Raw genomic sequence first — 54,128 nt, 5'->3', positions numbered from 1 at the left:
AGGTATAGAGGAAGAATTTGAACGACGCGTAAATCCGGTCTTTGCCGCCCCAGATCCCGATAATCAGGAACATCGGGATCAGACCTGCTTCAAAGAACAGATAGAAGAGCACCAGATCCAGCGCGATGAACACGCCGATCATCAGCGTCTCCAGCAGCAGGAAGGCGATCATATAGTCTTTGACGCGGCTCTCGACCGTCCAGCAGGCACCGATGGTGATCGGCATCAGGAAGGTGGTCAGCAGAATGAACAGAACCGAGATCCCGTCGACGCCGACTTTATACTTCAGCCCCATGATCCAGTCGTAATTCTCAACGAACTGGAAGCCGGTGTTCTCCGGGTCAAACCCGAAGAGCACAAAGAGCGAGAAGATGAAGGTTGCCACAGTGGCAGCCAGCGCCAGCCACTTCGCATTGCGCTGTGTGGCCTCGTCATTGCCCCGAAGGAAGAGCGCCATAATGAGCGCAGCAACCGCCGGGGTGAAGGTGATGATGGAAAGAAGATTGTCCATTGGTCCCTGACCTCAGTGGCTGCCCGAAAGGCTCATCCAGGTGACGAGCACCACGATGCCCAGCACCATGGCGAAGGCATAGTGGAACACATAGCCCGACTGCAGACGGCCCGCGAGCCGCGTGAAGAAGGGGATGATGCCCATGGCAATGCCATTGATGGTGCCGTCGATGACATTACCGTCTCCGCGCTTCCAGAGGAAACGGCCCAGGGCCATCGCCGGACGCACGAAGAGGAAGTTATAAAGCTCGTCGAAATACCACTTGTTCAGCAGGAACTGATACAGCGTGTTCTGCTCAGCCGCGATCTTCGCCGGAAGCTCCGGTTTGCGGATATACATAACCCAGGCCAGCGCCAGACCGGTCAGCATAGCCACGAAGGGCGCAAGTTTGACCCAGGTCGGCACATGATGCGCCGCATCCATCAGCGCAACCATGGCGCCGTGATCTTCCACCATGGTGGTCATCGCAATCGCGCCGTGGAACCACTCCAGCACATGCTCAGCATGACCGAAGAAGGCCTCTTTCCACAGCATCCCGGCAAAGACCGCGCCAAAGGCCAGCACGATCAGCGGGATCAGCATGACCATCGGGCTCTCATGGGGCTCATGGTGATGGGCGTGATCGTCATGGCCATGGGCATGATGACCGTGATGATCATCCGCAGGCTTCAGATGCGCGCGGTTTTCCCCGAAGAAGGTCAGGAAAATCAGACGCCACGAGTAGAACGAGGTCATCAGCGCGCCAACAACCAGCAGCCAGAAGACAATCGCCGGAGCGCCGACATAGGCCCCCTCAATGACGGCGTCTTTCGAGATAAAGCCTGCAAAACCAATATAGGTCAGCGGGATACCAACGCCGGTGATGGCGAGGGTGCCGATCATCATCGCCCAGAAGGTGACGGGGATCTTTTTGCGCAGACCGCCATACCAGCGCATATCCTGCTCATGATGGGTCGCATGGATCACCGAGCCCGCACCAAGGAAGAGCATCGCTTTGAAGAAAGCATGCGTGAAGAGGTGGAACATCGCCACCGGGTAAAGGCCGACGCCGGCGGCGACGAACATATAGCCCAGCTGCGAACAGGTCGAATAGGCGATGACGCGCTTGATATCGTTCTGCACCAGACCCACGGTCGCGGCGAAGAAGGCGGTGAAGCCACCGATATAGACGATCATCATCTTCGCTTCCGGCGCCACTTCATAAAGCGGCGACATGCGGCAGACGAGGAAGACACCCGCGGTGACCATGGTGGCCGCGTGGATCAGCGCCGACACCGGGGTCGGGCCTTCCATCGCATCCGGCAGCCAGGTGTGCAGGAAAAGCTGCGCCGATTTGCCCATCGCCCCGATGAACAGCAACACGCCGATCAGGTTCGCCGCAGTCCACTCAATCCCAAGGAAGGTGAAGCCGGTCTCAGCCAGTTTCGGCACCGCCGCGAAGATATCGTCAAAGCGCACCGAGTCGGTCAGGAAATAGATCAGCGCAATCCCCAGCAGGAAACCAAAGTCCCCCACCCGGTTGACCACAAAGGCCTTGATCGCCGCGGCCGAAGCCGACTGCTTTTTCCAGTAAAACCCGATCAGCAGATAAGAGGCGACGCCCACACCTTCCCAGCCGAAGAACATCTGGATCAGGTTGTCAGAGGTCACCAGCATCAGCATGGCAAAGGTGAAGAACGACAGATAAGCGAAGAAGCGCGCGCGATAAGGCTCGTCGTCGGTCCAGTTCTCGTCATGGGCCATATAGCCGAACGAATAGAGGTGCACGAGCGCCGAGACAGAGTTCACCACGATCAGCATGATCGCGGTCATCCGGTCGAGGCGGATGCCCCATTCCGCCCCAAGCGAGCCCGAGTCGATCCAGCGCAGCACAGTGATCTGCTGCGTCTCGCCGTCAAAGCTGAGAAAGACCACCCAGGACAGCACAGCCGCCAGCATGACCAGCGCCGTGGCAAGGATCTGCCCCGTCTTCTCGCCGATCAGCTTCCAGCCAAAGCCGGTGATCAGCGCGCCGAGCAATGGCGCAAAAAGGATGATTGTCTCCATTGGCCTCAGCCCTTCATCACGTTGACGTCTTCGACGTCGATGGTGCCGCGGTTACGGAAGAAGCAGACCAGGATCGCCAGACCAATGGCGGCCTCTGCGGCGGCCACGGTCAGCACGAACATGGTGAAGACCTGACCCGTGAGATCGCCCAGATGGCTCGAAAAGGCCACCAGGTTGATATTGACCGACAGCAGGATCATCTCGATCGACATCAGGATGACGATCACGTTCTTCCGGTTCAAGAAGATCCCGAAGATCCCGATGACGAACAGCGCCGCCGCCACCGTCAGGTAATGTTCCAGTCCAACTGTCACCATCGTCGTTCCCTCCGGGACTTCTGCCCGTTTCCGTTCCGTCTGCCCCGCCGCCTCAGGAGCGGGCGGGCAGGATAATTCTTAACGTCTCTCGCCCCCGCCCGCCGGGCGCGCCGCCAGAGTGATGCGGCACCGGCCCCCGGTTTTGCGAAGCGCAGCTCCGACCCCTGCGGGTCGGAGCCTCAGATATTCCCCGCAGACAGAGGGCAGGCCCCCCGGCTGCAGAAACCGGCTCAGAGCCCCTGCCCCGGTTTCACGTCCCGCATCTCCATCGTCTTGGCCGGATCGCGCGACATCTGCACCATCACGTTCTGGCGCTTGACATTGGTGCGGTGGCGCAGCGTCAGGGTGATCGCCCCGATCATCGCAACCAGCAGGACCATGCCCGCCATCTGGAAGAGGATGAAATATTTGTCATAGATCAGCAGCCCAAGCGCCTTGGTATTGTGGATCTCCGCCAGATCCGGCGTCACATTGGCCCGCAGCCCCATGGCGCCATCGGCGAATTTCCAGGCCGAGAAGGCCATGACCAGCTGGATCAGCAGGATCGCCCCGATCAGCAGCGCCAGCGGCATGGTCCGCGCCATCTCGCCCTTCAGCTCGGCAAAATCCACGTCGAGCATCATCACGACGAAGAGGAACAGCACCGCCACCGCACCGACATAGACGATGACCAGCAGCATGGCGACAAACTCCGCCCCCAGCAGCACCAGCAGGCCCGCCGAAGAGAAGAACGTCAGGATCAGCCACAGCACCGAATGCACCGGATTGCGCGATACGGTCACCAGCAGCGCCGCCACCACGGTCACAATGGCGAAGGCATAAAAAGCCAGATCGGCGACACTCATTCCTTTTTCTCCTCGATCTCGGCAAAGACGCTTTGCGCGATTTCCAGTGCCTTCTGCATCGCCGGCAGGCCGCCAAAGAGGCCCGCCTGACAGATCGTTTCGGCAACTTCTCTCTGGCTGGCACCCGCCTGCAACGCATGGCGGACGGTCAGCCGGATCTGTGGTTCTGCCTGCGCGCCAAGCACGGTCAGCGCGGTCAGTGTGACGAGAAGACGCGTTTTCGCGTCCAGCCCGTCGTGGTTCATGGTCTTACCCCAGACCAGCTCCATGAAGTCGCGGTTCAGGGTGGGAATCATGTCCTCAAACCCTTTGACGCGGAAGGTTTCCAGCGCCGGGTTAAAGGTCTCGGAGACCTTGCGGGATTGCTCCAGCATGGTCTCGATCATCTGACTCCAGGGGTTATTCGTCGGAGTGCTCATCGGGTCCGGCCTCCTGGGTTGGGCGCAAAGCCATGCGCCGCCCGGGACAGCGTCCCGGCGGTGGCGGCCTGCGTCAGGGCAAAGAGGCGGAGCGCAGCGGTCATCTGTAGGGCGCGTCGAGTTCGAGGTTGCGCGCAATCTGCGCCTCCCAGCGGTCGCCGTTCTCAAGGAGCTTTTCCTTGTCGTAGAACAGCTCTTCGCGGGTCTCGGTCGAGAACTCAAAGTTCGGGCCTTCGACGATGGCATCCACCGGGCAGGCTTCCTGGCAGAAACCACAGTAGATGCATTTCGTCATATCGATGTCATAGCGCGTGGTGCGGCGCGAGCCGTCGTCGCGCGGTTCGGCATCAATGGTGATGGCCTGCGCCGGGCAGATCGCTTCGCAGAGCTTGCAGGCGATGCAGCGCTCTTCGCCGTTCGGATAGCGGCGCAGCGCATGCTCGCCACGGAAACGGGGCGAGAGCGGGCCTTTCTCGTGGGGGTAGTTCAGCGTGTCCTTGGGCGCGAAGAAATACTTCATGCCAAGGCCAAAGCCTTTGATGAAGTCCACCAGAAAGAAATATTTGGTGGCGCGTGTCCAGTCGATCTGGGTCATTGCTCGGCCCTTTCCGGCGTCCCTTCAGAGCCGTTCGTCGCGTCACCGGCCCGGCGGACCTGATAAGCGCTCTGAAGGACTCTGCCGTCATATGTCGAATCCGGGGTCGTTTCGACCTCGTAGTACAGATACACCCGCATCGCGGGAAGTCTGCCCTGAAGCCTCAGGCGGGTCCCTGATCCGGCGACATCCTCAAAGGCGATGTCGCCGCGGTCCACATCCATCGGCACAACCGAGCAGCGGCGGACGGTGCGGCCAAAGCCGCGCCGCCAGAAATTGTTAACCGGCACAGCGCCGTCATAGAGGAAGCCGCGCTGATCTGCCAGGCTTTGCAGCACGTTGCCGCGCAGCAGCAAAGGAGACCGCCCCCGCATCCGCTGCGCGCCGCGCATCGGCACCCGGCCCTGAGGGCGGTGGCCTGACGCGCGGTCAGCAGACAGACAGATCTGTGCGAGACCGTTCCCCACTGCCCTCAGCCCCCGATTGCCCAGCGGGCCCAGAAGCTGCCCAGCACTTCAAACTTTGCGAGGAACGAGACCAGCACCACCCAGCCCAGCGACAGCGGCAGGAAGACCTTCCAGCCAATGCGCATCAGCTGGTCATAGCGGTAGCGCGGCACAATCGCCTTCACCATGGCAAAGAGGAAGAAGAACAGGCACATCTTGCCGAACATCCACAGGAAGCCATCAGGGATCCCCGGGATCGGCGAGAGCCAGCCGCCCATGAACAGCAGCGACAGCAGCGCACACATCAGCCAGATGGCAATATATTCGCCCGCCATGAACAAAAGGTAAGGCGTCGAGCCGTATTCGACCATGAAGCCTGCAACCAGCTCGGATTCCGCTTCCGGAAGATCGAAGGGCGGGCGGTTCGTCTCAGCCAGAGCCGAGATGAAGAACAGCACGAACATCGGCAGATGCGGCAGCCAGTACCAGTTGAAGAAGCCGAAATCACCGCGCTGCGCTTCGACAATCGCGGTCAGGTTCATCGAGCCGGTCGAGATGATGATGCCGACGATGATCAGACCAAGCGAGACCTCATAAGAGATCATCTGTGCCGCCGAGCGCAGACCACCAAGGAAGGGATACTTCGAGTTCGAAGCCCAGCCGCCCATGATGACGCCATAAACCTCCAGCGAGGAGACGGCGAAAACAAAGAGGATCGCGACGTTGATATCCGCCAGCACCCAACCGTAGTTGAAGGGCACCACCGCGAAAGCCGCCACAGCCAGCACGAAAGACAGCAGAGGCGCCAGGAAGAAGACCGGACGGTCGGCACCGGCCGGGATGACCACTTCCTTCAGCACATATTTCAGCGCATCCGCAAAGGTCTGCAGCAGACCCCAGGGGCCCACCACGTTCGGACCACGGCGCAGCTGCACCGCCGCCCAGATCTTCCGGTCGCCATAGACGAGGAAGATCAGCGAGATCATCACGAAGGCGACGACCAGAAGGCTCTGCGCGGCGATGATCACCGCGATGCCAGCCCCCGTCTGAAAGAATTCAGCCATTTTCCCTCACGTCCTCAGTCTCTTTCCGGCCTTATACAGTCGGTATCCCGCGTGCGCCGCAATCGCGCACGGTGGTCTCAGCGTCGATGGTGGCCACCCCTCTCGGCAGAGTTGCCGAGATCAGATAGACCGCATCGGCCCGCCCAATGGCGCCGCTTTGATCCAGCGTCGTGCGCACGTGACGTGCGAACATATGGCCCCGGATCAGTGCATATTGCGCCGCTGCGCAGGCAGCGTAGTCTTCAAGCTGACGGCCCCGTTCCGCATGGCGCATGGCAACGCGGAAATTGACCATCTCATCATCGAGACGCCGGGTCTCGATCCCCAGATACCCCGGGGGATAGGCTGCCTGCGACCGCGCGTCTGCTGAGACGCAGCCCGAAAGGGCCAGGATCGCGGCGACAGCCATCCGGCGCATCGCTTTATTCTGCCGCCAGCGGGGCCTGATCCCGCGCTTTGGCACCGGCCGACAGCTCCGCCATCAGCGGCGAGGCGCGCGCGATGGGGTTCGTCAGCCAGAAGTCTTTGATCACAAAGCGGAAGTCTGCCTTGCCCGGCGCGCGCAGCTCCAGCGGCTGCCAGGCGGAAGCGGTGACCTGATCGACGGCCGCAAGGAAGGGCACTTCCGCAACCAGGGCGCGGCGCAGACCGGCCAGATCGTCATAGCCAAGCTGTGCGCCAATGGCGGCAGAGGCCGCGCGCAGGATCGCCCAGTTCTCTTTCGCCTCACCCGGCGGGAAGCCCGCGCGAAGAGCCAGTTGCGGACGGCCTTCCGTATTCACAAAGAGGCCGTTTTCTTCCGTATAGCAGGCACCGGGCAGAATGATGTCAGCGCGGTGCGCCCCACGGTCGCCATGGCTGCCCTGGTAGATCACCACCGGGCCGGCCTCGATCTCAATCTCATCGGCGCCAAGGTTCCAGATCACCTCTGCCCCTTCAACCGCCGCTTTCACGCCGCCTTCCGTGACCGCACCGATATCCAGCGCACCAACCCGCGAAGCAGCAGTGTGCAGAACCAGCATTTTGCCGCCAAGCTTTTCGGTCAGCGCCATGGCCTGGGCCAGAACCGCTTCGCCATCGGCCTCATTCAGAGCGCCCTGCCCGACGATCACCAGCGCGCCCTCAGTGGCCTGGGCCTCCGAGATCAGACGCAGCAGCGCCTCGCGGTCGGTGCCGTAGTGGCGGTAGTCATAGGTCAGATCCGCCGCCGGGCCGACCAGCGTCACATCTGCGCCGCGCGACCAGACCTTGCGGATCCGGGCGTTCAGAACCGGCGCTTCATTGCGCGGGTCCGAGCCGATCAGGAAGATCGCCTTTGCGCCGTCCACATCGGCAATCTCAGCCGAGCCGACATAGGCCGAGCGGTTGCCCGCCGGAATGCGCGAGCCGTCAGTACGGCAGTCCACCTTACCACCGAGTGAGGTGACCAGCTGCTTCAGCGCGAAAGCCGCCTCAACCGGGACCAGATCACCGATCAGACCGGCAATCTTTTTGCCCTTCACGGCCAGGGCCACCGCAGCAAGTGCTTCATTCCATGAGGCTTTGCGCAGACGGCCATTCTCACGGATATAGGGCGTGTCGAGACGCTGGCGGCGCAGACCATCCCAGACGAAACGGGTTTTATCCGAGATCCACTCTTCGTTCACGCCGTCGTGGTTGCGCGGCAGAATGCGCATCACTTCGCGGCCCTTGGTGTCGACACGGATGTTGCTGCCCAGACCATCCATCACATCGACAGACTCGGTCTTGGTCAACTCCCAGGGACGGGCGGTGAAGGCATAGGGCTTTGAGGTCAGCGCCCCGACCGGGCAAAGGTCAATGATATTGCCCTGCAGGTTCGACGACAGCGTCTGGTTCAGATAGGAGGTGATCTCGCTGTCTTCACCGCGTCCGGTCTGGCCCATCTGGGTGATGCCCGCCACTTCCGTGGTGAAGCGCACGCAGCGGGTGCAGGAGATGCAGCGCGTCATGGTGGTTTTCACCAGCGGCCCGAGGTTCAGATCTTCCGAGGCGCGCTTCGGCTCGCGGAAGCGCGAGAAATCAACGCCGTAAGCCATGGCCTGGTCCTGGAGGTCGCATTCGCCGCCCTGGTCGCAGATCGGGCAGTCGAGCGGGTGGTTGATGAGCAGGAACTCCATCACCCCTTCGCGGGCCTTTTTCACCATGGGCGAATTGGTCTTCACGACCGGCGGCTCGCCGTTCGGGCCCGGGCGCAGGTCGCGCACCTGCATAGCGCAGGAGGCGGCAGGCTTCGGCGGGCCGCCCACGACCTCGACAAGGCACATGCGGCAGTTGCCGGCGATCGACAGCCGCTCATGGTAGCAGAAGCGCGGGATCTCGACCCCGGCCGCTTCAGCCGCCTGGATGATGGTCATCGCGGCGTCGACTTCGACTTCGATCCCGTCGATGATGATCTTCTTGAGCGTGCTCATGCCCCGTCTCCAAACTCGGCCCCCGCTTCGGGTGCCACTTGCATTCGTATGGGCCCCGCGGTCATCCCGCCGCGACACCCGAATTCTCTCTGCCGTTTATGCCCGGCAGCGGGCGCGGAAGGTCAGATCCCCCCGCTCATTACGCGTGGCGGCCCAGTCAGCGCCCGCGCCGTCCATCACCCAGTCGGCGGCGGAACTGCCGTGCTGGCGCAGACAGTATTCCGTGACCGGCATCCGCGCGCTTTCGCGCACCGCATCGAGCCCTGCGCCTGCCGCTTTCACGGTGACCGTCAGATTGCCCGCGCGGTCGTCCGAGAGCGAAGCGGCATAGGGCACATCCGAAGTGGTACGGCTGCCAAAGGGGTTCAGGCTGGCAATACGGCTGCAACCCGACAGGGCCAGCGCCCCGCCGAGGATCATCACAAGAACTGCGCCGCGCTGTGCCATGCCCTGCCCTTACTCTGCTGCCAGAGCGCCCATGCGCCCGGTTTTCTTCGCTTTGATACGGTCTTCGATCTCTTCGCGGAAGTTGCGGATCAGACCCTGGATCGGCCAGGCCGCTGCATCGCCAAGCGCGCAGATGGTATGACCTTCGACCTGTTTGGTCACGTCAAAGAGCATATCAATCTCTTCGACCTCAGCCTCACCGGTGACCAGACGCTCCATCACCCGCATCATCCAGCCGGTGCCTTCGCGGCAGGGCGTGCATTGACCGCAGCTCTCATGTTTGAAGAACTTCGACAGACGCCAGATCGCTTTGATGACATCGGTGTTCTGATCCATCACGATCAGACAGGCGGTGCCGAAGGAGGATTTCTTCTCCCGCATGCCATCGTAATCCATGATGGCATCTTCGCACATCTCGGCGGTCAGAATGGGGCAGGATGCGCCGCCCGGGATCACCGCTTTGAGGTTCTTCCAGCCGCCGCGCACGCCGCCACCATGACGCTCGATCAGCTCGCGCATCGGGATCGACATGGCTTCTTCGACGACGCAGGGGGTATTGATATGCCCCGACATGCCGAAAAGCTTCACACCCGCGTTGTTCGGACGCCCGAAAGAGGCAAACCACTCCGGCCCGCGGCGCAGGATGGTCGGCACCACGGCGATGGATTCCACGTTGTTCACCGTGGTCGGGCAGCCGTAAAGGCCCGCGCCCGCCGGGAACGGCGGCTTCATGCGCGGCATGCCTTTTTTGCCCTCAAGGCTTTCCAGAAGCGCGGTTTCTTCGCCGCAGATATAAGCGCCCGCGCCGTGATGCAGGTAGAGATTGAAATCCCAGCCCGATTTGGCGGCATTGCGGCCCAGCAGGCCCGCGTCATAGCACTCATCAATCGCGGCCTGCAGGGCCTCGCGCTCGCGGATATATTCGCCGCGCAGATAGATATAGGCCGCATTGGCCCCCATCGCAAAAGAGGCGATCAGCGCGCCTTCGATCAGCGTATGGGGATCATGACGCATGATCTCGCGGTCTTTGCAGGTGCCGGGCTCTGACTCATCGGCGTTGATGACGAGATAGGCCGGACGCCCGTCCGAGGCCTTCGGCATGAAGGACCACTTCAGACCGGTCGGAAAACCCGCGCCGCCACGGCCGCGCAGCCCCGAGGCCTTCATCTGCTCGATGATGGTGTCCCGACCGCGCGAGATGATCTCAGCGGTGCCATCCCACTGGCCACGCTTGCGCGCGCCTGCCAGGCTGCGATCCTGCATCCCGTAGAGGTTGGTAAAGATCCGGTCCTGATCCTTCAGCATCCGCGTTCCCTCAAGTTTCCCGACGTTTCCGCCAGAGCATCCAGGCATTGCTCAGCGCCCAGACATAGGCGGCGATGGCCGCCAGATCGATCAACAGGGCATAACGCCCGTCCCAGTTATACTGCCGCCCGATTTCCCCGAAGATGATCCAGAGCAAAGTGGTTGCTGCGATCATCGCCCCCACAAGGCGCATGCGCCGCGTGAAGGCCAGGTCTTTGTCGGTCGGCTTACGGGCAGTCATGGCTGCCCGTTACTCTTCGGTCTTCGGTTCGGCAACGGGCTGGCCCGGGGCGGCGGTCGCCACACCTGCGGGTTTCGCCACATCCACCTCAACCCGGCCGGCGCTCAGCTTTTCGGCCAGCGCCTCATCAAGTCCTGCCGCCGCCGGAGCGGGGGCCTCAGCTTCAATTTCCGGCACATCTGCCACCGGCTTTTCCAGCCAGGAGACGACCAGCGGCACTTCGGTGCCGTCGATGCGCTTCAGCGTCTCGCCGATGTCCACCGCCGCCTGCACCGAGGCATTATACTGCTGACGGCCCGCATCCGCGACGGTCAGCGAGGTCAGCCCGCCCAGCGGCTCCGAGGAATAGCGGCCGTTCTGCGGACCCGGCACCGGCACTGCGCCCGCCGCCATCTCATCGATCAGCCGCTCCAGGGTCTCGACGGTCAGATCCTCGTAGTAATCCTTGCCGATCTGCGCCATGGGCGCATTCGAGCAGGCCCCGAGGCATTCGACCTCTTCCCAGGTGAATTTACCATCGGCTGAGAGCGTATGCGGCGTCGGCGCAATCTTGCGCTGGCAGACCGAGATCAGGTCCTCGGCGCCGCAGATCATGCAGGAGGTGGTGCCGCAGATCTGGATATTGGCCACCGAGCCAATGGGTTGCAGCTGGAACATAAAGTAGAAGGTCGCGACTTCCAGCACGCGGATATAGGCCATGCCCAGCATATCCGCGATATATTCAATGGCGGGCTTCGTGAGCCAGCCTTCCTGTTCCTGAGCGCGCCACAGCAGCGGGATCACCGCCGAGGCCTGACGGCCCTCGGGATATTTCGTCACCTGCGCCTGAGCCCAGGCAAGGTTGGCCGGGGCAAAAGCAAAGCTCTCGGGCTGTTGCGAAGCAAGACGGCGCAGCATCAGAGGCACCCTTCAGTTTTCAGTTGCAGATCCTCACCGGCTTCAATGAGCTGGCCCTGGCCAATCATCCATTGAACGGCTTCTTCCGCAGCATCGGGAATAAGGTTGGAATGCTCGACAATCGCCTCGCTCGACCCGGGCGTCATGCGACAGTCATTCGCGCGGATCGCCACGGTCAGCGCCGCCACCGCAGGGGCCAGCGCCTCACCTTTGGCCGAGGCCAGCAGCGCGTCACAGGCGGGCGAAACCAGGCGGTAGCCGCCCCGGTCTTCGACCACCAGGCCCTCGGCCAGCAGCGCCTGAGCCGCCGCCATGCCCTGCTCATTCGAGAGGCCCGAGGCTTTGGTGATCGCTTCAATCGTGACGTTATTGGCCACGCAGCCATTGGCCTCCATGGCCTCCGCCAGCTTCACCGCCTCAGGCGGGCGTGCCAGCGCCGGAACCGCGACAAAGGCGATCAGCGTGCCAGCCAGCAGCAGATGGAAAATGCGCAGCATCAGCGGTCGATCTCCCCGAAGACCAGATCCATCGTCGCAATGATCGCCGAGACATCCGCCAGCTGGTGACCTTTGGACAGGTGATCCATAGCCTGAAGATGCGCAAAGCCCGGGGCCCGCAGCTTCGCCCGCCAGGGTTTATTGGTGCCATCCGCCACGATATAGACGCCGAATTCGCCTTTGGGCGCTTCGACGGCGGCATAGGTTTCGCCGGCCGGAACGTGGAAGCCCTCGGTGTAGAGTTTGAAGTGGTGAATCAGCGCTTCCATTGAGCGCTTCATCTCACCGCGTTTCGGCGGCGTCAGCTTGCCACGGGCCAGCACATCCCCCCGGTTCGCCGGTTCGCGCAGCTTGGCGACGGCCTGACGGATGATTTTGGTCGACTCGCGCATCTCCTGCATCCGCAGCAGATACCGGTCATAGCAGTCGCCGTTCTTGCCAACCGGGATCTGGAAGTCGAATTCGTCATAGCATTCATAGGGCTGCGCGCGACGCAGATCCCAGGCCATGCCCGAACCACGCACCATCACGCCCGAGAAGCCCCAGTCGATGGCATCCTGCGCCGAGACCACGCCGATATCGACCAGGCGCTGCTTGAAGATCCGGTTTTCGGTCAGCAGGGTGTCGATATCGTCGAGCACCTTGGGGAATTTCTCGGCCCAGGCGTCAATATCGTCGATCAGATCGTCGGTCAGGTCCTGGTGAACGCCGCCCGGACGGAAATAAGCCGCGTGCAGACGCGCACCCGAAGCGCGCTCATAAAACACCATCAGCTCTTCGCGGGCGACAAAGCCCCAAAGCGGCGGGGTCAGCGCGCCCACGTCCATCGCACCGGTGGTGACGTTCAGCAGGTGGTTCAGAACCCTGCCGATTTCCGAGTAAAGCACGCGGATCAGCGAAGCGCGGCGCGGCACAACGGTGCCGGTCAGCTTTTCAATCGCCAGACACCAGGCATGCTCCTGGTTCATCGGCGCCACGTAATCGAGGCGGTCGAGATAGGGCAGGTTCTGCAGATAGGTCCGGCTTTCCATCAGCTTTTCGGTGCCGCGGTGCAACAGGCCCACATGGGGGTCTGCGCGCTCAACGATCTCACCGTCAAGCTCCAGCACCAGACGCAGCACGCCGTGCGCTGCCGGGTGCTGCGGCCCGAAGTTGATGTTGAAGTTGCGGATCTTCTGCTCGCCGGTCAGCGCGTCATCAAACTTGCCGTCCATCATCCGGTCACTCCGTCTGAAGTCGCGCGCCAGCTGGCGGGAAGCGTCCCGAAGGCTGAGGCGACAAAGTCATATTGCGACTGCAGGAAAGCCCGGGCCCTAAGGCGCTGCTCTGCCGTCATCTCAAGGGCCCGGCCCTCATGCACACGGGCGGAAAAATCCGCCTCATGCGAACGGATCCCGAGGAAGGCGCAAAGGCGCGCCACACCGGGGCCCGAGAAAAGCTCATCCTGAAAGAGAATCAGGAGTTTGGAAGGCGCAACCGCATCCCGAAGCCGGGTGATCGCGCCGCGGTAATCCGAGCGCTCTGCCACATCCGATTTTTCGCCCGAAAGCGCGCGGTCAAAGACCACCTGCGCCTGGGTCTTCAGATCGCCCCCTGCCCGCGTGGCCAGCATGCGGACATGGCTCCAGAACCGGGCAACCGGCTCGCGCAGCAGATAGACGAAACGACACTCCGGGGCCGATGCCCCCATGGCCTGCAGCTTTTCCACCGGGAGCGAGGCATAGGCCGGGGTGATATCCCCCACCAGCTTCGCGCCTTCAGCGCCGCGCTCAAGATAGTCCTGATAGCTCTGCTCACCGCGCAGCACGCGCAGCCAGTCGCCCACATCCGCCACAGAGCGGGCCAGCGACGCCAGACGCCAGACGCGGGTTTCCGCGCCAAGCTCTGCCGTCAGCCGCTCCAGCCGTGCCGTCTCAACGGCGATGCGATGCGCGCGCTGACGGGGCCCTGCTGCATTGAACCAATGCAGCTCCTTGACCGCCCGCAGGTGGCAGTCAGGATGGCCGGCCAGATAGCGGTAAAGCCAGGAAGTCCCGGCTTTCGTCGCACCGACGCCAAAGAGATATGTGGGCTTGCCCGTCACGCCTTCGCCTTGTCATCGCCGGGAAGAATGTATTGCGCACCCTCCCAGGGGGAGAGGAAGTCGAACTGACGGTATTCCTGCACCAGGCTCACCGGCTCATAGACCACGCGCTTGAGGACTTCGTCGTAACGCACTTCGGTATAACCGGTGGTCGGGAAGTCTTTGCGCAGCGGGAAGCCGCGGAAGCCGTAATCGGTCAGCAGGCGGCGCAGATCCGGATGGCCCGAGAACAGGATCCCGAACATATCGAAGATCTCACGCTCAAACCAATTGGCAGCGGGCCAGACCGTCACGCTTGAGGCGATCATCTGGTCTTCCGCAATCGCCGCTTTCACGCGAATGCGGTGGTTCCGGTGCATCGACAGGAGGTGATAAACCACGTCAAACCGCTCAGCCCGCTCGGGCCAGTCGATTGCCGTAATATCGACCAGCGTGCCAAAGCGGCAGGTCAGATCGTTTTTCAGAAATTCCATAAAAGCCACGACGGACTGCGGCGTGATCTCCACCGTCAGCTCGCCACGCACCACCGACCAGCCGCGCACATCCGAGGCGCGGTGCAGGGCGATATAGCCCCCAAGTTCGTTCAGAGCGTCAGACATCTTCCCAATGCTCCCTTAACGGACCAGCGTGCCGGTGCGGCGGATTTTACGTTGCAGCTGCAGGATGCCGTAAAGCAGCGCCTCTGCGGTGGGCGGGCAGCCGGGCACATAGACGTCAACCGGAACGATCCGGTCACAGCCGCGCACCACGGAATAGGAATAGTGATAGTATCCGCCGCCATTGGCGCAGGAGCCCATCGAGATCACATAGCGCGGCTCTGGCATCTGGTCGTAGACCTTGCGCAGCGCCGGGGCCATTTTATTGGTCAGCGTACCGGCCACAATCATCAGATCCGACTGACGCGGGCTGGCGCGCGGCGCGGTGCCAAAGCGTTCCACGTCATAGCGCGGCATCGACATCTGGATCATCTCAACCGCGCAGCAGGCCAGACCAAAGGTCATCCAGTGCAGCGAGCCGTTGCGGGCCCAGTTGATGATGTCTTCCGTCGAAGTCAGCAGGAAGCCTTTGTCCTGCAGCTCACGGTTCAGCGCCTGGGTTGCCACCTCACGGTCGGCTCCGGCGGTATTCGCCCCGGTCATCACTCCCATTCCAGCGCCCCTTTCTTCCATTCATAGGCAAAGCCCACGGTCAGAACGGCCAGGAAGACCATCATCGACCAGAAAGCCGTCATCGACAGATCCGCAAAGGCCACCGCCCAGGGGAAGAGGAAAGCCACTTCCAGATCGAAGATGATAAAAAGGATCGAAACCAGGTAGAACCGGACGTCGAATTTCATCCGGGCGTCATCGAAAGCGTTAAATCCGCATTCATAGGCCGAGACTTTTTCGGGGTCCGGATTGCGGACTGCAACCACCACAGCAGAAAGCATCAGCACAAGGCCGAGCGCCACTGCAATAGCCAGCAGAACGATAACGGGGAGATATTCTCTGAGAAGCGCGTCCAAGGCTTGCTCCTTCGGCTTGCGGACCTCGGGGCGCGATCATCTGTCGCGCCCGGGTTTCGTTTACTCCCGCCCCCCGCAGGGGTCAACCAAAGGCTGAGGCTCCTGCCCCCTGAAAGTCAGACTTTTTTCGCGTTGACAAAAACATTCGCAGACATTTCGCCACAGCGCGAAGCTGACGCAGGGTCAGGCTGCCTCTGTTCCGACTCAGCGCGGCCTTTCAGCGCGGTTCCGGTAGATTTCCTGGTAAAATACTATGGAATTTTCTGCGACCCGACCGCAGCGGGGAATAATTTTCCGGGTGCTGCGGCTGGCGCGTCACCCCTCGCGGGAGAACGCAGAGGCCCGGAGTGCCGCTTCAGGGACCACCTCAAGGGTGCTCAGATGCGTGGCTTCAAGGCAGACCCGGGGGGCAGCATCCTCCTCCCAGGCCTGAAGAAACCGCAGAGCGCAGAGGCACCAGCGATCGCCCGGCTTCAGACCGGCAAAGCCATATTCCGGCCGCGGCGTGGAGAGATCATTACCAAGATATTTCGAGAAGGCGAGAAATTCCGCCGTCATGATCGCACAGACCGTGTGGCGCCCCATATCCTCAGATCCGGTGTCGCAGCAGCCATTGCGGTAAAACCCCGTCAAAGGCTGCGTCGAGCAGCTTTCAAGCGGTCCGCCAAGGACATTCACTGACGGCGCTTTCATGGCGTCCCTCCCTGCAGGGCAGCAGGCTGCCAGTCGATCCAGCGGCCATGGAAATCCACGCGCCCGAAGGGAATCGCACGGCCCGCGGCCGGATCATGCAATGTCATGGCCGCCCCCGCGCCGCCGCTGTCGTCACGCTCCATGCCAAAGCGCAGCAGGATAGTGCCCGGGCGGGCTGCGGCTTTCTCCAGCAGCGTGGTGATCCGCGCCTGCGTGGCCTCGGGAAAATACTGCCAGGCGATGGTATGGCAGACCAGATGCACCACAGGACCGCTGACCCGCGCCAGCCGCCCTTCCAGCCAGTCGGCGGCATCGCTGCGGGTAACCAGCCCCGGACGGGCCGCGGCATGGGAAAGCGCCGCCTCGGTGCGGGCCAGACGATCGGGCTGCCCCGCCCAGATATAGGACAACAGCCGCAGCCGGTCCTGCTTTGGGTGCAGCGGGTTCAGATCCGCCCCTGCCCGGTCGCGGATCTGCGGCGGTGCGATGACGGGGGCCTGGCCCCGCCATTCGGGCGTCATATGCACGGGGCTGTTGTCCGGGCCGAAATGCCCGCCCGGCACGTCAATGCGCCACTCGGGCCAGTAGAGGTTCAGCCCCGCGCTTGCGCCCAGCTCACTCAACACCAGCGGCAGACCATAGCGCGCGCTGAGCCAGTGCCCTATGGCCGCCAGCGCCACCGAGCGGCGCAGCTCATTGGTCTGGGGCGGGCCATTGAGCCAGGACTGCAGATGCGCCTCATGCGTCAGAAAGACCCGCGAAAACACCCGCGCCATATCCGCATCACCGGCCGAAAGCCCCTGCTGCCAGAGATCAGCCAGTTCAGGATCCGCCCCCGTCAGCACCAGCGCATGAAGCCCGCCCATCAGCCGCAGCGCCAGCGCATCGCTGCCCGAAGAAGGATCCCCCGGCCAGGACAGAATGCGCCGCCCGACCGCGCTGTCTTCGTTCAGATGGCGGGCGAAGTGCCGGCAGTATCGCGCAGTCTGTTCCGAGCCGAGACCCGAACAGTGATCCCCTTGGGCAAGAAAAGACGCGCGAACATCCATCATCTGAACCTGTCGGCCAGTTTTTGCAGGGCACTGCGGGTATCATCCTCCGAAGCGGCCGGTGCTGCAACGGTTTTCTCGCCCGGCTCAGACTTCGCGCGGGGGGGCCTCGCTCCCCCGGCAGCCTCAGGCTTCGCGCGGGGGACCTTCGGCCCCTCGGTGCCGGTTGAACTGCGCGGCGGGGCGACACGCAGGGCGATCTTGTTGAGGAACTTCGCCCCCTCGCCCGCCGCAAGATCCGCAGCCCCCTCTGAGATCCCGCGCAGCATATCGTCCAGCCAGTCCTGCTCAGCCTTGGCGAAATCATTCAGCACATAAGACGCCACTTTGTCCTTATGCCCCGGATGACCGATCCCCAGACGGACACGGGCATAAGCCTCTCCGACATGCTGATGGATCGAGCGCAGCCCGTTGTGCCCGGCATGACCGCCGCCCTCTTTCAGCCGCACCTTACCCGGCGCGATATCCAGCTCATCATGAAAGACCGTCAGCTCGGCCGGGGTCAGCTTGTGAAAGCGCATCGCTTCGCCGACCGACTGCCCCGAGAGGTTCATAAAGGTCTCCGGCTTCACCAGCAGGATCTTTTCGCCGCCCAGACGCCCCTCAGAGATCAGCCCCTGAAAGGCGCGTTTCCAGGGCGAAAAGCCATGATCCTGTGCCATCCGGTCCAGCGCCATGAAACCGATGTTATGGCGGTTGCCCGCATATTTTGTGCCGGGATTCCCGAGCCCTGCCCAGATCAGCATGAGACTGCCCTTTCGTCGTCATCGTCAGGATGAAACCGCGCAAGCCCTTCGGTCAAGCCCGGCCCATATAACAAAACGGCGCAGGGTTGCCCCTGCGCCGTTTCAATCAGATCCGTGGTAACGGCTGATTATTCAGCAGCATCGTCCGAAGCCAGCAGGCCCGACGGCGCTGCGATGTTCGCGATGACGAAGTTGCGGTCGACGGTCGGCTTTGCGCCTGCCGGCAGAACCACGTCGTCGATGTGGATCACGTCGCCGATGTTCTTGCCTTCCAGGTCCACAGTGATGTGGTCCGGGATGTTGCCGGCCAGAACTTCAAGCTCAACCTCGGCACGAACGGTGGTCAGGGTGCCGCCGCGCTTGATGCCCGGTGCTTTGTCCGCGTTGATGAAGTCAACGTGGATGAACAGGTTGATGCGCGAGTCATCGTTGATACGCATGAAGTCAACGTGGGTCGGCATGTCTTTGACGACATCGCGCTGAACGCCGCGGCAGACCACGTGCACTTCTTCGCCGCCTTCAACCTTCAGGTTGAACAGGGTCGAAAGGAACCGGCCCTGCTTCAGACGCTTCAGGAGGTAGTGGAAGTTCATGTTGATCGACACCGGCTCTTGGCCCGCACCGTAGATCACACCAGGAACTTTGTTCTCACGACGAGCTGCGCGAGCGGCCCCCTTGCCCGTCCCCGCGCGAACCTCGGCCAGAAGCTCCGGAAGTTCTTTTGCCATAGTAATTCTCCAATATATATCCGCCGCCCTCCAAGGGTGTGCGGCGCGACCCGCGGGCTATAGCGGGGATCCGCCGGGATGGGAAGCCAAAAGCGGGGGCGTTTCTGCGGCTTTTGCCCCCGGACAGACAAAAGCCGGGGCAAAACCCCGGCTTTTCGCAGCTTTTGGCCGTAGGATCAGCTGCGCAGCGCGCGGATCGCGGCGGCCAGATCAATCGCCCCGTCGTAAAGCGCGCGGCCCGAGATCGCGCCTGCGATCGCGCCGGTGTCGCGCAGCGCGATCAGGTCTTCCATCCGGCTGACCCCGCCCGAGGCGATAACCGGGATCGAGACGGCTTCGCCAAGCGCACGGGTTGCCTCAATATTCGGGCCCCCCATGGCGCCGTCGCGGTCGATGTCGGTGTAGATGATGGCCGCGACGCCCGCGTCTTCAAAGCTTTTCGCCAGATCCGTCACCTGAACGGTGGTCTCTTCGGCCCAGCCGCGGGTGGCGACAAAGCCGTTACGGGCATCAATGCCCACGGCCACTTTGCCCGGGAATTCGCGGGCGGCTTCGCGCACGAGAGCGGGGTTTTCCACCGCCACGGTGCCAAGGATCACCCGGCTGAGGCCCTTTTCGACCCAGGCACCGATGGTGGCGAGGTCACGGATCCCGCCGCCCAGCTGGACGGGCACATTCACGCGGGACAAAATCGCCTCAACGGCGGCGGCATTGACCGGACGGCCGGCAAAAGCGCCGTTCAGATCGACGAGATGCAGCCACTGGCAGCCGGCAGCGACAAAAGCCTCAGCCTGAGCGGCGGGGTCATCGCCGAAAACCGTTGCCGCCTCCATGTCACCGCGCAGCAGGCGAACGCACTGGCCGTCTTTCAGGTCGATGGCGGGATAAAGGATCATGGAAATTCTCCGGGGCGCTTGGGCAGAGGTCGGCTGCCTCATGCCATGGCCCTGCCCCGGCGACAAGCCTTGAGGCTTCGGATGTCGGCCTCTGAAGGGGCCCCCGGGGGTCTCAGGCGGAAGCAACGTCAGCCTTGCCCGAATCTGCCGCTCAGCGGGACGCTCAGAAGCGTGGCAGCGTGGGGCTGCCCGGGGGAGAGAGACATGAAAGCAATCCGCCTTGCCGCTGCGCTGAGCCTTTGCGCCACAGCCGCGTTTGCCAGTGACCCGGTCGCCGGGCTCTGGCGCACACAGCCCGATGACGGGGCCTGGGCCGAGGTGCAGATCGCAGCCTGCGGGCCCGCGCTCTGCGGCACGATCCGCAGGACGCATAATGCTGAAGGGGAGTATAAATCCCCGAACCTTGGCAAACAGCTGGTGCGCGGCATGCAGCCAAAGGGCAACGGGCGATATGAGGGCGAAGTCTGGCGGCCCTCGAATAATAAAATCTACTTCGGCAAAATGGATGTGCAGGGCAACAGCCTGAAACTCTCAGGCTGTATCGCGGGTGGGCTGATCTGCTCATCGCAGACCTGGACCCGGATGAGATAAGGCGGGCGGGCGGCATCCGCCCTCGTCTTCGGCGGGGCGGATGCGGCAAAGATCCTGGTCCGCGCGGGTCCTCGTCCTGAGACCAGCACCCCCTGCGGGGAACCGGTCCCGGGTTTTTTCTGAAAAGTTCCGCGCCTGGCGGGTTGGCTTTGAGAACCGGGACTGCCCGCGCAGAGGGGGCCGGGATCCGGCCAAAGGGGCGGGCGCGGATGCCGGATCATCTGCAGGTCTGCACCATATGGGCGGTCGGGCCCGCCCCGGGCGGGGGCCTAAGCCTTCAGCCCGGATGTCAGCGCGATGAAAAAAGCGCCCGGCAGGTTGCGGGCGCTTTTGCAGCAGAGGCCGGGTCTCAGGGCTTCCAGCTCAGGAAGTTGGCGATCAGCCGCAGGCCGGTGGCCTGAGATTTTTCCGGGTGGAACTGCGCGCCGATGATCGTGTCGCGCCCGACGATGGCGGTGATATCGCCCGCGTAATCGACATGGGCCAGACGCTCGGCCGGAGTGTCGACCTTCATGGCGAAGCTGTGCACGAAATAGGCGTGATCGCCGGTTTCGATCCCTGCAAGGACCGGGTGGGGCGTGTCGATCACCAGATCGTTCCAGCCCATATGCGGCACTTTGAGTGCGGGATCGGCCGGGGTGATGCGGGTCACCTCGCCGCCGATCCAGCCAAAGCCTTTGGTGTCTTCATATTCGCGGCCCCAGGTCGCGAGCATCTGCATGCCGACGCAGATGCCGAGAAAGGGGACGGCGCGGCGGGTGACGGCCTCATCCACGGCTTCAAAGAGACCCGCCTGCAGCGAGAGGGCGCGGCGGCAATGCGGGAAAGCGCCGTCTCCGGGCAGCACGATGCGGTCGGCGCGGGCGACGTCTTCGGGATGCGGCGAGACCAGCACCTCACCCGCTCCGGTCTCATCGGCCATGCGCTGAAAGGCCTTGGCGGCCGAATGCAGGTTGCCACTGTCGTAATCGACGAGGACGGTCAGCATGGTTTGCTCCTGTTGTGGGGCACGGCGGTGCCGTGCGGCCTCCGGCGGGAGTATTTGGGAAAACCCAAAGACGCCTCAGAGAATGCCTTTGGTCGAAGGAATCGCATCGGCTTTGCGCGGATCGGTTTCCACCGCTTCGCGCAAAGCCCGGGCCACGGCTTTGAAGGCGGCCTCGGCGATGTGGTGGCTGTTGAAGCCTGCGTTTTGGGTGATGTGCAGCGTGATGCCGCCGTGGGTCGCGAGGGCCTGGAAGAATTCGCGCACCAGTTCGGTGTCGAAATTGCCGATTTTCGCGGTCGGGAAAGTGACATCCCAGACGAGGAAGGGGCGGCCCGAGAGATCAAGGGCGGCGGTGACGCGGGCGTCGTCCATCGGCAGGATGCAGGCGCCGTAGCGGCGGATGCCGCGTTTGTCGCCGAGCGCCTGTGCCAGGGCCTGGCCGAGGGCGATGCCGCAGTCTTCGACCGTGTGGTGATCATCGATATGCAGATCGCCGTCGCAGCGCATCGTGATGTCGATGAGCGAGTGGCGCGCCAGCTGATCGACCATATGGTCGAAAAAGCCCACGCCGGTTTTGATGTCATAGGTGCCGCTGCCGTCGAGGTTCACGCTCACCTCAATCGCGGTTTCGGCGGTGTTCCGGGTGACGCTGGCCTGACGCATGACATATCCTCGCATTGTGCTGCGATCTTATAGGGAGATGGCGGGGCTAAGCAAAGGGGGCCGCGCGGCCCCCCCTTCGTGAATTTCAGCGCTCGCGGATCGCGGCCAGCAGGCGGCTGACGTTGTCGGGATCGGCCTGGGGGGTGATGCCATGGCCGAGGTTGAAGATATGCGGACCTGCGGAGAAGGTATCAGCGATGCGGCGCGCCTCATCGACCAGCGCCTGACCGCCGGTGATCATATGCTGCGGCGCGAGATTGCCCTGAACGCAGCCGTCTTTTTGCACATGTTCCGCTGCCCAGGCCGCATCGACGGAATTGTCGAGCGCCACGCAATCCGCGCCGGTGGCTTTGGCGAAGCCCACATAACGCTCCCGCGCTTCACGGGGGAAGGCGATGATCGGCGTGTCGGGGTGGCGGGCTTTCAGCGCGGCGATGATGCGGGCGGCGGGCTTTTCGGCGAATTCGGTGAAATCTTCGCCCTTGAGGCTGCCGGCCCAGCTGTCGAAGAGTTTCACCACTTCGGCGCCGGCCTCGATCTGGGCGGAGAGATATTCGATCGTGGCCTCTGACAGACGGTCGATGAGATCTGAGAAAGCGGCGCGGTCAGCGGCCTTGAAGGCATGGGCCGGGGCCTGATCGGGGGTGCCGCGACCGGCGGTCATATAGGTGGCGACCGTCCAGGGGCTGCCGGCAAAGCCGATCAGCGTGGTGTCTTTGGGAAGTTCCGAGGAGAGGATCTTCACCGTCTCATAGATCGGCGAAAGGGTCTCATGGATGTCAGCCGTGGGGCGCAGTGCGGCCACGCCTGCGGCATCGGTGATGGTCGAAAGGCGCGGGCCTTCGCCTTCGGCAAACCAGAGTTTCGAGCCCATGGCCTGGGCGATCAGCAGGATATCGGCGAAAAGAATCGCGCCGTCAAAGCCGAAGCGGCGGATCGGCTGCAGGGTGACTTCGGCGGCCAGTTCCGGGTTATAGCAGAGCGACAGGAAGTCCCCGGCCTTTGCGCGGGTGGCGCGGTATTCCGGCAGATAGCGGCCCGCCTGACGCATCAGCCAGACCGGCGGCACGCTTTGGGTTTCACCGGCAAGGGCCTTGAGAAGTTTCTTGTCCGTCATCACGGCCTCCGGTTTTTCTGCAACATCACTCCCGGTTCGTCCCCGGAACCCCCCGCTTTGTCAAGCCTGCGACATCAGGGGCGGCCGGGTGCCGCAGGAGGGATGCTGGACACAGACGCGCGGTCCTCCTAAGACATGCGGCATGAAAAACGCGCGTCCCACCCCCGCTTCGCCTCTTCGTATCGGCACCCGCGGCTCGCCTCTGGCGCTGGCCCAGGCCTGGGAGACGCGCGACCGTCTGGCCGCCGCTCACGGGTTGAGCGAGGCTTGCTTTGACATTGTCGTGATCAAGGTCACCGGCGATCAGATTCAGGACAAGTCGCTGAAAGAGATCGGCGGCAAGGGTCTGTTCACCCGCGAAATCGAAGAAGCGCTGCTCGACGGCTCCATCGATATTGCGGTGCATTCGATGAAGGATATGCCGGTGCAGCAGCCCGCAGGTCTGGTGATCGACTGCTATCTGCCGCGCGAAGATGTCCGCGATGCCTTTGTCTCGCTGCAGTACAAAAGCATCGCTGATCTGCCGGAAGGCGCGGTCGTCGGGTCGTCGTCGCTGCGCCGCCGCGCGCAGCTTGCGAACCGCCGCCCGGATCTGAAGCTGGTGGAATTCCGCGGCAATGTGCAGACGCGGCTGAAAAAGCTGGATGACAATGTGGCCGGGGCGACCTTCCTGGCCATGGCGGGTCTGAGCCGGCTGGGGCGCACCGAAGTGGCGCAAAGCGCGATTGCGCCCGAAGAGATGCTGCCGGCCGTGGCTCAGGGCGCGATCGGGGTGGAGCGTCGTCTGGACGATACCGCCGTCGATGCGCTGCTGGCACCGATCCGCGATCTGCCGACCGCGCAGCGGCTGGCCTCTGAGCGGGCGTTTCTGGCGGAGCTCGACGGCTCCTGCGAGACGCCGATCGCGGGGCTTGCGCTGCTGGAGGGGGAGAACCTGTGGCTGCGGGGCGAGATTCTGCGCCCCGACGGCTCTGCCGTGCTGCGTGGAGAGCGCCGCGGACCGATCGCAGAGGGCGCTGCCATGGGCCAGGATCTGGCCCGCGATCTGCTGGCCAGGGCCGGACCGGGGTTCTTTGATTTCAAAGGCTGATAAGGCCGCCGAAATGAGAAAAGCCGGGCGCTCTGCCCGGCTTTTTCATGGGGTGGGGATGGATCAGGCCGTCAGCCAGACCCGGATGCCTGCGGCCCCCCCCATCATCTCGCCATCGGGATGCGCGCCAAAGCCCTGCACCCTGTTTGAGGCCAGCTCAAAGCTGTCGCAATGCACCGGCACCAGCGAGCCGCCCTGCTCATGCAGCATCCTGGCCACTTCGGCAAAGCAGTTCTGCTGCAGCTGCGGATCCACCGTGGCGCGGGCCTCCATCACCAGTTTGTCAAGCGCCTCACCGCCAAAGCGGGTCTCATTCCAGGCCGAAGCCGAGAGGTGATAGGTCGAGAGCAGCCGCCCGGCGGAACTGGTGCCGTCATGATAGGAGGCGGTGAAGGGCTTTTTGTTCCAGACTTCGGTGAAATAGCCCTCCGCAGGCTCGGGGCGGATTTCAATGGGCAGACCCGCGGCCTGCGCCGAGGTGCGGAAGGCTTTTGCCGCCTCCAGCGCACCGGGCCAGGCGATGTCTGAGACCCTGAGCACCAGGGGCATCCCCTCATGGCCGGAGCGTTTGTAGTGGAAGGCCGCCTTCTCGGGATCATAGCTGCGCTGGCCGATCCCGGCCAGAAAGTCCTCGGTGCCGGGCACGAAGGGCAGATCATTGCCGATCCGGCCATAGCCGCTGAGCACATCGCGCAGGATCGCATCGCGGTCGAGGGCATATTTCAGCGCCAGCCGCAGATCGGCGCGGTCAAAGGGCGCAGCCCCGGTCTGCATCGAAAAGGCCAGCCGCCCGCCGGAGGCGCCGCGCACGAACTGCAGATCCGGGATGGCCGCGATCTTCGGCGCTTTGCGCGGATCCGCACGATTGGCCAGATGGATCTGCCCCGAGGCAAGCGCCGCGAGGCGTGCGTCGTGGTTATTGATGACCAGCACTTCGATCTGATCAACATGGCCGCGCGCGCTGTCCCAGTCGCGGGGATTGCGCTCAAAGACGTGGCGCACGCCCGGCTCATTAACGCGCGGGATATAGGGGCCGGAGAACACTTCCGGCACCGCACCGCTGCCCAGAGGCGCGGGCTGAAGGACCAGGCGGTAATCGGTCAGCGCCTCGGCAAACCAGGGGTTCGGCGCGGAAAAGCTGATCACCACATGCGCGCCGTCCGAGGTGACGCTGTCCATGCCGCTCAGAAGGCCCGAAGCGCCCGAGCGATTCGCCGGATCGGCATGGCGCATCAGCGTGGCGGCCACATCGGCGCCGGTCACCGCCTGACCATTGTGAAACTGCAGCCCCTCGCGCAGGCGAAGCGCCCAGGTGCGCTGATCGGGGCTGGCCTCGATCTCTTCTGCGGCGGCGGGAACCGGGCGGCCCTCGCTGTCGCTGGCCATCAGCGTGTCACCGACGCAGCGCAGATTGAACCGCTCGACCGCCGAGATGGCGCGTAAGGGGTTGAGCGTATCCGCATAATCGCCGCCATGAAGGCCCACGCGCAGCACGCCGCCCTTTTGCGGACCCGCGGCCTGCGCCGCCGATCCCAGCAGTCCCTGCGCCATCACCAGCGACAGCCCCAGCGCCCCGGCCCGGCCCAGGAAGGCCCGGCGACTGTGCAGCCCGCGGCTTGTGCGGTCCGCCAGATATGCCAGTTCACCTTCCATCATCGTCCCTCCGCCCGCCATCTTGCCTTTTCAGGGATAACGTGCTGAGGGGGGCGGAGCAATTGGTTTAACGTCAAACAACTCCAGCAATTTTCACCACTTTTGCGTGATTTGCCGGGCCGCTTTTCCCGCTCAGCCCGGGCGCGGAGCGAGGCTGCGCACCCCGCGCCCCAGCCAGTCAGGCCGCGCAACCCCCGATGCAGCCGCCGCCATGGCGCGCAACGCGCGCAGCAGGCTCTCAGGGGCGGCACAGGCGCGGCCCGCGGCCATATCGACATGGAGCAGCATCTGCTCCAGCGTTGCCACCGCTTCACCTTCGACCGACAGGATGGTCAGCAGGTGCAGCCGCCGCGCATCCACCCCGAGCACCCGGGTCTCACCAAGGATCTCCTGGCCGGATTTGCTTTCGCGCAGATGCCGCAGATGGGTCTCAACGGTGTAATAGCTGTAGCCCCCCGCCACATAGTCGAGATCAAACCCCGCGCGGCGCAGCACGGCATCCGTCACCTCGGAACAGGCGGCGAGATAGCGGCTCTCGGTCATATGGCCGTTGTAATCGATCCAGGACGGCAGCACGCGCAGCGAAACCAGGCCCTCCGGGGTTTCATCGGGGAGACAGACCCGCGCCCGGTCCCGCGCCAGAAGCCGCGCCCCAAGCCCGATCCCCTGGTCGCGCAGACTGCGCAAAAGCGCACTGAGGGCCAGATCGCGCCCGCCCTCCGGGATATCAGCCACGGCCGCACAAAGCGCATCGGCGCTTTGCATCTCCCGCGCGGTGCAGAGCAGAAAGCCTGCCGCACTCAGCAAGGCCTCAGCCTCCGGGGTGGGCTGGGTGAGATGGCAGAACGGCAGCCAGGCGGGGCTGCAGAGCTGAAGGGGCAAGGGACCCGGCTGCAGCTGCGCGCCAGGGCGCTCTGCGCCAAATTGCAGATGAAGATCAAACCCCTCTGCGGCGTGTTTCACATCCGCCGCCACCTGATACTGCCCCTGAATGGGCAAGGGATGATCGCTCAGCCGCGCGAAAGGCTGCGCAAGCCTGTGCAGCGCCGCATCGATCCCGGCCCTGCGATCCGCCCAGGCACCGCTGAGCAGAAGATCATGGCCTTCGAGACAAAGCCGCGCCGCAACCTCAACAGCGCGATCGTCACATCCCTCAATCAGAATTTGCATCTGCCCCCCTTTATTGCCGGGGGACAGTCTGCAACGCCATTGCCCCGGGGGCCAGCCCGGTCCGCCTGCGAGGCCTGCGGGCGCAGCCGCTGCTTTCCCGGTGAACGGGCTGACGGATTGCGCGGCGTGGCCTCAGGAGCCGCAATGCGGCGCGCGGGGCCTCAGCGCAGCTTCGGCGGCTTTTGCGGGTCCATGCCCGGCGGCGGCGGCGGGGTGCGTTCAGGCTCAGGCGCCGGCGGCTCGGGCAGGCGCAGGGCCAGGCCCACCGACTGCAGCGGGCGCAGCGCGGCGGTATCGGCCTCACTCAGGAAAAGCAGATCGACCTGCTCTCCCTCCAGCCCGGAAAACGCCAGCGCAGAGGCCAGCGCCCGGGCGAGGGCTTCTTCCGCGCCCGGCTCTGCACCGACATAGGCGAGCACCAGCCCCTCCTCAGAGCCGCCTTTCCAGCGTGCCCGCGCAAGCCAGGCCCCCGCGGCCAGACCACCGGCCCCGCCAATCGCCACGGCCAGCGCCTCATTCAGCGCGCGCGGCAGATCACCGGGGGCGGCAAAACCCGCCGGGCGGCCGCGGTCCTGCGAGGGCGTCACGCTTAACACCTCGGCCAGCCAGTCGACGGCATGAGGGGCCATCAGCCAGGCCGCCTCGGGCGTGCCCAGATTGATGCCAACCCCGGTGCCCTGCCCGGTCAGATGATTCACAATCACCCGCCCCGGCAGCGCCACATAGGGGCTGGCGATCCCGGTGAAATCGACCATCCGCTCCTGGGTGTCAAAGGCCAGCACCACCGGACCACTGTCGAGCGGGAAGACCCGGGGCTTGATATTGCCCCCCACGGCCTCTTCTTCGAGCAGCAGATACAGCTCAGCATCCGAGAGAATGCGGTAGTAGCGCAGCCGCGCCCCGTCATCCTCAGGATCGGCCAGCATCAGCGCCTGGGCGCGGTCGAGCGGGGTCAGATCTTCAGAAGTCATGGCGCATCCTTTGGGGGGCGTGAAAGGCTGACCCGGGATAATCCCTCAGCCCCCGGGATGCAACGTGATGCAACGCCCGCGCCCCTGCCGCGTTAGCCTGCCGCAGAACGCCTCTGCGGCTCCATATTGCTGCCTTATTGCGACCTTAACCTCTTTCCCGATAGCCTGACGACAGCGGCGCCGGGCCGGAGCCGCCCTGCCAGAGGTAACTGATGATAGAATTTAACGCCGTCTCCAAAAGCTACTGGACCGGCAAAAAGCACAAAGTGATCCTCAACAATGCCTCGTTCCGGGTGGAGCCGGGGCGTTCGCTGGGCATTCTCGCCCCCAATGGCACCGGAAAAACGACGCTTATCAATATGATGGCGGGGCTTGAAAAGCCTGATGACGGCACGATCACCCGCACCAGCCGGATCAGCTTTCCGCTGGGTTTTATGGGCGGCGTGAACAACAAACACAGCGGCACCGAAAATGCGCGCTATATCGCGCGGCTTTACGGGCTGGACCCTGATTATGTCGAAGCCTTCTGCCGCTGGCTCTGCGGTATTGAGGAATATTTCGACATGCCCGTCGGCACTTACAGCCAGGGGATGCGGGCGCGGTTTTCCTTCTCGCTGATGCTGGCGATGGAGTTTGACATTTATCTGATCGATGAGGGGATGCCCTCGACCACCGATGTGGCCTTCAACCGCAAAGCCGGTGCGATCCTGCGCGAGCGTCTGGCGGGCAAAACCGTGGTCATCGTCTCGCATCAATCGGAAATTCTTGAAAAATTCTGCCAGGTCGCAGGGGTTCTGCGCAACGGGCAACTTTATATGTTCGACAGTCTGGAAGAGGCGAAGCGGCTTTATGACTACACAGAGTGAGCTTCCCCGCTTCCGCCTGACCCTGCCAGAGCCGCTTGCGGCGCTGCGTGCGGCAGCGGCCGCCCCTGTCCGCCCCCCGAAAGCTGCGCTGACAGGCGAGTTGCTCGGCGATGAGGCTGCACGCCCCACTCCGCCCCCCGCCACTGAGCCTGCGCCGGAGACCACCGGTCTGGGCCCGCGGCAGCTGCGGATGCTGCGGCGGATTGCGGAAAAGCAGGGGTTGACCACCAGCGGCGATGAAGACGCTCTGCGCCAGCTGCGCGCCGCGGGCATTGATCCCTTTGCACGCAGCAATGCGATCGAAGAGGTCGTGACACCGCGCGCAAGCCCCCCCGATGCCCCCCCGCCGGTGCCGCCGAAAAAAGACGGCCGCCCCGGTGAAGGGGCAAAGCTTCCGGCGACCGCAAAGGGGCGAAATCTGGCGAAGGCGGCGGGCCCGGATCTTCTGCTGCCCCCCGAAGCGCGCGCACAACAGAACCATGCGGCCGATATTCAGCGCATTCAGCGCGACATCGCCCGCCGCAGACGCCGGCGGATGGCGATGCTCTGGGCGCGGCTGTGGCTTTTTGTCGGTATCCCCACGCTGATCGCAGGGATTTACTACAGCCTTCTGGCCACGCCGATGTATGCCACCCGGGCAGAGTTTGTCATTCAGCAGGCCGAAAGTCAGGTCGGCGGGGGCCTCGGCGGGCTGTTTTCGGGCACGCAGTTTGCAACCTCGCAGGATTCGATCGCCGTTCAGGGCTATCTGCAGTCGCGCGACGCCATGCTGCGGCTGGATGCGGACCTGGACTTCCGCGCCGTCTTTGCCGATCCGAATGTGGATGAACTGCAGCGCCTTGACGATCCGAACTCGATTGAAGCCGCTTATAAAATCTACCAGAAATACGTCAAAATCGCCTATGATCCCACTGAGGGGATCATCAAAATGGAGGTCTCGGCCCCCGATCCGGCGCTGTCAGCAGCCTGGTCAAAGCGGCTGATCCACTACGCCGAAGAGCAGGTGAACCATCTGTCTGAGCGGCTGCGCAACGATCAGATGAAAGGCGCAAATGAAAGCTTCGCTGAGGCTGAGAGCCGCCTTCTTGCCGCACAGTCGAAGCTGGTTGACCTGCAGGAAGTGAATAAAGTCCTCTCCGGTGAGGTGGAGATTTCGCTGATCTCAAGCCAGATCACCGCGCTTGAGACACAGCTGACCCAGGATCGGCTGGCGCTGGCGCAGATGCTGTCAAATACCGCCCCCAACCGCGCCAGGGTTGAGCCGCTGGAACGCCGGATCACAACGCTTGAAGTGCAGATAAGGCAGCTGCGTGACCGGCTGACCCAGGACGACAGCAGCTCCGGGCGCTCCATCGCGCGGATCCAGTCCGAACTGGTTCTGGCGCAGACCGATGTGCAGACCCGTCAGCTGCTGCTGACCCAGGCCGCCCAACAGCTTGAAACCGCCCGCATTGAAGCGAACCGACAGCAGCGCTACCTGTCGCTGTCGGTGGCCCCTGTGGCACCGGATATCGCCAGCTACCCGCGTGCCTTTGAAAACACCGCCGTGGCCATGCTGATCTTTGCGGGGCTTTATCTGATGGTCTCCCTTACGGCCTCAATCCTTCGCGAGCAGGTCTGAGGGGGTTTGCTGCGCCATGCCTGCTGCCGACGGAGGCACCTTTGTTGGCAGCAGGAATGGCTGACCCGATAAACAGGTCTGGCCCTGACTTGCGCAGGACGAACCGCCCCCGCGACAATCGGGCGCTGATCCCTCGCGGCTTGCTGATGGGCTGGGCTACCCCCGACATGCCATGGTTCACGCCCCCGGGCAGAAAGGTCGGACAGCCGGGGCGGTTTTCTGCGGCGGCAATCCAATTTTGCCTCGCCATCAAGGTGTTGTCTGCGTTGCCGCAGCACCAGGAAACAGACTTTATGGCGGGCCCGCTTCGTCTGTCGGTGCTCGGCCGGCCCGTTCCCGACTATAGGCACCTGGCCGGTGGCAGAAGCATTAGAAGGTTCAGACCGCATATCCGGCCCCTATTACCTGCCCGCAGACAGCGCAGGGATCAGGCGCCCCGGGATTGGCAGGTAGCCCATCGCCGGGAAAACACTCCTCCTGACGGGTTTCTGGCCCGGCCCTTAGCACAGGCACAGGGCAAGACGTCTCCGGCCCGCCATGGTCCTCAGGACACTGCCGGACATGGCGCGCGGCGCAGGGTTCATTTTGACAGGACTATTTCCCCATAGCTCGGGGGTGCGGGGAAAGCAGCAGCCACAAATCGATCTGCCCGCTTAGCCGGCTGACAGGGCTGTTGAAAGACCATGAACATCAGCGCCCTGGATCACCGCGATCTGAGTCTTTTTCACGGCGCGCGGCAGCTCGGGTAAAAACAAAAAGCAAAGGCCGGTCCCGGGGCGGGATCTTCGACTTCCCCAGCCCGCGCGCGCGGCGAAGGTTGCGCTGTGGCCGGCCGACTTCCGGCAACAATCGGTACGGAGACCGGCACCCGTCCCGTTCTCACTGTGATCATCCCTCCCGGAGCGATCACGTCACGCCGGAATTGCAGCAGCCGCAAAGCCAGTCCTCTCGCGAAAGAGATCAATGCCAGCGATTTTGTCACCAATCGCGTCGAGGCCGATCACCGGATTTCTGATGAATGGCACCCTCAGGTCACCGGTTGTCGCCATCCGCACTGACCGACAGGCGGAGGACCAGCTGAGCTTCACCAGGCCCCGGCACAGGATCCGGCCGCCGCAGAATAAAAAACCCCCGGCGGCGCGGGCCCCGGGGGTCTGGCTTTGCTCAGTTCATCCCGAGCGCGGCTTTATACATCTCAAGGATCGCTTCTTCTTCGGCGATGTCGTCGGGTTTGCGCTTGCGCAGGGTGATCAGCTTTTTCATCACCTTGGTGTCATACCCACGGCCCTTGGCCTCAGCCAGCAGCTCTTTTTGCTGCTCGGTCACGTCTTTCTTTTCCGCCTCAAGCTGCTCGAAACGCTCAATGAACTGACGCAGTTCATCTGCCGTCACGGCATAGGCATCATTCGGGTTGGTCATTTGCGCCTCATTTCGCGGGGGTCCCTGCCTTCCTAAACGCCGTCGCCCCCCGGTTCAAGAAGACTTGCCAGCGCAGGGGTGCTGCGGCTAGGTGCGCGCTAAATCTGCAAAGGGGATACCGCGATGGAATGGCTGATCTGGACCGGGGCGGCGATGACGGTGGCCGGGCTTATCGGGATTTTCTGGTGCATCCGCCGGGTGATCGGCGCCAAACGTGCGGGCCTGTCTCAGCAGGAGCTGAGCGCAGTGGTCCAGCGCGTCGTGGCGGTGAACCTGGGCGCATTTGCGGTCTCGGCGCTGGGGCTGGGCGCGGTGGTCGCGGGACTTGTGCTGAAGTAAGGGGCGGGGCGGCTTTTCGCTGCCCTGTCACCGCAGTATGGTAAAGACGTTCGGCCGGATCGTGCCGGGCGCCACGGAAAGGGACAGTGATGACTATTCGCGAAATCACCGACAATTACAGCGTCAGCCCGCAGATCGCCCTGGAGGATCTGCCGCAGATCGCAGAGGCGGGCTACAGCCTGATCATCGACAACCGCCCCGATGGCGAGATCCCTTCCGAGATCGGCACCGAGGCCATGCGGGCTGCCGCTGAGGCCGCCGGCCTGACGTTTGTCGCCAACCCGGTGATCGGCGGCGCGATTACCATGGAGAATGTCTCGACCCAGGGCGCGGCGATTTCCGGCGCAGCAGGCCGCATTCTGGCCTATTGCGCTTCGGGGAACCGCTCGTCGATCGTCTGGGCGCTGAGCCAGGCCGGCAATCGCCCCACCGATGAGCTGGTCGCCCTGCCCGCGCGCCACGGCTATAACATGGAAATCTGGCGCGATCAGATTGAGGCGCTGGCCTCTGGCAAATAAGCCGTGGTGAAGGCTGCCCCCCGGGCGATCCGGTCACGGATGGCCCGGATCTGCAGTTCTGCCGCAGAGGGCGCCGTCTCGCGGCTGCGGATCTCCTCCAGATCGCCTGCGATGCGCAGGATGAGGGCCAGCGGATCTTCAGCGGGCGGGTCTTCGTCGACCTCAGGCTGCGGCAGGTCTGGTGCCGTGGCCGCGACCTCAGGGGCGGGAGAAACCGGCTCCTCATCCGCCAGGTCCCCCTCCCACATCTCCGGCTCAGGGTCTGGCCCGTTAATTTCCTCCGGAGCTGGCATATCCTCCGGGAGGAGCCGCCGCATGGGCCAGCCCGGTCGCAGCAGCGGCCCCCGGCCTGCAGCACGGCAATGCGGTGTTGGATATCCTCGGCCTGACGCGAAATCGCGTTCAACTCAGTCAGCAGAGGATCGAGATCCCTGGCCCGCAGGGGGCGCAGGGCGGAAAGATGCGAAAGGGCCATGGCTCAGCTCCGGCTGTCGAATGGCTCATCCTTGCATCTGATGGTTAACAAACGCCTTCCGCGCGCAACAAAACGCCGGAAATGTCAAAAGCCCCCCGGCGAACCGGAGGGCTTTTGAAGCGTGGCGCGGTTGACGGGGCTCGAACCCGCGACCCCCGGCGTGACAGGCCGGTACTCTAACCAACTGAGCTACAACCGCGCTGTGAGAGGGTGTTTACGGAATGTCTGAGGGGGCGTCAACCGCCCCGCAGCAAAAATAACGCAGGACAGGCGGAAAATGTTTCGCGGGCGGCAGATCTTTGTTTTTCGCAGGTTTTCGGGGGGTTAGCCCGCCGTGCCGCGCCAAAGCCTTTTGCGCGAAATCCCCCCGGCAGACGAGGCCAGCCGTAAAAGCCGCCGTCTGTCATGACCGATCGCAGCCTCTGTGAGCCCGCCCAGAAGGCCCCGTGCCCTAAGGTTCAGCGCCAGATCAGAGTGGCTTTCTTCGGCAAAAAGCAGATGATCGACGCCGGGCTGCGCCGGAAACGCCCGGGCCTGCGCCAGATCATCTTTCAGCCCGTGCAGCAGCGTCACCGCCACCCCCTCAGGCGGCGGCCAGAAGGCGCGGGCCCCCGCCCCCGCGCGCAGCCCGGCCCGCCACAACGGCCAGCGCGTCTCATCCGGGCAGTCCGGCCCCAGCGCCCATTGCGGCCCAAAGGCCAGCACCGCGCTCAGGGGCAGAACTGTGGCGGCCTGCAGCGCAAGGCAGCCCCCCATGGAGGATCCGATCGCGAGAACCCGGCCTTTTGGCTCCAGCTGCGCGACCTGCCGTTTCAGCGCCGGGGCGAAACCGGGGTCCTGCCCCCAGCTGCGGCCCCGATCCGCGATGCAGAGCACCCGTCGCTGCCCGCCCGCAGAGGCCGAGGTCAGGAACTCCGGCGAGGGCATTTCATCCGGATCATGCCCCACAGAAGAGAAGGCCAACACCAGATCCGGCCCCGCCCCCTCAGAGAGGCTGAACCGCCAGTTACCCCTGCGGCTGTGCTGAAAAGCCTGTTTCACCCGGCCCTGCCCCCCTTCATACCCGGGGGCCAGAAACAGTATTGCGGCGGATTTGAAAAGGGGCCGGGGTATGGCCCCCTTTGGTTTAATGGGCCATCATCCCGGCCGCGATCTCAGCGCCGCTCAGCGCGGCAGGGTAATAGGTCGGCCAGTGGCTGACCTCCTCCAGCAGGGCGGCGCGATCATTGCCCCAATAAAGATGGAAGTGATCTGAGACCGAAGGCGAGATGCGGTGGTCGCTGAACTGCACATAAAGCGGGGCCCCGGCATCGCCGCCGGTCTTCCGAAAGCTAAACCGCACGCCGCGATTGCCTTTGGCATAGGTCAGCACCTCCTGCCCGTCACTGGCATATTGCCCGGCAAAGCCGCTGCCATCCGCACGACGGAAGGTGAAAGCCCCCTCTGCGGTTATGGTAATGGCGGCAATATCGGTGCGGTAGCCGGCCTCATAATAGGCGCCCCATTCCGCCGCCGTGCGGGTGCCACCCGCAGCCTTCTGCGCCATGACGGGGTCCAGGGTGCCATCCTGCAGCAGCGGAAAGACCGACTGCCACACCCCCGCCCAGTCTGAAAGCGGGCGCGGCGCGACCTGAGCGTCGCTGAAATAGCCGTGCGCGATTTTTCCGGCCTCTTCGTCATGGGCATGATCATGCCTGTGGTCATGGGCGTGGCTGTGGCTGTGGCTGTGGGGCGTCTTTTGCGCCCAAAGCGGCGGCCCAAAGGCCAAAGCGGCGGAAAAGCAAAACAGTGCGACAAGGGAAATACGGTGCATGGTGGCTCCGGCTCGATGTGATTCGTTATGTTATATCATAACAGTTTCTGCATAGCGCAGAACCAAGGCGCCCCGCAAGTCAGCAGATATCCTGCCCGCCGCAGAGGGATTTCATCACGACAAAACAGGCCGCAGAAAGACTGAGCCCCCGCAGTCAGAGCGTATATATGGGGAATAAGCCGCCCTGCCCTGCCGCCCCGCAGCGAGGCCGAAAATACAGCCTGAAAACCATGCGGGAGGCGGAATACGAAAAAAGCCCCCTTGCGGGGGCTTTTCGTCAAATCACTGATCTCTCAGAGATTTTATGGCTCCGGCGGTAGGGATCGAACCTACGACCAATTGATTAACAGTCAACTGCTCTACCGCTGAGCTACGCCGGAACATGTGGGGTGGTATAGCTATGGTGTTCGGTGCCGTCCAGAGCAAAAAAGAAGATTTTATGAATATTTTTCCGCGCCTTGCGATTTTTCTTCTTCGGTCGGGCTGCGCATGGGGTGGCGCGGCAGGAATTGCAGGGATTCGCGGGCAATACGGCTGCAACCTGCCCGCCGCAGGTCACGACGAGGACATCGACCCGGCAGACCGGCTCAGAATCCGCCCCGCCCCGCCTGCGGCGATGGGTTTACCCCCCAGCGCCTTCTCTGTAACTCTGATCGGGTGCAGACCGGATGGACCATGACTGAGCAAACAGCTGACCCAGGCGCTGCGGTGCTGCCCGAGGCCCCGAAGCGCCGCGCACGACAAAGCGGACGCGTCACCCTGGCAGAGGTTGCACGCCGCGCGGGGGTCTCGCTGATGTCGGCCTCAAATGCGTTTCGCTGCCCCGAAAAGCTGCGCAGCGACACCCTGCAGCGCGTGCGCACTGCCGCGCAGGAGCTGGGCTATATCCCCGATGTTCTGGCCGGAACTCTGGCCAGCGGGCAAAGCCCGGTCGTTGGGGTGCTGCTCCCGACCATGCGGAACTCGTCTTTTGAGCGCTATCTCTGCGGGCTGCGCCGTGCCGCGCGCGAGACGGGTCGCCGGATCATCCTCAGCTTTGCCGACAGCCCCGAAAGCGAGGCAGAGGCGGTTGAGACCTTCATCGGCCTGCGGGTCGGCGGGGTGGTGCTGATCGGGGGCGATCATTCGGCCGCGACCCTGCGGATGCTGCGCCAGACCGCGACGCCTTTTGTCGAGACCTGGCTGCTGCCTGCGGGCGCGGGCAAAGGCGTGGGCTATGACGCCGTCGCGGCCATGACGGCCATGACCGCGCTGCATCTTGAGGCCGGGCGGCGGGTGCTGGCGCTGATTGATCATGACGGGGCCCTCGCCGCCCGCTTCCGACTGCGCCGTCCGGCCTTTGAGGCCGGGGTTGCGGGCTGTGACGGCGCGCGCGGCCTGATCCATCCGGTGCAGACCACCGACAGTTTTACCGAAGGTGCCGCGGCCATGGCCGGGATCCTTGCGCGCGAGCCGCAGGTTCAGGCGGTGATCTGTCCCACCGATACGATCGCCGCCGGAGCGCTGTTTGAATGCCAGCGCCGCGGGCTGCGGGTGCCTCAGGATATTGCCATATCCGGTTGGGGGAATTACGAAATCTCTGCCCAGACCCTGCCGTCGCTGACCACGCTTGCGATCAATGCCGAAGCCATCGGCCATGCCGCCCTTCTCAGCCTGACACCTGGCGCGCAGGCCGACAGCCCGCCGCAGGACACCGGATTTCAGATCCTGCGCCGCGACAGCGCCTGACGCCCCCCTTTCTTTCTGACAGGACATCTCATGCCCCGCGCCGCCGTTCTTCAGCTCTTCCATGAGGCCAATGCCTTCACCCCCACCAAGGCCGATTACGACGGTTTTCTGCGGGCGCAATATGTATGCGGCGAAGCCGTGCGGGCGGAATTTGGCGCGACGTCGAACTGGCTCGGCGGCATCACCACGGCGCTGGATGCGGCGGGCTATGAGGTCGCCTATGGGCTTTGCACCGGCTGTCTGCCGGGGGGCACGCTGGATCACGCCGCTTATCTGCGGCTCTGCGACGAGATCCTGGCCTCATTTGATGCGATCCTGGCGCAGGGGCCGGTCGATCTGGTGGCCCTCGCGCTGCACGGCGCTTTGCATGTGGAGGGCGAGCCTGAGCCGGAAACCCGCCTCGCCGAAGCGGTGCGCGCCCGCATCGGGGATCAGGTACCGCTGGGCGTCACCCTCGATTTCCACGCCAATCCTGAGCCGCGGCTGTGTGCGGTGGTCGATGTCGCCATGGGCGGCAGGCTTTATCCGCATTCCGACACCAAAGAGCGCGGCGCGCGGATGATTGATCTGCTGCGCGATCCGGCAAAGCCGCGCACGCGGCGCTACCGCCTGCCGATCATGGTGCCGATGAGTGCGCAGACCTCTGACACCGCGCCCTTCGCCGATCTGGTAACGCTGAGCGAGGCGCTGAGCCTGCGGCCCGGCCTGTCGGATGTGGTGCTGATGGGCGGCTTTCCCTATCACGACAGCGAAGAGGTGGGCACCTCGGTCCTGGTCACCGGCACCGACCGCGCGGCGATGGATCAGGCCTGCCGCGCGATGGCCGCCGCCCTCCGGACCCGGCGCGAGGCGGCGCTGGCCCGTGCGCCCCTGTGGTCTGAGGCGCGGGAGCAGGTCTGTGCCGCCGCAGCCCGGGGCCGCGTGGTCCTTGCGGATGCCGGCGACAACCCCGGCTCGGGTGGGGTGGCCGATGTGGCCGATCTCTTTCGCGATCTGGCGCAAAGCGGCCTGTCCTTCGCGGCGGGCTTCCTCGTTGATCCGGAGGCGGTCAAAGCCGCCCGGGCGATTGGTGCGGGCCACCGCGGCAGGCTGCGCATGGGGCGGCTGCGCGACGGCACCCCCTGGGAAGCCGAAGTTCTGGTCGAGCGGCTGTCCGATCTGAAATACCGCAATGAAGGCGCAAATCTGCGGGGCGAGCTGCTGGAGGGCGGCGAGAGTGCCATCCTGCGGATCGGCGAAGCGGGCCATATCATCCTGACCACCGAGCGCATTCAGGCCTATGATACCCAGGCCTTCCGCAGTCAGGGGATTGTTCTGGAAGAGAAAGCCATCATCCACGTCAAATCCTCAAACCACTTCCGCACCTCCTATACCCCGCTGGCCGAAGCCGGGGTCTTTGTGGTCGACAGCGGCGGCTTTGCCTCTACCGATGCGCGGGTCTTTCCCTTCACCGCCCGCGCCACCCGCATCCTGCCGCTGAAAGATCTCAGCGAGGCAGAGTGGCAGGGGATGGTTGAGGCCGAGATCGCCCTGCCCTGAGGCTGAGGGCTGAGGCCAGCCGGAGAGGCTGAAAGCCCGCCACAGCAGCCCCCGAAGGAACAGATCGGGTGGAAAACCACCCTCACTTGCCCGACTCAAGGCAGGTGTAACGCAAGAGTTCACTGTTATTTCCGGAAGACCCGCCCGGAAATCGTTTTCAACAGGCTGAAACACAAAAGGCGCCCTCCTTTGAGAGCGCCCTTTGCCTTCTCAGGGGCCGCGCGTCAGACTGGCTGCCCCCCCTTAATCACCAGTCGAAGGTGTTTCGCAAAAGCAGGCAGTACGCCAGGCTCCAGCGGATTGGCATCAAGGATGCACAGATCGGCGCGGAAGCCCTCTGCGATCTGACCCAGGCTGTCCTCCATACGGATCAGCTTTGCGCCATTGATCGTGGCCTGCTGCAAAAGCCCCAGTGGCGGGATGACATCGGCGCGCAGCGCAAATTCATCGAGCTGGCGCACCTGCATCGGCCCGATCAGATCGGTGCCATAGGCCATGGGGATCCCGGCCTTCCAGGCCAGCTCCACCGCATTCAGCCCGCCCTCCAGCACCACGCGGATTTTCTCCAGCCGGTCGGCCGGAAAGCCGCTCTCCAGCCCCACTTCATGAATGGCGCGAAAGATCGACAGCGTCGGCGTCAGCCAGGCGCCTTTTTGCACCATCAGCGCCACGGTCTCAGGATCAATCAGATTGCCATGCTCAATCGAGCGCACGCCGCAGCGCACCGCCCGCGCCACCGAGCGCGCGGTATAGGTATGCGAGACGACATAAAGGTTTGCCATCTCGGCCTCATCGACGATGGCGCGGATCTCCTCTTCAGAGAACTGATCCGAGGTGATGCGGTCCGTGGGCGAGGAGATCCCGCCATTGGCCATGATCTTGATGTGATGCGCACCCCGGCGGATCTCATCGCGCGCGGCGCGGCGCACCGCATCCACCCCGTCGCAGCGACGGCCAAGGCTGTATTGCGCATAGGCGGGTTCTTCGACATTGCCGCCCATGCCGCGGTGATCGCCATGCCCGCCCGAGGGCGACAGCGCCTTGCCGCCATAAAGCAGCCGCGGGCCACGGATCAGCCCCTCTTCCACCGCCTGCGCCAGCCCGAAATCCGCGCCGCCGACATCGCGCACCGTGGTAAAACCGCGCTTCAGCATATCGCTCAGCACCCGCCCCGCCCGCTGCGCGACATAGCCCGGCGAGGCATAGGGCAGCGCGCCAAGATCGGCGGTATAAGCGATGGCATGCACATGAGCGTCAATCAGCCCCGGAATGACAAATCCGCCTTTCGCATCAAGGATCTGCGCCCCCTCCGGGGCCGCCGTCTCGCCCATGGCCCGGATCACGCCCCCCACCAGGGTCAGCGAGCTCTCTCCCGAGACCGCACCGCTTTGCACATCAACGATATGGGCGTTTTTCACAAAAACAGACATCAGGCCTCTCCCGTCAGATAAAAAGCCGGGCTGCCCCTTCGGACAGCCCGGCCTGGTCTCAGGCGCAGGGCCCGATCATTCGGTCATGCGAACGCGGTTCAGGAACAGGTTTTCATTCGGCAGCGGCTTGAAATCGATGTTCTTTGCCGCGCCATAGATCACCGAGGCCTGGTACAGCGGGATCATGTACAGCTCTTCGGCATTGATCTCATGCACGCGCTTGTAAAGCTCAAGACGCTTGTCCTGATCGATGGTCACCCGGGCCTCTTCGAGGAGCGCGTCCATCTCGGCATTCTCAGCACTCGCCCAAGGGCTTTTTGAGTTCAGCAGCGAATAAAGCACGCCGTCCGCATCCTGGCAGCCACAGCTCCAGCGGCCAAAGGCGGTGCCGGGGGTGGTCTGACGATCGGACTGCATGAGCTTCATCCAGTTCGCCATATCGCCCGATTCGATCTGAGCGGTCAGACCGACTTCCGCCAGCATCTGCTGGATCGCCTGGACAACGCGCGGATCATAGGTCGGCGTGGTCAGCAGCTTGAAGGGGGTCTTTGCCTTGTCGCCGACCTCCGCCACCAGGGCGCGGGCTTTTTCAACGTCATACTCCGGCGCGGTGATGCCTTCGACGTAACCGAAGGAAACCGGCGTGGTCATCTGGTTGAGAACCGCGTCATAGCCGCCCAGAATGCCCTCAACGATGCCCTCTTTGTCGATGGCATGGGCAATCGCCTGACGGATGCGCAGATCATCAAGCGGCGCAACCGCAGGGTTCAGCGCGAAAAACGCCAGACGCTCACCCAGAACCGGCAGCACCTTGCCCTCGCCCGAAGCTTCCAGCTGATCGGCCAGATCATTGTCGAAATTCGCGGCAATATCGGTGACGCCGGCCTGAATATTGGCGATCCGGGTCGCGCCATCCGGCACCGAGCGGAAGGAGGCCTGGGGGAACTGGCCCTTCTCGCCCCAATAGTCGTCGTTGCGGGCGACCAGGACTTCAACGCCGCGGGTCCATTTCGAGAATTTATAGGGGCCCGAGCCGACCGGGTTCAGGTTGAACTCTTCTTTCGTGACCTTGCCGGCCACATGTTCCGGCACGATCGAGAGTTTGGTCAGCTGCGCCATCAGCACCGGATAGGGGCCTTTGGTGGTCAGAACGACGGTGGTGTCGTCTTTGGCCTCAGCCTTTTCGATCTGGTTGAACTGGCCGTTCTGCGGGCTGGCATAGTCGGGCGAGATCATACGGTTGACCGAGAAAGCCACGTCTTTCGCCGTCAGCTTCACGCCGTCGTGGAAGCTGACATCATCGCGGATTTTGAACTCAACCTCGGTGTCTGAGAGATAGGTCCAGGCGGTCGCGATCTGCGGCTGGATGGCCCCGGTCTCATCGCGGGTCAGCATATTGTCGAAGATATTGCGGTACACCGTATAGCTCGCGACATCCCACTGACCATGCGGGTCAAGCGAGGCCGGCTCTGCCACAAAATCCACCACCAGGGTCTCTTTCGCCGCCAGCGGCGCGGCGAGACCTGAAAGCGAAGTGGCCGCCAGAAGGGCCGCGGTGACCCAGGATTTCAGAGCCATCAGTTCAATCCATTACCGGGGGCGGAGCCTGTCCGCCGATTATTCTGAGATCGCAGTTTATCGTTCTGCTATGGTCAAAAGCTGCCACAACGCCTCGATTCCTGCAACGCTCGCGGCATTCCCTTTTTACGCGACTCTCAGGGAGGGTTTTCCCCTACATGCCCACTGCAGAGAATTTCCTTTCGGATGCGGATTTTGTCTTTTTTATACATGCGGATGACATGGGAAATGACCGGAATTTCCACGATCATCAGGCTTTTCAAATCCGCTTTGCAATGGCATCAAGTATGCATGACTGAGATACCAGATCACATTACGGCAGAGGCCGCAGTCCTTCCCATGACGGGCGACAGCCCGCAGGCCACGCGCATTCTGCGGCGCGCCATTGTCACCTGCGCGCTGCCGCCGGGGGCGCGTCTCTCAGAGGTGGTGCTGGCGCGGGAGTTTCATCTGGGGCGCGGCGCGCTTCGCGCGGCGCTCAGGGCGCTGCAGGAAAGTGGTCTCGTCTCCTCCAGCCCACGCAGTGGCTGGCGGGTGACCCCGGTCTCGGCCCCCGAGATCCGCGAGGTCTGCGCCGCCCGTCGCCATCTGGAGCCGATCCTGACCACCGCCACGCTCGATGAGCTGGCGGCCGAGAAACTGGCGGCGCTCGCCGGGCGTCACGCGGCGCTGATGCAGCGCTTTGACGATGATCCGACCGGCTCAGCCGCGATCCGCGCCGCCGAGCGCGAGATCATCGACAGCGTGGCCGAAGCGCTGAGCATGCCGATGGTCCAGGGCTGGCTGAGCGATCTCTGGGACCGCTCGGTGCGGCTGGTGAATTTCTTTGAGGAGACCGGGCCGCTCCGCTACACTCCGGCCCCGCGCGCCCGCCTTGTCCAGGCCCTGACCGAGGGGCGCCGCAATGAGGCGCTGGAGCATCTCGAAGCCGCCAACCGCGCGCTTGAGGCCTGGCTTCTGGAGCGCTTTCTCGAATCCGGGGCCCGGGTGCAGAGTGGACGCCCCGCCCCCTCCCGCAGCCGTCGCAGCCGTCAGGTGAACTCATGATTCTCTTTCTCGTCAGGCGCCTGCTGCAATCGCTGATCGCGATTCTCGGCGTGATGACGCTGATCTTCTTTCTGCAGCGGCTCTCCGGGGATCCGGTGCTGCTGCTGGTGCCGCAGGATGCCTCAGCGGCGGATATTGAGCGGATGCGCGTGGCGCTTGGCTTTGACCGGCCTTTGATGGTGCAATATCTCGCCTATCTGGGCGATCTGCTGCGCTTTGATCTGGGCATATCCATCGTGCAGAATGTGCCGGTCTGGGATCTGATCAAAAGCCGCCTGCCCTATACTCTGGGGCTTGGTGCGGGCGCGCTGCTGGTGGCCTGCGGCATCGGCATTCCGCTGGGCGTCATCATGGCGATGCGGCGCGGACGCGCGGAAGCGCGGGCTGCGACCGGGCTTGCGCTTGCCGGGCAGTCGCTGCCGACCTTCTGGTCCGCGATCCTTCTGATTATGATTTTCGCGGTCTGGCTGAAGTGGCTGCCGCCGTCAGGCGCGCGGAGCTTTGAGGCCGTGATCCTGCCCGCGATCAGCCTTGGGATCCTGTCGATGGCGACCTTTGCCCGCGTCACCCGCACCGCCGTGCTGGAGGAAATGGGCAAGGGCTATGTCCGCACCGGACGCTCCAAGGGGCTGTCGCAATTCACCATTCTGATCCGCCATATCGGCCGCAATGCCTCGATCCCGCTGGTGACCATCTCAGCGCTGGAGATTGCCAATCTGCTGGCAGGGGCGGTGGTCGTTGAAAGCGTCTTTGCCTGGCCCGGCCTTGGGCAGCTGACCGTTCAGGCGATCAATGCGCGCGATTTCACCCTGGTGCAGGGCATCGTGCTGCTGGGCGCGGTGACGGCTATTTTGCTGAACCTGATTGCGGATCTGCTTTACGGGCTGATTGATCCGCGCATTCGTGTGACGGGGGGCCGCTGAGATGGCATCTGCACTTCTGGCCCAGGCCCGCGCGCATCGCATGCTGCTGCCCTTTTTGCTGATCATGCTGGTGCTTGTGCTGGTCGCGGTCTTCGCGCCGCTGATCGCGCCCTATGATCCGGCCTCGCAAAACCTGATGGCGCGGCTGAAAGCGCCGGGGTTTGAGGCGCGGGGCAAATTCTATCTGCTGGGCACTGATGAGATCGGTCGCGATATCCTGTCGCGGGTGATCTATGGCGCCCGGGTCTCGCTGCTGGTGGCCTTCAGCTCGGTGATCCTGTCGGGGGTTGTCGGCACGCTTCTGGGCGTGATCGCCAGCACCCGGCGCGGCTGGGTGGAGACGCTTATCATGCGCGCCGCTGATATCGTGCTTTCGGTCCCGGCGCTGCTGCTGGCCATCATCTCGGTGGCCATCATCGGGCCAAGCCTGACCAATGTGGTGGTGGTCCTCGCCCTGACCCGCTGGCCGCGCTATGCCCGGGTGGCTTATGGCCAGACCCTCAGCCTCTCGAATGCTGCTTTCGTGCGTCTGGCGCAGTTCAGCGGCGTAAGCCGCTGGCGCATCATTTTGCGCCATATCCTGCCCAATATCGCCGGCGCGCTGATCGTGGTCGCCACCCTGGAATTCGGGCTGATGGTGCTCTTTGAGGCCTCGCTGTCCTTCCTCGGGCTGGGCGTGCAGCCGCCGACGGCAAGCTGGGGCTCTATGCTGGCGGTGGGCAAAAACTATGTGGCTCAGGCCTGGTGGATCGCCACCATCCCGGGGCTTTGCCTGTTTCTTCTGGTCCTTTCAGTGAATGTCATCGGCGATCACTTCCGCGACCGCATTGAAGCCGGTCATCGGTAAGGAGCGCTCATGTCAGACCCCATTCTCGACGTTCGCGATCTGCGCATTGAGATCCGCAACCAGCCGGTGGTGGAAAACGTCACCTTCGCCATTCACCCCGGTGAAATCCTGTCGCTGGTGGGCGAATCGGGCTGCGGCAAATCGCTGACCGCCTTTGGCATCATGGGCCTTTTGCCTGAGGTTGCGCGGATCGCGGGCGGCTCGGTCAGGCTGAACGGGCGAGAGCTTGTTGGCCTGCGCGAGCGGGAGATGCTCTCGCTGCGGGGCCGTGAGATGTCGATCATCTTCCAGGAGCCTTTCGCCTCGCTGAACCCGCTGATGCCCGTGGGCCGTCAGGTCGCCGAAAGCCTGATCCGCCACCGCGGCCTGTCCAGGCGCGAGGCCGCGGCTGAGGCTTTGGCCATGCTCGCGGAAGTCGGCATCCCCGATCCCGCCACCCGCGCGAAGCAATATCCCTTTGAGCTGTCGGGCGGCATGTGCCAGCGGGTGATGATCGCCATGGCGCTGATCTGCCGCCCGCGCCTGCTGATCGCTGATGAGCCGACGACGGCGCTCGATGTGACGATCCAGGCGCAGATCCTCGATCTGATCTTGCGGCTGCGCGATGAGACCGGGACGGCCATCCTGCTCATCACCCATGACATGGGCGTGGTGGCAGAGACGGCGGACCGGGTGGCGGTGATGTATGCCGGCAATATCGTTGAGGAAAACGCCTCTGAGCCGTTTTTCACCACCCAGAGCCACCCCTATGCGCGGATGCTGCTCAATACCATTCCGCGCCATGACACCCCGCCGCAAAGCCTGCTGCCGGTGATTGAGGGGCGGGTGCCTGATATCGGCAAATGGCCCGAGGGCTGCCGCTATGCGCCGCGCTGCCCGCTGGCGGATGCCGCCTGCCAGGCGGCGCCGCCGCTGATCCCCGCCGCTTCCGGGGGCCGCGCGGCCTGCTGGCATTCTGACCGGACAGGAGACATCCGATGAGCCAGGCCCTTCTTGAGGTCCGTGATCTGCATGTCCGCTATCCGATCCGCGGCGGTCTCTGGGGTGGTCAGGTCGGAGAGGTCAAGGCCGTCAGCGGCGTCTCTTTTTCGCTGAACCCCGGCGAAAGCCTGGCGGTGGTGGGGGAATCGGGCTGCGGCAAATCCACCCTCGGCAATGCGATTCTGGGTCTGACCCGCCCCACCGAAGGCGAGGTGCTCTTTGAGGGTGAGCCGCTTTCTGCCACCACCACGACTGAGCGGCGGGCACTGGCGGCAAAGATGCAGGTCGTCTGGCAGGATCCGGTCTCGGCACTGGATCCGAAAATGACCGTCGGCCAATCGCTTGCAGAACCGCTGGAGGCCCAGGGCCGGCTGACGGCTGCGCAGATCCGCGCGCGGGTGGCCGAGCTTCTGACCATGGTGGGTCTTCACCCCGATCACGCTGCCCGCCGCCCGCATGAGTTTTCCGGCGGGCAGCGCCAGCGTCTGGTGATCGGTCGTGCCCTCGCGGCCGAGCCGAAGCTGCTGGTCCTTGATGAGCCGGTCTCGGCGCTGGATGTCTCGATCCGCTCGCAGATTTTGAACCTGCTTCTCGATCTGCAAAAGCGGCTGGGGCTGGCCTATCTGTTTATCAGCCATGACCTTTCCGTGGTGCGCCATTTCGCCGACCGCGTGGCGGTGATGTATCTGGGCAAAATCGTCGAAAGCGGCCCCGCTCAGACGCTTTTTGCAGCGCCCCGCCACCCCTACAGCCAGGCGCTGCTTTCGGCGGTGCCCTTGCCCCAGGCCGGGGCCCGCGCGCGCCGCAGCCGCATTCTTTTGACCGGCGATCTGCCCAGCCCGGCCAATCCGCCCGCCGGTTGTGTCTTCTCAACCCGTTGCCCGATCGCAGAACCCGGTTGCAGCCTGTCGATGCCGCCGCTTGTGCAGGGGGCTGGCGGCACCGCCCTGGCCTGCCATCTGCGCGCGCCGCAGTAGGCTCTGATGCAGGCCCCCTCCCCCTGGCCCGGGGGGAAGGCCTCGGCCTTTGTCTTTTCCATGGATGTCGACAGCGACAGCCCCTGGATCCGGGCCAATCGCGCCCGCAGCGGCCCGCTTTACCTCTCGCATCCCGAGCAGCGCCGCTTTGGTCTGCGCGAGGGGATCTGGCGGGTGCCGGATCTGCTGGACCGCTATGAGATTGCGGGCAGCTTTTATGTGCCGGGATCGGTGGCAGAGGCGCATCCCGATCTGCTGGCGCAGCTGATCTCACGCGGCCATGAGGTCGGTCTGCACGGCTGGTTTCATGAAGTCGTCACCGGGATCAGCGATGCTGAGTTCACCGAAGGCCCGGAACGCGCGCTCGATCTTTTCGCCCGTCAGACCGGCGCGCGCCCAAAGGGCTTTCGCTCTCCCGCCTGGGAGATGACGCCGCATATGCTGGCCGAACTGAAGCGGCTGCAGCTTTACGACAGCTCGCTCTCGGGCTTCGATCATCCCTATGACATTGGCGGCGTGATGGAAAAGCTGCTGTCTGAGGTGCGTGAGACGCCCCCGCCTGGATCGCCCGCGCCTGCGACATCGCCGCCTGGCATGAGAGCAGCGGCGCAAAGGGGCGCTGGCAGGCGGATCCCGCCGCCCCGCCGGGGCCTTAAAACAAAAGCCCCCGGCCTCACGCCGGGGGCTTTTGGAATTATTTCACCTCGCGGCTGTCCTGCCAGCGCAGCCAGGGCAGGATCAGACGGGCAAAGCGTTTGACAAAGGCATGGAAGGGCAGCTTTTGGATCGGCTGCGGCTTCAGCGCCAGATCGGCCTCAGGCACGCCCAGAACCGCATCCGCCAGCAGCGGCCCCATGGCACAGCAAAGCCCGAGGCCGCGCCCGTTGCAGCCCACAAAAGCCGCAAGCCCGTCCGCCCTGCGGTGCAGATGCGGCAGACGGTCAGTGGTCATGCCGATGCGCCCGCCCCAGAACTCCGGCATCTCAGCGCGGGCGAGGTCCGGAAACAACTCCCCCAACCGCCGCCGGACCGCGCGCGGCAGCCGGAATTTCGCCCCGATCTGCACCGCCAGAGCCGCGCCGGAGACCAGCCGCCCCTCACGGTCTTTGCGCATATAGCGCAGGTCCTGCCGGGTATCGGAAAATGCCTGATCGCCGGGCAGAATACGTGCCGCCAGCGCCCCCAGCGGCGCGGTGGCCGTCTGATAAGAGGTCACCGGCACCAGGCTCTGCGCAAGGCCGGGCCAGAGATCGCCGGTATGCGCCGCCGTGGCCAGCACCACATGCGCCGCCCGCACCGCGCCCTCAGGGGTGGTCACGCGCCAGGCCCCCTCCGCACGCGTCAGGCTGAGGGCGGGAGAGGTCTCAAAGATCAGCACCCCCTCGGCGGCCACCCCTCGCGCAAGGCCCAGGGTGAAGGCATAGGGGTTGATATGACCGCCGCCGCGGTGCAGCCAGCCGCCCTCATAGCCCGGTGCGCCGATCAGATCGGTGACCTCTGCACGACTAAGCGCCTGTGTGTCGGCTCCGGCCCGCGCCCAGCCTGCGGCCAGACCGGCGGCGCGTTTTGCGCGACCGGGACTGTGGGCGGGCTGCAGCCAGCCGCTGCGCCGCGCATCGCAGTCAATGCCAAAGCGCTCAACCAGGGCAAAGAGGTCATCCGCAGAGCCCGCCACCAGATCCAGGAAGGGCTGGCCGATCTTCTCGCGGATCTGGTCCGGCGGCATCCGCGTCAGCGTGCCGATCACCTGGCCATTGGCCCGCCCCGAGGCGCCCGAGCCGATGGTGGCCGCCTCCAGCAGGATCACACTCAGCCCGCGTTCGCGCAGCGCCAGCGCGGTGGAAAGTCCGGTGATCCCGCCGCCGACCACCAGGGCATCGGCGCGGGCCTCTCCGGTCAGTTTCGGGGCCGAGAAGCGCTCGCGGGACAGGCGCTGCCAGAGCGGTGAGGGCGGGGTATCGGGCCAGGAGGGCATGAGATCACCGGAACTGAAGGGAAAGACCCGAGGTCGCAAGGACCTCTGCGAGAGCGGCCTCTGAGGGGGCCCCGGCCCCCGCAGGGACCGACAGCACCAGGCGCGACGGCCCGGCGGCAAGCGGCAAAAGCCCCGGCCCTGCCGCCGCCAGCCGCTGCAAAGGCGCGAGAGAGGCCGCAGCCGGCAGCTCTGCCGCCAGCATGGTTCTGGCGCCATTGGCGTGGCGCAGCAGATGCGGCAGCCACAAAAGATCGCGGGTATGATGCTGACAATAAAGGCATTGCAGCCCCGGCGTCAGCGCCCGCGACAGCCGCGTGACGGAAAAGCGCAACGCGCCCTCCGGCACCCGGCGCGAAAAATGGCGCACCGGCTCAGGCGCGAGGCCCTGATCTGAAAGCGCCAGCGCCGTGGCCTCAATATCGGGGCTGTCGAAAGCCACTCCCCTGAAGCCAGGCCCCAGAGCCAGCAGGCTGCGCCAGCCCTCATTGGCCTCGGTCTCCTGCAGGATGCCCATCAGCTCAAGATAGCCATTCTCAAACATCACGCAGATATTGGCGGTCCCCATGGCGGCGCTGTGATGCGCCAGCGGCGTGGTGGTGAAGCCCGCCGCCGCAAAAGCCGCGCCCGCCGCCTGAAGATCGGGGACCAGCGCCACAAGATGATCAACCGGAAGTGCAAACATCCTCATCCCTCCCCTGAGAGCCGCGGCCCGGGCGCTCGCATCAGCCCCGGCGCTGCGCTGCACCGTTTAAGCATCCGCCATCACCCCCTGAAGCGCGGCGCGGGCGGCCTTTGCCTCAGCGGCACTCGCGGCCTGCCTTGGGAAGCCCTCGGGCAAAGCGCCCAGCGCGGCGCGCAGAGCCGCCGTGCGCAGGCTGCTGCGGGTGCCCGCAGGCCGGGCCAGAAGTGCGGCGTTAAAGCCGTCCATCAGCGCCGCATCAAAGACCCCGTCCCAGTTGCGCCGCTCAGGCCCGAAATCAATCCGGCCCTCAGGCGCGGGGGCTGCGGCCCGCCGCGCCAGGGTCGCCGCCTCATTCACCGCGCCCTCGTGCAGGATCACGCCGTAGTCTGCCTCTGCCGCCGCAGGACTGACGAGCCCCGCCCGCAGATCGCGCAGCACGGCCTCGGGGGTGCGCTCAAAGGGATTGCCATAGCCCCCCGCTCCCGGCGTGAGGAAGGTCACCGTATCGCCGCGCTTCACCGGCAGCATGTCGATCTTGCCAAGGCGGCGCTCATCGGCGCGGCCCTCATTCACGATCAGCGCGGCAGGGGCACCGGGGCTGCCGCCTTCGCGGCCCCAGGGCCGGAACTTCAGACGCTCCATCCCGCGGGCCAGCACGAAAGAGCCCTCGCGCTCAATCCGGAAGGTCAGCGCCATGCCCGCGCCGCCGCGCCATTTGCCCGCACCGCCGCTGTCGGGGCGCAGAGCATAGCTGAGGAAACTCACGCCAAGTTCAGCCTCCACCGTTTCGACCGGGTTATTGGCAAGGTTGGAGATGCCGCTATCGCGCCCGTCGACCCCGTCATGACCAAAGCGCCCGCCGGTGCCGCCGATCATCGGCTCGACCACCTGCACATTGCGCCCGCCGCGCCCGTCAGCCTCGGTCACCACCACGGGGATGATGGTGCCTGAGGAGGCTGCGGGCAGCGCCTCAGGCAGTGCCAGACCAAAGGCCCCGTTCAGAAGGTCATTGACCCGCACCGCCGCCGCATGGCGCACACCCGTGGCCGCCGGCAGCAGCGGATTCACGATGGTGCCTTCCGGCGCGATGATCGAAACCGGGTTCAAAAGCCCCGCATTCAGCGGCACCGACGGATCCAGCGTCGAGACCAGCGCCAGCACCCGCAGCGTCAGCCAGGAATGTGGCCGCCCATGCGAGGGGATATTCATCGCCGCCTGAACCTGCGGATCAGAGCCGGTGAAATCCAGACAAACCCCGCCGTCTTTCAGCGTCATCTTCAGCGCCAGCCGCACCGGCAGATCGCTGACCGCATCATCATCGAGGTAATCCGAAAAGCTGTAGTCCCCCTCGGGCATCGAGGCGATCACCGCCCGGGCCTTTTTGCCCGCCAGCGCCACCAGATCGGTCGAGGCCTGCACCAGGACATCCGCGCCGTGCTGCGCCACCACCTGCTCCACCCGGCGCCGCCCGGCGGAAAGTGCGGCCAGCATGGCGCGGATATCGCCCATATTGGCCTCAGGCGTGCGGGAGTTCGCATCAAGGAAGGCGCGCACTTCGGGCACCATTTCGCCGCCACGCATCAGCCGCACCGGCGGGATGCGCAGCCCCTCCTGAAAGATCTCGGTGTTCATCGGTGAGATCGATGAAGGCACCCGCCCCCCCACATCCGAGCAATGCACAAAGCACCAGCCCCAGGCGACGATGCGGCCCTCGTGGAAATAGGGCTCGATCATATGCAGATCGGGCAGATGGGTGGCGAGCCCTTTGGAGAGGTAAGGATCATTGGTCAGAATGACGTCACCGGGCTGCAAAGGCCCCGTCATCGCCTCAACAGCCGCGATGGTCGGCGCGCATTCCAGCCCCACAAAGCCCGACACCCCGATCGAGCGCGGATAGGCAAAGAAACGGCCATCGGCCCCGGCCAGCGCACAGGCGAAATCGGCGGTCTCTTTGACGTAGAGCGTGCGACCCGTGCGCTGCAGCGTCAGGCACATCTCTTCGGTGATGGCCGCGACTTTGTTGTTCAGGATCTCAAGGGTAACGGGATCAAGCTGCATCGGTAAGCCTTTCAAGATGCAGGTTTCCGGCCTCATCCACACGGGCGCTCCAGCCCGGCAGAAGAATGGTGGTGGTATCGTCCTGCTCAATCACCGCAGGACCGCTGAGGCTGAGCCCCGGAGCAAGGGCCGCACGGCGCCAGACCGCGGCCTCATGCCAGCGATCCTTCAGCCAGAGCGGACGATGGCCTTTGGGGGCTGCCTCTCCACCAGAGGTCAGCTTCGGCGGCAGCAGCGGATCAGCCGGGCCGATGGCCGCGAGGCGGATGGTGCCGATGGCGATACGCCCCTGCGGGTCGGCAAAGCCATAGATGCGCTTATGCTCGGCCTCAAAGGCGGCGCGGGCGGCCCCGGCGCTCAGATCGCCCTCAAGGCGCACGCGCAGCTCATAGGCCTGGCCGTGATAGCGCATATCGGCAGCCCGCTCAAAGCGGCGCGGGCGGGTGGTGCCGTTCTCTGCATCGAGCCAGAGCGCGGCTTCGCCTTCGAGCGCAGCAAAAGCAGCACTCAGGGCGGCGGTCAGATCGGGGGTCACATCGAGGCGGAAACTGCGCACGAAATCGCGGCGCAGATCGGCCCCGGCAGCGCCTTGCGCACAAAAGGTGCCCGCTGCGGGCGGCACGATGACATGGCGAATGCCGGTCTCTTCCGCGAGTCGGCTGGCATGGGTCGGCCCCGCGCCGCCAAAGGGCATCAGAGCAAAGCCGCGCGGATCAAGCCCGCGCTCGGCCAGGGTTTTGTAAAGCGCGCTGGCCATGCCTGCCGTGGTGACGGCCAGCGCCCCTTCGGCCGTGCGGGCGGCGATATCGCGGGGGCTGCCCTCATAGCCCAGCTTCCCGCCGATCTGCGCCAGGGCCGCTTCGGCTGCGGGGGCATCAAGCTGCATCCGCCCGCCAAGGAAACCCGCCGGATCAATATAGCCCAGCGTCAGATAGCAATCCGTCACCGCCGGAGCCGTGCCACCGCGGCCATAACAGACCGGACCAGGCGCCGCCCCCGCGCTCTGCGGGCCGACCTTCAAAAGTCCATGCGGATCGACCCAGACCACCGAGCCGCCCCCCGCGCCAATGGCCGAGACATCGACCACCGGCAGCACCAGCGGCAGCCCGCCAATATCGGTGCGGGTCGCAAGCTCCGGCGTCGCCCCCCCGGCGATGGCGATATCAGAGGAGGTGCCGCCCATATCAAAGGTCACGATACCCTGCCCGGTCAGATCGCCCGTGGCACGCGCCGCTTCGGCCAGCCGCACCGCCGCCATCACGCCGGAGGCAGGCCCCGACAGCACCGTCTCAACCGGGCGCGCCCGGGCCGAAGCCACCGAGAGCGAGCCACCGTTGGAGGCGGTCACCAGCACCGGAGCACTCACCCCCATCTGCGACAGCCCCGCGATCAGCCCGTCGAAATAGCGGTGCATCAAGGGCTGGATATAGGCATTGAGGCAGGCAACCAACGCGCGCTCATATTCGCGGATCTCGGGCCAGATCACGGCGGCTGCCGAAATCTCAAGGCCAGAGGCTTCGGCGATCTGCGCCGCCAGATCCTCTTCAAAGGCGGGGTCGAGATAGCCGTTCAGCGTCACCAGGGCCGCTGCATCAAGATCCATCGCCCTCAGCGCCTCACCCAGCGCGGCGATTTCTGCGGCATCGGGGGCGGCGGCAAGGCTGCCGTCGGAATTCAGCCGGGCGTTCAGCTCGACCACGCGGTCGCGCGGGACCAGCGGGGTCTCTTTATCGGCGTGCAGATCAAAGGACGAAGGCATCCGGCAGCGGGCGATTTCCAGAATATCACGGAACCCGCGTGAGACGATCAGCCCGATCTTCGCGCCTTTGCGCTGAATAATGGCATTCAACCCGATGGTCGTGCCATGCATCAGCGCGCCGACCTGATCAAAGGCAATCCCCTCACGGGTCAGCAGCGTGCTCAGCCCCTGCAAAAGCGCGCGCGACGGCTCATCCGGGGTCGAGGGCTCTTTAAAAAAGACCAGACGACCGGCCGCCGGATCATGCAGCACGAAGTCGGTGAATGTGCCGCCGACGTCAATTCCGACCCGGACGCCGCGCCCGTCCGGCAGTTGCCCTGATGCCTCAGCCATCTCACCCTCTCAGCCTTTTGCCCGGACCTGCCGGGCTGCTCGCGTATTTTAACGCTAAAGGCGGCAATTTCACGAGGATTGTCAATCAAACAGCGGGTTACCCGCCCCCGCATCCGTGCCAGGACAGCCCCCGGCTTCCCCTGCGTCAGCCCCTGCGGTGCAATAACCACTGGCACCGACCCGCAGTTCGCTTTACCTTCGCGGCCAAACGACAGCCTTTGTAGGAAAAGATGAAACAACCTGTCCCGCAAAAGACCCTGCAGGAGAACACCCTCTTCGGCCAGGGTGACGTCTTCGTGCTGTTTGGCGAACTTTTCGGCCGTGGCTATGCCACCGGCCTCGTCAATGAAGCCAAAGCCGCAGGCATGACCATCATCGGTATCACCGTTGGCCGTCGCGACGAGACCAACGCGCTGCGCAAACTGACCGACGAAGAACTGGCAACCGCAGAGGCCAACCTCGGCGGCAGGATCATCAATGTGCCGCTGATGGCGGGCTTTGATCTCGACGCGCCGGAAGGCGGGCAGACGCCGACCGATCTGCTGGCAAAACTGACCGTCGATTCCTGGCAGGACGACAAGCTCGATTTCGATCACATCGAGACCTGTCGTCAGATCGGCCAGACCCGGTTCAAAACCGCGCTGGCCGAGGTGATGGAGCAGCTTGATGCGCTGATCCCGGACGGCAAAAACGTCTTCTTCGCCCATACCATGGCCGGTGGCATCCCGAAGGCGAAGGTCTTCCTGGTGATCGCGAACCGCATCTACAAAGGCCGTGGCGCGCGCCATATGTCGAGCCAGGCGCTGATCGACAGCGATCTGGGCAAGCTGATCCTGCAGAACTTCGATGAAGTTTCGGCCAATACCTTTGGCTATCTGCTGGAAGCCTCGTCGAAAATCCGCGCGCGGGTTGAGGCTTCGGGGGCCGAGGTCCGCTACACCGCTTATGGCTATCACGGCACCTCGGTGCTGATTGAGGGCGATTATAAGTGGCAGACCTATACCAACTACACCCAGGGCTACGCCAAAATGCGCCTTGAGGATTTCGCCAAAGCGGCCTGGGACAAGGGCATCAAAGCCACGGTCTTCAACTGCCCGGAAATCCGCACCAACTCCTCGGATGTTTTCGCAGGGCTGGAGCTGTCGCTGCTGCCGCTGCTTGATGCACTGCGCCACGAACAGGGCGGTGCCTTTGCCGATGCGGTCTGGGCGGAATG

At 64.2% G+C, this 54,128-nt stretch carries 57 protein-coding genes, 2 tRNA genes and 1 pseudogene (2 of these 60 only partly in view); 17 read left to right on the top strand and 43 right to left on the bottom strand.

The window, feature by feature from the left end:
• The 25 genes and pseudogenes from EG244_RS06520 to hisA all read right to left on the bottom strand — a co-directional run.
• On the bottom strand, positions 1-511 hold the beginning of the coding sequence (locus EG244_RS06520) for an NADH-quinone oxidoreductase subunit M (RefSeq protein ID WP_124964207.1). The gene continues 1,031 nt to the left of window position 1, outside the view; only the first 511 of its 1,542 coding nucleotides appear in the window; its start codon is at positions 509-511; the stop codon falls past the left edge of the window.
• Between the two features lie 12 nt (positions 512-523).
• Positions 524-2,557, bottom strand: a complete 2,034-nt coding sequence (gene nuoL, locus EG244_RS06515; RefSeq protein ID WP_124964206.1) for an NADH-quinone oxidoreductase subunit L — start codon at positions 2,555-2,557, stop codon at positions 524-526.
• Between the two features lie 5 nt (positions 2,558-2,562).
• The gene (gene nuoK / locus EG244_RS06510; RefSeq protein WP_124964205.1) at positions 2,563-2,874 is read right to left on the bottom strand and encodes an NADH-quinone oxidoreductase subunit NuoK; all 312 of its coding nucleotides are present in this window, start codon (positions 2,872-2,874) and stop codon (positions 2,563-2,565) included.
• Positions 2,875-3,104: 230 nt separating this feature from the next.
• Positions 3,105-3,719: an NADH-quinone oxidoreductase subunit J gene (locus EG244_RS06505; RefSeq protein ID WP_124964204.1), complete on the bottom strand. Its 615-nt coding sequence runs from the start codon at positions 3,717-3,719 to the stop codon at positions 3,105-3,107.
• Entirely contained in the window at positions 3,716-4,138 is a 423-nt protein-coding gene (locus tag EG244_RS06500) for a carboxymuconolactone decarboxylase family protein (protein ID WP_124964203.1), read from the bottom strand. The genes EG244_RS06505 and EG244_RS06500 overlap by 4 nt, the downstream gene beginning before the upstream one ends.
• 100 nt (positions 4,139-4,238) lie before the next feature.
• Positions 4,239-4,733, bottom strand: coding sequence for an NADH-quinone oxidoreductase subunit NuoI (gene nuoI / locus EG244_RS06495; RefSeq protein WP_124964202.1), 495 nt, complete (start codon positions 4,731-4,733; stop codon positions 4,239-4,241).
• Positions 4,730-5,125: a hypothetical protein gene (locus EG244_RS06490; protein ID WP_199737823.1), complete on the bottom strand. Its 396-nt coding sequence runs from the start codon at positions 5,123-5,125 to the stop codon at positions 4,730-4,732. The genes nuoI and EG244_RS06490 overlap by 4 nt, the downstream gene beginning before the upstream one ends.
• A gap of 80 nt (positions 5,126-5,205) precedes the next feature.
• The gene (nuoH, locus tag EG244_RS06485) at positions 5,206-6,243 is read right to left on the bottom strand and encodes an NADH-quinone oxidoreductase subunit NuoH (protein WP_124964200.1); all 1,038 of its coding nucleotides are present in this window, start codon (positions 6,241-6,243) and stop codon (positions 5,206-5,208) included.
• Between the two features lie 31 nt (positions 6,244-6,274).
• The gene (locus tag EG244_RS06480; protein ID WP_124964199.1) at positions 6,275-6,661 is read right to left on the bottom strand and encodes a hypothetical protein; all 387 of its coding nucleotides are present in this window, start codon (positions 6,659-6,661) and stop codon (positions 6,275-6,277) included.
• 4 nt (positions 6,662-6,665) lie between these two features.
• Positions 6,666-8,675 carry an NADH-quinone oxidoreductase subunit NuoG gene (gene nuoG, locus EG244_RS06475; RefSeq protein WP_124964198.1) on the bottom strand — a complete coding sequence of 670 codons (2,010 nt, stop codon included), beginning with the start codon at positions 8,673-8,675 and terminating at the stop codon, positions 6,666-6,668.
• 96 nt (positions 8,676-8,771) lie between these two features.
• Complete coding sequence (locus EG244_RS06470; RefSeq protein WP_124964197.1) at positions 8,772-9,122, bottom strand: hypothetical protein; 351 nt, start codon at positions 9,120-9,122, stop codon at positions 8,772-8,774.
• Positions 9,123-9,131: 9 nt separating this feature from the next.
• Positions 9,132-10,427 (bottom strand): NADH-quinone oxidoreductase subunit NuoF, encoded by a 1,296-nt coding sequence (gene nuoF / locus EG244_RS06465; RefSeq protein WP_124964196.1) that lies wholly within the window; start codon positions 10,425-10,427, stop codon positions 9,132-9,134.
• A gap of 10 nt (positions 10,428-10,437) precedes the next feature.
• Positions 10,438-10,668: a DUF5337 domain-containing protein gene (locus EG244_RS06460; RefSeq protein ID WP_124964195.1), complete on the bottom strand. Its 231-nt coding sequence runs from the start codon at positions 10,666-10,668 to the stop codon at positions 10,438-10,440.
• A 203-nt stretch (positions 10,669-10,871) separates the two neighbouring features.
• Positions 10,872-11,565, bottom strand: a pseudogene (gene nuoE, locus EG244_RS06455) (NADH-quinone oxidoreductase subunit NuoE); the annotation flags it as partial.
• Entirely contained in the window at positions 11,565-12,062 is a 498-nt protein-coding gene (locus EG244_RS06450) for a hypothetical protein (protein WP_124964193.1), read from the bottom strand. The pseudogene nuoE and the gene EG244_RS06450, both read right to left, overlap by 1 nt.
• On the bottom strand, positions 12,062-13,276 hold the full coding sequence (locus tag EG244_RS06445) for an NADH-quinone oxidoreductase subunit D (protein ID WP_199737831.1): 1,215 nt from the start codon (positions 13,274-13,276) through the stop codon (positions 12,062-12,064). The genes EG244_RS06450 and EG244_RS06445 overlap by 1 nt, the downstream gene beginning before the upstream one ends.
• A complete protein-coding gene (locus EG244_RS06440) occupies positions 13,276-14,145 on the bottom strand; it encodes a sulfotransferase (protein ID WP_124964191.1) in 870 nt (289 codons plus the stop codon). Before EG244_RS06440 ends, EG244_RS06445 begins: the two co-directional genes overlap by 1 nt.
• On the bottom strand, positions 14,142-14,744 hold the full coding sequence (locus EG244_RS06435; RefSeq protein ID WP_124964190.1) for an NADH-quinone oxidoreductase subunit C: 603 nt from the start codon (positions 14,742-14,744) through the stop codon (positions 14,142-14,144). The genes EG244_RS06440 and EG244_RS06435 overlap by 4 nt, the downstream gene beginning before the upstream one ends.
• 15 nt (positions 14,745-14,759) lie before the next feature.
• On the bottom strand, positions 14,760-15,293 hold the full coding sequence (locus EG244_RS06430; protein WP_174722309.1) for a NuoB/complex I 20 kDa subunit family protein: 534 nt from the start codon (positions 15,291-15,293) through the stop codon (positions 14,760-14,762).
• Complete coding sequence (locus EG244_RS06425; RefSeq protein ID WP_124964189.1) at positions 15,284-15,649, bottom strand: NADH-quinone oxidoreductase subunit A; 366 nt, start codon at positions 15,647-15,649, stop codon at positions 15,284-15,286. Before EG244_RS06425 ends, EG244_RS06430 begins: the two co-directional genes overlap by 10 nt.
• A gap of 315 nt (positions 15,650-15,964) precedes the next feature.
• Positions 15,965-16,342: a DUF2237 family protein gene (locus EG244_RS06420; RefSeq protein ID WP_124964188.1), complete on the bottom strand. Its 378-nt coding sequence runs from the start codon at positions 16,340-16,342 to the stop codon at positions 15,965-15,967.
• Positions 16,339-17,394, bottom strand: coding sequence for a DUF2332 domain-containing protein (locus tag EG244_RS06415; protein ID WP_124964187.1), 1,056 nt, complete (start codon positions 17,392-17,394; stop codon positions 16,339-16,341). The genes EG244_RS06420 and EG244_RS06415 overlap by 4 nt, the downstream gene beginning before the upstream one ends.
• Positions 17,391-18,137 (bottom strand): aminoacyl-tRNA hydrolase, encoded by a 747-nt coding sequence (gene pth / locus EG244_RS06410; RefSeq protein WP_124964186.1) that lies wholly within the window; start codon positions 18,135-18,137, stop codon positions 17,391-17,393. Before pth ends, EG244_RS06415 begins: the two co-directional genes overlap by 4 nt.
• 128 nt (positions 18,138-18,265) lie before the next feature.
• Entirely contained in the window at positions 18,266-18,865 is a 600-nt protein-coding gene (locus tag EG244_RS06405) for a 50S ribosomal protein L25/general stress protein Ctc (protein WP_124964185.1), read from the bottom strand.
• Between the two features lie 176 nt (positions 18,866-19,041).
• Positions 19,042-19,761 carry a 1-(5-phosphoribosyl)-5-[(5-phosphoribosylamino)methylideneamino]imidazole-4-carboxamide isomerase gene (gene hisA, locus EG244_RS06400; protein ID WP_124964184.1) on the bottom strand — a complete coding sequence of 240 codons (720 nt, stop codon included), beginning with the start codon at positions 19,759-19,761 and terminating at the stop codon, positions 19,042-19,044.
• A gap of 204 nt (positions 19,762-19,965) precedes the next feature.
• Here hisA and EG244_RS06395 point away from each other — a divergent pair, with 204 nt between their 5' ends.
• The gene (locus EG244_RS06395) at positions 19,966-20,352 is read left to right on the top strand and encodes a DUF2147 domain-containing protein (protein ID WP_124964183.1); all 387 of its coding nucleotides are present in this window, start codon (positions 19,966-19,968) and stop codon (positions 20,350-20,352) included.
• Between the two features lie 349 nt (positions 20,353-20,701).
• Here EG244_RS06395 and hisH read toward each other — a convergent pair whose 3' ends face one another.
• From hisH to hemE, 3 genes are all read right to left on the bottom strand, one after another.
• The gene (hisH, locus tag EG244_RS06390; protein WP_124964182.1) at positions 20,702-21,340 is read right to left on the bottom strand and encodes an imidazole glycerol phosphate synthase subunit HisH; all 639 of its coding nucleotides are present in this window, start codon (positions 21,338-21,340) and stop codon (positions 20,702-20,704) included.
• Between the two features lie 75 nt (positions 21,341-21,415).
• Positions 21,416-22,003 carry an imidazoleglycerol-phosphate dehydratase HisB gene (hisB, locus tag EG244_RS06385; protein ID WP_124964181.1) on the bottom strand — a complete coding sequence of 196 codons (588 nt, stop codon included), beginning with the start codon at positions 22,001-22,003 and terminating at the stop codon, positions 21,416-21,418.
• A gap of 85 nt (positions 22,004-22,088) precedes the next feature.
• Positions 22,089-23,120: a uroporphyrinogen decarboxylase gene (gene hemE, locus EG244_RS06380; RefSeq protein ID WP_124964180.1), complete on the bottom strand. Its 1,032-nt coding sequence runs from the start codon at positions 23,118-23,120 to the stop codon at positions 22,089-22,091.
• Between the two features lie 142 nt (positions 23,121-23,262).
• Here hemE and hemC point away from each other — a divergent pair, with 142 nt between their 5' ends.
• Complete coding sequence (hemC, locus tag EG244_RS06375) at positions 23,263-24,210, top strand: hydroxymethylbilane synthase (protein ID WP_124964179.1); 948 nt, start codon at positions 23,263-23,265, stop codon at positions 24,208-24,210.
• A 63-nt stretch (positions 24,211-24,273) separates the two neighbouring features.
• Here hemC and EG244_RS06370 read toward each other — a convergent pair whose 3' ends face one another.
• From EG244_RS06370 to EG244_RS06360, 3 genes are all read right to left on the bottom strand, one after another.
• Entirely contained in the window at positions 24,274-25,866 is a 1,593-nt protein-coding gene (locus EG244_RS06370; protein ID WP_158617254.1) for an ABC transporter substrate-binding protein, read from the bottom strand.
• A 129-nt stretch (positions 25,867-25,995) separates the two neighbouring features.
• Positions 25,996-27,033: a thioesterase family protein gene (locus EG244_RS06365; RefSeq protein ID WP_124964177.1), complete on the bottom strand. Its 1,038-nt coding sequence runs from the start codon at positions 27,031-27,033 to the stop codon at positions 25,996-25,998.
• A 161-nt stretch (positions 27,034-27,194) separates the two neighbouring features.
• Entirely contained in the window at positions 27,195-28,004 is an 810-nt protein-coding gene (locus tag EG244_RS06360; RefSeq protein WP_233588920.1) for an SseB family protein, read from the bottom strand.
• A gap of 212 nt (positions 28,005-28,216) precedes the next feature.
• On the opposite strand from EG244_RS06360, the gene EG244_RS06355 reads away from it, so the two are divergent.
• From EG244_RS06355 to EG244_RS21440, 3 genes are read left to right on the top strand one after another with little or no spacing between them, the layout of a single operon-like run.
• Positions 28,217-28,870 carry an ABC transporter ATP-binding protein gene (locus EG244_RS06355; RefSeq protein ID WP_124964176.1) on the top strand — a complete coding sequence of 218 codons (654 nt, stop codon included), beginning with the start codon at positions 28,217-28,219 and terminating at the stop codon, positions 28,868-28,870.
• Positions 28,854-30,491 (top strand): capsule biosynthesis protein, encoded by a 1,638-nt coding sequence (locus EG244_RS06350; RefSeq protein ID WP_124964175.1) that lies wholly within the window; start codon positions 28,854-28,856, stop codon positions 30,489-30,491. Before EG244_RS06355 ends, EG244_RS06350 begins: the two co-directional genes overlap by 17 nt.
• 56 nt (positions 30,492-30,547) lie before the next feature.
• On the top strand, positions 30,548-31,099 hold the full coding sequence (locus tag EG244_RS21440; protein WP_124964174.1) for a transposase: 552 nt from the start codon (positions 30,548-30,550) through the stop codon (positions 31,097-31,099).
• A 556-nt stretch (positions 31,100-31,655) separates the two neighbouring features.
• Here EG244_RS21440 and EG244_RS06340 read toward each other — a convergent pair.
• On the bottom strand, positions 31,656-31,910 hold the full coding sequence (locus EG244_RS06340; RefSeq protein ID WP_124964173.1) for a DUF2312 domain-containing protein: 255 nt from the start codon (positions 31,908-31,910) through the stop codon (positions 31,656-31,658).
• A gap of 123 nt (positions 31,911-32,033) precedes the next feature.
• On the opposite strand from EG244_RS06340, the gene EG244_RS06335 reads away from it, so the two are divergent.
• Both EG244_RS06335 and EG244_RS06330 read left to right on the top strand, forming a co-directional pair.
• Positions 32,034-32,249, top strand: coding sequence for a hypothetical protein (locus EG244_RS06335; RefSeq protein WP_124964172.1), 216 nt, complete (start codon positions 32,034-32,036; stop codon positions 32,247-32,249).
• Between the two features lie 89 nt (positions 32,250-32,338).
• Positions 32,339-32,767: a TIGR01244 family sulfur transferase gene (locus tag EG244_RS06330; RefSeq protein ID WP_124964171.1), complete on the top strand. Its 429-nt coding sequence runs from the start codon at positions 32,339-32,341 to the stop codon at positions 32,765-32,767.
• Here the strand turns inward: EG244_RS06330 and EG244_RS06325 are convergent.
• From EG244_RS06325 to EG244_RS06305, 5 genes are all read right to left on the bottom strand, one after another.
• The gene (locus EG244_RS06325; protein ID WP_124964170.1) at positions 32,737-33,015 is read right to left on the bottom strand and encodes a hypothetical protein; all 279 of its coding nucleotides are present in this window, start codon (positions 33,013-33,015) and stop codon (positions 32,737-32,739) included. The genes EG244_RS06330 and EG244_RS06325 overlap by 31 nt on opposite strands.
• 349 nt (positions 33,016-33,364) lie before the next feature.
• Positions 33,365-33,441, bottom strand: a tRNA-Asp gene (locus EG244_RS06320).
• Positions 33,442-33,566: 125 nt separating this feature from the next.
• Complete coding sequence (locus EG244_RS06315; protein WP_124964169.1) at positions 33,567-34,283, bottom strand: alpha/beta fold hydrolase; 717 nt, start codon at positions 34,281-34,283, stop codon at positions 33,567-33,569.
• Between the two features lie 85 nt (positions 34,284-34,368).
• A complete protein-coding gene (locus tag EG244_RS06310) occupies positions 34,369-35,055 on the bottom strand; it encodes a ZinT family metal-binding protein (RefSeq protein ID WP_124964168.1) in 687 nt (228 codons plus the stop codon).
• Positions 35,056-35,360: 305 nt separating this feature from the next.
• Positions 35,361-35,435, bottom strand: a tRNA-Asn gene (locus tag EG244_RS06305).
• Positions 35,436-35,455: 20 nt separating this feature from the next.
• Here EG244_RS06305 and EG244_RS20335 point away from each other — a divergent pair.
• The 3 genes from EG244_RS20335 to EG244_RS06295 are packed head-to-tail and all read left to right on the top strand — an operon-like array spanning position 35,456 to position 38,322.
• On the top strand, positions 35,456-35,734 hold the full coding sequence (locus tag EG244_RS20335; protein ID WP_158617253.1) for a hypothetical protein: 279 nt from the start codon (positions 35,456-35,458) through the stop codon (positions 35,732-35,734).
• Positions 35,731-36,783, top strand: coding sequence for a LacI family DNA-binding transcriptional regulator (locus EG244_RS06300; RefSeq protein ID WP_158617252.1), 1,053 nt, complete (start codon positions 35,731-35,733; stop codon positions 36,781-36,783). The genes EG244_RS20335 and EG244_RS06300 overlap by 4 nt, the downstream gene beginning before the upstream one ends.
• A 30-nt stretch (positions 36,784-36,813) precedes the next feature.
• Entirely contained in the window at positions 36,814-38,322 is a 1,509-nt protein-coding gene (locus tag EG244_RS06295) for a M81 family metallopeptidase (RefSeq protein WP_124964166.1), read from the top strand.
• 224 nt (positions 38,323-38,546) lie between these two features.
• Here EG244_RS06295 and EG244_RS06290 read toward each other — a convergent pair whose 3' ends face one another.
• Together EG244_RS06290 and EG244_RS06285 are read right to left on the bottom strand one after the other, a co-directional pair.
• Positions 38,547-39,752: a metal-dependent hydrolase family protein gene (locus EG244_RS06290; RefSeq protein ID WP_124964165.1), complete on the bottom strand. Its 1,206-nt coding sequence runs from the start codon at positions 39,750-39,752 to the stop codon at positions 38,547-38,549.
• Between the two features lie 75 nt (positions 39,753-39,827).
• A complete protein-coding gene (locus tag EG244_RS06285; protein WP_124964164.1) occupies positions 39,828-41,330 on the bottom strand; it encodes an ABC transporter substrate-binding protein in 1,503 nt (500 codons plus the stop codon).
• A gap of 291 nt (positions 41,331-41,621) precedes the next feature.
• Here EG244_RS06285 and EG244_RS06280 point away from each other — a divergent pair, with 291 nt between their 5' ends.
• The 6 genes from EG244_RS06280 to EG244_RS06255 are packed head-to-tail and all read left to right on the top strand — an operon-like array spanning position 41,622 to position 46,864.
• Positions 41,622-42,377, top strand: coding sequence for a GntR family transcriptional regulator (locus EG244_RS06280; RefSeq protein ID WP_158617251.1), 756 nt, complete (start codon positions 41,622-41,624; stop codon positions 42,375-42,377).
• Positions 42,374-43,300 carry an ABC transporter permease gene (locus tag EG244_RS06275; RefSeq protein WP_124964162.1) on the top strand — a complete coding sequence of 309 codons (927 nt, stop codon included), beginning with the start codon at positions 42,374-42,376 and terminating at the stop codon, positions 43,298-43,300. The genes EG244_RS06280 and EG244_RS06275 overlap by 4 nt, the downstream gene beginning before the upstream one ends.
• A 1-nt stretch (position 43,301) precedes the next feature.
• A complete protein-coding gene (locus EG244_RS06270) occupies positions 43,302-44,147 on the top strand; it encodes an ABC transporter permease (protein WP_124964161.1) in 846 nt (281 codons plus the stop codon).
• Positions 44,148-44,156: 9 nt separating this feature from the next.
• Positions 44,157-45,128: an ABC transporter ATP-binding protein gene (locus EG244_RS06265; protein ID WP_124964160.1), complete on the top strand. Its 972-nt coding sequence runs from the start codon at positions 44,157-44,159 to the stop codon at positions 45,126-45,128.
• Positions 45,125-46,105 (top strand): ABC transporter ATP-binding protein, encoded by a 981-nt coding sequence (locus EG244_RS06260; protein WP_124964159.1) that lies wholly within the window; start codon positions 45,125-45,127, stop codon positions 46,103-46,105. The genes EG244_RS06265 and EG244_RS06260 overlap by 4 nt, the downstream gene beginning before the upstream one ends.
• A 6-nt stretch (positions 46,106-46,111) precedes the next feature.
• A complete protein-coding gene (locus tag EG244_RS06255; RefSeq protein WP_124964158.1) occupies positions 46,112-46,864 on the top strand; it encodes a polysaccharide deacetylase family protein in 753 nt (250 codons plus the stop codon).
• Here the strand turns inward: EG244_RS06255 and EG244_RS06250 are convergent.
• From EG244_RS06250 to EG244_RS06235, 4 genes are all read right to left on the bottom strand, one after another.
• Positions 46,800-48,080 (bottom strand): NAD(P)/FAD-dependent oxidoreductase, encoded by a 1,281-nt coding sequence (locus EG244_RS06250; RefSeq protein ID WP_124964157.1) that lies wholly within the window; start codon positions 48,078-48,080, stop codon positions 46,800-46,802. The two genes, EG244_RS06255 and EG244_RS06250, sit on opposite strands and share 65 nt — an antisense overlap.
• Positions 48,081-48,084: 4 nt before the next feature.
• Positions 48,085-48,762 (bottom strand): VOC family protein, encoded by a 678-nt coding sequence (locus EG244_RS06245; protein WP_158617250.1) that lies wholly within the window; start codon positions 48,760-48,762, stop codon positions 48,085-48,087.
• 66 nt (positions 48,763-48,828) lie between these two features.
• The gene (locus EG244_RS06240; protein WP_124964155.1) at positions 48,829-50,820 is read right to left on the bottom strand and encodes a hydantoinase B/oxoprolinase family protein; all 1,992 of its coding nucleotides are present in this window, start codon (positions 50,818-50,820) and stop codon (positions 48,829-48,831) included.
• Positions 50,810-52,912, bottom strand: a complete 2,103-nt coding sequence (locus EG244_RS06235; RefSeq protein ID WP_124964154.1) for a hydantoinase/oxoprolinase family protein — start codon at positions 52,910-52,912, stop codon at positions 50,810-50,812. Before EG244_RS06235 ends, EG244_RS06240 begins: the two co-directional genes overlap by 11 nt.
• Positions 52,913-53,142: 230 nt before the next feature.
• Between EG244_RS06235 and EG244_RS06230 the strand changes: the two genes are divergently transcribed.
• Positions 53,143-54,128, top strand: partial view of an enoyl ACP reductase FabMG family protein gene (locus EG244_RS06230; protein WP_124964153.1) — the 5' portion only. The gene runs 331 nt beyond the window's last position; the window shows 986 of its 1,317 coding nt (coding positions 1-986); it begins with the start codon at positions 53,143-53,145; its stop codon lies off the right edge, out of view.

It is taken from the genome of Falsigemmobacter faecalis, assembly GCF_003863335.1.
GTDB lineage: Bacteria > Pseudomonadota > Alphaproteobacteria > Rhodobacterales > Rhodobacteraceae > Wagnerdoeblera > Wagnerdoeblera faecalis.
This window is presented reverse-complemented; position numbering and strand designations above follow the sequence as displayed.

What these genes read in the sequence shown, in the direction of transcription:
- nuoL (WP_124964206.1), bottom strand. Translation starts at nt 2,557, where the DNA reads ATGGAGACAATCATCCTTTTTGCGCCATTGCTCGGCGCGCTGATCACC.
- nuoK (WP_124964205.1), bottom strand. Translation starts at nt 2,874, where the DNA reads ATGGTGACAGTTGGACTGGAACATTACCTGACGGTGGCGGCGGCGCTG.
- EG244_RS06505 (WP_124964204.1), bottom strand. Translation starts at nt 3,719, where the DNA reads ATGAGTGTCGCCGATCTGGCTTTTTATGCCTTCGCCATTGTGACCGTG.
- EG244_RS06500 (WP_124964203.1), bottom strand. Translation starts at nt 4,138, where the DNA reads ATGAGCACTCCGACGAATAACCCCTGGAGTCAGATGATCGAGACCATG.
- nuoI (WP_124964202.1), bottom strand. Translation starts at nt 4,733, where the DNA reads ATGACCCAGATCGACTGGACACGCGCCACCAAATATTTCTTTCTGGTG.
- EG244_RS06490 (WP_199737823.1), bottom strand. Translation starts at nt 5,125, where the DNA reads ATGCGCGGCGCGCAGCGGATGCGGGGGCGGTCTCCTTTGCTGCTGCGC.
- nuoH (WP_124964200.1), bottom strand. Translation starts at nt 6,243, where the DNA reads ATGGCTGAATTCTTTCAGACGGGGGCTGGCATCGCGGTGATCATCGCC.
- EG244_RS06480 (WP_124964199.1), bottom strand. Translation starts at nt 6,661, where the DNA reads ATGCGCCGGATGGCTGTCGCCGCGATCCTGGCCCTTTCGGGCTGCGTC.
- nuoG (WP_124964198.1), bottom strand. Translation starts at nt 8,675, where the DNA reads ATGAGCACGCTCAAGAAGATCATCATCGACGGGATCGAAGTCGAAGTC.
- EG244_RS06470 (WP_124964197.1), bottom strand. Translation starts at nt 9,122, where the DNA reads ATGGCACAGCGCGGCGCAGTTCTTGTGATGATCCTCGGCGGGGCGCTG.
- nuoF (WP_124964196.1), bottom strand. Translation starts at nt 10,427, where the DNA reads ATGCTGAAGGATCAGGACCGGATCTTTACCAACCTCTACGGGATGCAG.
- EG244_RS06460 (WP_124964195.1), bottom strand. Translation starts at nt 10,668, where the DNA reads ATGACTGCCCGTAAGCCGACCGACAAAGACCTGGCCTTCACGCGGCGC.
- EG244_RS06450 (WP_124964193.1), bottom strand. Translation starts at nt 12,062, where the DNA reads ATGCTGCGCATTTTCCATCTGCTGCTGGCTGGCACGCTGATCGCCTTT.
- EG244_RS06445 (WP_199737831.1), bottom strand. Translation starts at nt 13,276, where the DNA reads ATGGACGGCAAGTTTGATGACGCGCTGACCGGCGAGCAGAAGATCCGC.
- EG244_RS06435 (WP_124964190.1), bottom strand. Translation starts at nt 14,744, where the DNA reads ATGTCTGACGCTCTGAACGAACTTGGGGGCTATATCGCCCTGCACCGC.
- EG244_RS06430 (WP_174722309.1), bottom strand. Translation starts at nt 15,293, where the DNA reads ATGGGAGTGATGACCGGGGCGAATACCGCCGGAGCCGACCGTGAGGTG.
- EG244_RS06420 (WP_124964188.1), bottom strand. Translation starts at nt 16,342, where the DNA reads ATGAAAGCGCCGTCAGTGAATGTCCTTGGCGGACCGCTTGAAAGCTGC.
- EG244_RS06415 (WP_124964187.1), bottom strand. Translation starts at nt 17,394, where the DNA reads ATGATGGATGTTCGCGCGTCTTTTCTTGCCCAAGGGGATCACTGTTCG.
- pth (WP_124964186.1), bottom strand. Translation starts at nt 18,137, where the DNA reads ATGCTGATCTGGGCAGGGCTCGGGAATCCCGGCACAAAATATGCGGGC.
- EG244_RS06405 (WP_124964185.1), bottom strand. Translation starts at nt 18,865, where the DNA reads ATGGCAAAAGAACTTCCGGAGCTTCTGGCCGAGGTTCGCGCGGGGACG.
- hisA (WP_124964184.1), bottom strand. Translation starts at nt 19,761, where the DNA reads ATGATCCTTTATCCCGCCATCGACCTGAAAGACGGCCAGTGCGTTCGC.
- EG244_RS06395 (WP_124964183.1), top strand. Translation starts at nt 19,966, where the DNA reads ATGAAAGCAATCCGCCTTGCCGCTGCGCTGAGCCTTTGCGCCACAGCC.
- hisH (WP_124964182.1), bottom strand. Translation starts at nt 21,340, where the DNA reads ATGCTGACCGTCCTCGTCGATTACGACAGTGGCAACCTGCATTCGGCC.
- hisB (WP_124964181.1), bottom strand. Translation starts at nt 22,003, where the DNA reads ATGCGTCAGGCCAGCGTCACCCGGAACACCGCCGAAACCGCGATTGAG.
- hemE (WP_124964180.1), bottom strand. Translation starts at nt 23,120, where the DNA reads ATGACGGACAAGAAACTTCTCAAGGCCCTTGCCGGTGAAACCCAAAGC.
- hemC (WP_124964179.1), top strand. Translation starts at nt 23,263, where the DNA reads ATGAAAAACGCGCGTCCCACCCCCGCTTCGCCTCTTCGTATCGGCACC.
- EG244_RS06370 (WP_158617254.1), bottom strand. Translation starts at nt 25,866, where the DNA reads ATGATGGAAGGTGAACTGGCATATCTGGCGGACCGCACAAGCCGCGGG.
- EG244_RS06365 (WP_124964177.1), bottom strand. Translation starts at nt 27,033, where the DNA reads ATGCAAATTCTGATTGAGGGATGTGACGATCGCGCTGTTGAGGTTGCG.
- EG244_RS06360 (WP_233588920.1), bottom strand. Translation starts at nt 28,004, where the DNA reads ATGACTTCTGAAGATCTGACCCCGCTCGACCGCGCCCAGGCGCTGATG.
- EG244_RS06355 (WP_124964176.1), top strand. Translation starts at nt 28,217, where the DNA reads ATGATAGAATTTAACGCCGTCTCCAAAAGCTACTGGACCGGCAAAAAG.
- EG244_RS06350 (WP_124964175.1), top strand. Translation starts at nt 28,854, where the DNA reads ATGACTACACAGAGTGAGCTTCCCCGCTTCCGCCTGACCCTGCCAGAG.
- EG244_RS21440 (WP_124964174.1), top strand. Translation starts at nt 30,548, where the DNA reads ATGGCTGACCCGATAAACAGGTCTGGCCCTGACTTGCGCAGGACGAAC.
- EG244_RS06340 (WP_124964173.1), bottom strand. Translation starts at nt 31,910, where the DNA reads ATGACCAACCCGAATGATGCCTATGCCGTGACGGCAGATGAACTGCGT.
- EG244_RS06335 (WP_124964172.1), top strand. Translation starts at nt 32,034, where the DNA reads ATGGAATGGCTGATCTGGACCGGGGCGGCGATGACGGTGGCCGGGCTT.
- EG244_RS06330 (WP_124964171.1), top strand. Translation starts at nt 32,339, where the DNA reads ATGACTATTCGCGAAATCACCGACAATTACAGCGTCAGCCCGCAGATC.
- EG244_RS06325 (WP_124964170.1), bottom strand. Translation starts at nt 33,015, where the DNA reads ATGTGGGAGGGGGACCTGGCGGATGAGGAGCCGGTTTCTCCCGCCCCT.
- EG244_RS06310 (WP_124964168.1), bottom strand. Translation starts at nt 35,055, where the DNA reads ATGCACCGTATTTCCCTTGTCGCACTGTTTTGCTTTTCCGCCGCTTTG.
- EG244_RS20335 (WP_158617253.1), top strand. Translation starts at nt 35,456, where the DNA reads ATGGTGTTCGGTGCCGTCCAGAGCAAAAAAGAAGATTTTATGAATATT.
- EG244_RS06300 (WP_158617252.1), top strand. Translation starts at nt 35,731, where the DNA reads ATGACTGAGCAAACAGCTGACCCAGGCGCTGCGGTGCTGCCCGAGGCC.
- EG244_RS06295 (WP_124964166.1), top strand. Translation starts at nt 36,814, where the DNA reads ATGCCCCGCGCCGCCGTTCTTCAGCTCTTCCATGAGGCCAATGCCTTC.
- EG244_RS06290 (WP_124964165.1), bottom strand. Translation starts at nt 39,752, where the DNA reads ATGTCTGTTTTTGTGAAAAACGCCCATATCGTTGATGTGCAAAGCGGT.
- EG244_RS06285 (WP_124964164.1), bottom strand. Translation starts at nt 41,330, where the DNA reads ATGGCTCTGAAATCCTGGGTCACCGCGGCCCTTCTGGCGGCCACTTCG.
- EG244_RS06280 (WP_158617251.1), top strand. Translation starts at nt 41,622, where the DNA reads ATGACTGAGATACCAGATCACATTACGGCAGAGGCCGCAGTCCTTCCC.
- EG244_RS06275 (WP_124964162.1), top strand. Translation starts at nt 42,374, where the DNA reads ATGATTCTCTTTCTCGTCAGGCGCCTGCTGCAATCGCTGATCGCGATT.
- EG244_RS06270 (WP_124964161.1), top strand. Translation starts at nt 43,302, where the DNA reads ATGGCATCTGCACTTCTGGCCCAGGCCCGCGCGCATCGCATGCTGCTG.
- EG244_RS06265 (WP_124964160.1), top strand. Translation starts at nt 44,157, where the DNA reads ATGTCAGACCCCATTCTCGACGTTCGCGATCTGCGCATTGAGATCCGC.
- EG244_RS06260 (WP_124964159.1), top strand. Translation starts at nt 45,125, where the DNA reads ATGAGCCAGGCCCTTCTTGAGGTCCGTGATCTGCATGTCCGCTATCCG.
- EG244_RS06255 (WP_124964158.1), top strand. Translation starts at nt 46,112, where the DNA reads ATGCAGGCCCCCTCCCCCTGGCCCGGGGGGAAGGCCTCGGCCTTTGTC.
- EG244_RS06250 (WP_124964157.1), bottom strand. Translation starts at nt 48,080, where the DNA reads ATGCCCTCCTGGCCCGATACCCCGCCCTCACCGCTCTGGCAGCGCCTG.
- EG244_RS06245 (WP_158617250.1), bottom strand. Translation starts at nt 48,762, where the DNA reads ATGTTTGCACTTCCGGTTGATCATCTTGTGGCGCTGGTCCCCGATCTT.
- EG244_RS06240 (WP_124964155.1), bottom strand. Translation starts at nt 50,820, where the DNA reads ATGCAGCTTGATCCCGTTACCCTTGAGATCCTGAACAACAAAGTCGCG.
- EG244_RS06235 (WP_124964154.1), bottom strand. Translation starts at nt 52,912, where the DNA reads ATGGCTGAGGCATCAGGGCAACTGCCGGACGGGCGCGGCGTCCGGGTC.